The organism is Streptomyces sp. NPDC048751, assembly GCF_043198595.1.
In the GTDB taxonomy this organism is placed as follows: domain Bacteria; phylum Actinomycetota; class Actinomycetes; order Streptomycetales; family Streptomycetaceae; genus Streptomyces.
Genome location: NZ_JBICUX010000013.1, coordinates 1 through 56,686, shown reverse-complemented (window position 1 = coordinate 56,686; position 56,686 = coordinate 1). Strand labels below are relative to the sequence as shown.

Genomic DNA, 56,686 nt, shown 5'->3' with positions numbered 1-56,686 from the left:
GAGGGCAGCGTGGGCGGCGAGGTCGTGGACGTCCTGGTCGTCGGGCTCGGCGCGACCGGCACCGGAGCCGCCCTCGACGCGGCGGCCCGTGGCTTGCGCGTCGTCGCCGTCGACGCCCACGACCTGGCCTTCGGCACCTCCCGCTGGAGCTCCAAGCTCATTCACGGCGGGCTGCGCTACCTCGCCTCGGGCCACCTGGACGTCGCCCACGAGAGCGCGGTGGAGCGCGGGGTGCTGATGGAGCGCACCGCCCCCCACCTGGTGCGTGCCCAGCCCTTCCTGCTGCCCCTCACCCCTCTGGTCTCCCGTGGCCAGGCCGCCCTCGCCTGGGCGGGCTTCCGGGCCGGTGACACCCTGCGTCTGACGGCGCGTACGGCACGGGCCACCCTGCCCGCACCGCGCCGACTGTCGGCGGTGGAGGCCCACCGCATGGCCCCGTCGGTGCGCACCGACGGTCTGCGCGGCGGGCTGCTGTCCTGGGACGGGCGGGTCACCGACGACGCCCGCCTGGTGACCGCCCTCGCCCGCACGGCGGCGGCGCACGGCGCGCGCGTCCTCACCCGGGTGCGCGTGCTGCGACTGACCGGGTCCGGCGCCGTGGTGCGCGACGAACTCACCGGCGAGGAAGGGGAGATCCGGGCCCGCGTGGTGATCAACGCCTCCGGGGTGTGGGCGGGCGACCTGGTGGACGGCATCCGCGTGCGCCCCTCGCGCGGCACGCACATCGTGCTGCGCTCGGAGCGCCTCGGCTCACTCCCCTCCGGACTGCACATCCCGATCCCCGGCGAGAGCAACCGCTTCGTCCTCGTGCTGCCCCAGGGCGACGGGCGGGTCTACGTCGGACTCACCGACGAGCCCGTGGACGGCGACGTCCCCGACGTCCCCGAGGCGCCGGAGTCCGACATCGGCTTCCTGCTCGACGTCCTCGGCTCCGTGGTGAACACGCCGGTCCACCGGTCCGACGTGGTGGGGGCGTTCGCGGGCCTGCGCCCCCTCCTGGACATCACTCCCGCGGGGCAGCCGGAAGACACGCGCAGGACGTCCGACATCTCGCGCCGGCACGCGGTCATCACCTCGCAGGACGGTGTCGTCACCGTGGTCGGCGGCAAGCTCACCACCTACCGGCGGATGGCCGAGGACGCCGTCGACGCCGCCGCGACCGGGGCCCGCCTCGACACGGCCCCCTCCCGCACCGCCGGCCTCCCGCTGGTCGGAGCCGCCTCCCCGCGCGTCCTCGACGCCTTGCCCGCCCCCCGCCGCCTCCTGCGCCGCTACGGCACCGAGGCACCGGCCGTCCAGTCCCTCGGCGCCCGCCACCCCCGGCTCAACGACCGCGTGCTACCGGAACACCCCGTCACCCGCGCCGAGTTGCTGTGGGCCGTCCGGCACGAGGGGGCACTCGACGAGGCCGATCTACTGGACCGTCGTACCCGCATCGGGCTGGTGCCCGAGGACCGGGCTGCCGCACTGGACACCGCACGCGACCTGCTGGCGGAGGCCGCCGACCGGAAGGGATGACCTGCCGGGGCCTCTGGACGGCCGGCCGGTACACCACCCGGCTCGCAGTAGTCGGGGTCCGCGACCGCGGCATGCCGCCCTTCGGAATGTCAGGAACCCCTATCACTCCAGCGGGTGATGACGCTCCCACCGGCACCACGCCACGCCCTTGATCCCGCAAATAGTTACCGTAGCGTAACTTACCGGGGTGTTACCGGCGGTAAATGAGCAGTGCTAGTTTTCGCGCACCCTGAAACGGAGCAGCGCGAGGAGTGAACTGTGAGCCGCTACACAGCCCGTCCGCGTTCCACGTTCAGCCACCTGACCGCCGTCGCGATCGCCGCCGTGGCCTGCGTCTGCGTCAGCGCGACCCCGTCCGGCGCCGCCACGGACGCCGAACCCGTCGTGTCCCGGGGAGTCACGATCCCCGCCTTCTACACCCCGCCCGCCCAACTGCCCACCGCCAACGGCACGTTGATCCGCAAGGAGCCCCTCCCTCTCGGGCTCTCGCTGCCCGGCCTCGACGGCCGCCCCCTGCCGGGCACGGCGACCCGCCTGATGTACAAGTCCACCGACTCCGGCGGCCGGGCCGTGGCGGTCACCGGCGCCTACATCGAACCCTCCGCCGACTGGAAGGGCGACGGGCCCCGCCCCCTCGTGGCGGTGGCCTCCGGGACCATGGGCCAGGGCGACCAGTGCGCGCCCTCGTTCGCCCTGGAGCACCCCCTCACCCTCAACGGGGAGACCGCGTCCATCGGATACGAGAACCTGGCGATCTACCGTCTCCTCGCCACCGGAGCGGCCGTCGTCGTCACCGACTACGTCGGCCTGGGCGCGACCGACCGTCTGCACACCTACGTCAACCGTCTGGACCAGGGACACGCGGTGCTGGACGCCGTCCGCGCGGCCCGTGCCCTGCCCGCGACGTCCCTCACCTCCGACTCCCGCGTCGCCGTGTACGGCTACAGCCAGGGCGGCGGCGCCAGTGCCTCCGCGGCGGAACTTCAGCCCACGTACGCGCCCGACGTCGTCCTGGCCGGGACCTACTCGGGCGCGCCGCCCGCCGACCTGACCTCCGTCATGAAGGGCATCGACGGGAGCGCTCTCGCCGGTGCCCTGGGCTGGTCGATCAACGGTTTCGCGCAGGCGTACCCCGACATGCGAAGCGTCGTCGAGGCGAACATCAACGCCGCCGGGCGCAAGGCCCTCGCCGACATCTCGACCATGTGCGTCGGTGACGCGGTCTTCGGCTACGGCTTCACCAACAGCACCGCGTGGACGGCCAGCGGCAAGTCCGTCGCCGAGATCATCGCCGCCGAACCCCGCGCCCAGGCCGTCCTCGACCAGCAGCGCATCGGAACGCTCAAGCCGGCCGGGCCGGTACGACTGGCCACCGGCATCGAGGACGACATCGTTCCGCACGCCCAGGCCCGCCAACTGGCGGTGGACTGGTGCCGGAAGGGCGGCAACGTCACCTACGCGGCCGTCGACCTGCCCAACCTCGGCGACCGGCTCCTCACCAACCACGTCGCCCCGCTCATCACCGACCAGACCCATGCGATCTCCTGGCTGACAGACCGCCTGGAGGGCAAGCCCACGACGTCCAACTGCTGGACGATGCCCTTCCAGCGCTGACCCGACGTCAGCGGGCCTCGACACCCCGGGCGGCCTGCACGGCCTCCCAGGGCCGGGGCCCGCTTCCGTCGGCCCAGGACAACAGCGCCTGCCGGTCCACGCACACGATCCCGCACTGCTCGGCGTACTCCGCCGCCGGCGCGGTGAAGTCGCTGGTGGTGACCAGGACGGCGACATCGGCCTCGTGGACGGTGAAGCAGGTGCCGCCGAAGCGCTGCATGTCCTGGGAGCCGACGCGGTGGGCGTCGCCGTAGCGCTTGCACTGCACGACGACCCGCCATCCCTCGGGGGACACGGCCAGGACGTCGGCGCCCAGATCCCCGGCACCGCCCACGACTTCCACGTCGGAACAGCCGTCGCGCTCGCACAGGGAGGCGATCGCCGCCTCGAACTCCTCGGGGTCCAGGGCGTCGTAGTCGATGTCGACATCGATGCCGGATGCCACGCGCTGACGGGGAACGGTCGCGGCCGCGGTCTCCCACGCCTCGGCGACCTCCGTCGCCGCCTCGTCCAGCGCGGCGGCGGCCCGTCGGGCCGCTCTCGCCAGGTGGATGCGGCGCCCCAGTCCCGCGATGCCCCCGGCACCCAGCAGAAGCAGCGCTAACGCCCAGCCGGGATGTCGTTCCACGACGTCGGCCAGCGTGCGGGCCACGAATCCCAGGATGCTCACCACCACGGCGAGCAGGGCGAAGAACAGGGCTGTCGAGCGAAGGTCGAACGCACGCCGACGGTTCGCGGACGGTGTACGACGCGCAGGTGCTGCCACGGTGATGAGCCCCCTCTTGGGATCGACGTGAAGATCACTTCGTCCGTCTGCCCAAGATCGGGCGGTTCAGTTGATCGTGAAGATCTGGTCGAGGCCCACGATGCGCAGGATGCGCAGGGTGTTCGCCGGTACGCCGGTCAGGGCGACGTCGGCACCGGCTGCCCGGGCGTGGTTGCGGGCGGCGATCATGGCGGTGATGCCGCTGGAGTCGCAGAACTCGAGGCCGGCCAGGTCGAGGATCAGGCACTGACCGGGTTCCAGGGTGAACCGGGCGACACGGTCGCGCAGTTCGGCGGCGTTGGAGTAGTCGAGTTCTCCGCCGATCTCCAGTACGGGGCCGGTGGCGGCATCTCTGGGTGTGATCTTCAGCAGGCTCATGGCGTGTTCTTCGTCGAGGGGTCGGGGTCCAGTCGGGCGGTCGTAGGGGCTCCCAGGGCGGGGGCTCCCAGGGCGAGGAGGGCGGTGTCGTCGTCCAGTCCGTCTCCGAAGGTGCTCAGCAGTCCGGTCAGCGCCTCGACGATGTCCTTCGGCGGGGCACCGGCGTGGCGGCCGGCGAACTCCCGCAGGGCGTCGTCCCCGTACAGGTCACGGCCGGGCCCGGTACGGGCCTCGGTGAGGCCGTCGGTGTACAGCAGCAGGGTGTCACCCGGGGCCAGGGTGGTGGTGGTCGGGGTGAAGTGTGCCGTGGGCAGTATGCCGACCAGGAGCCCGCCGGGGGTGCTCAGGAAATCGCTGTCGCCGTCGGAGCGCAGCACCAGGGCCGGTGGGTGACCGCCGGAGGCGAGGCTCACGGTGACCCGGCCGCTGTCCCGGTCGGGTTCGAGGGTGCCGAATATCGCGGTGCAGTAGCGGGGGTCGCTGCCGGTGTACCGCTCGTGGAGCACCCTGTTCAGGGTGGTCAGGGCGGCGACCGGATCGGGGTCGTGGAGGGCCGCCGCCCGCAGCGTGTAGCGGGTGAGGGAGGTGACGGCGGCGGCCTCGGGGCCCTTGCCGCACACGTCGCCCAGGAAGAACGCCCAGCGTTTGCCGTCGATGGCGAAGACGTCGTAGAAGTCGCCGCCGAGGCGGTCCGGTGAGGCCGCGTGGTAATGCGCGGCCGTCTCCACGCCGGGCACGGCGGGCAGGGTGTCGGGCAGCAGGCTGCGCTGGAGGACGGCGAGCGCGTGCTGGAGCCGGGCGCGGTCGGCCTCCGCCCGGCGCCGCGCCGCCTCCGCGGCCTTGCGGCCGCGCAGGAGTTCCTCCTCGTAGGCGCGCCGGTCCCGGGCGTCGAAGAGGGTGGTGCGGATCAGCAGCGGCTTGCCCTCGGTGCCGTACTTGAGGGCCGAGGAGACCAGCACGGGCATGCGGCCGCCGTCAGCCGCCTTGATCTCCAGCGCGATACCGCCGATCTCACCCCGCATGCGCAGCAGCGGGGCGAAGTGCGTCTCGTGGTAGAGCTTGCCGCCGACGGTGAGCAGGTCGGTGAAGCGCATACGCCCGACGACGGCGTCCCGGGTGAGACCGAGCCAGCCGAGGAGGGTGCCGTTGATCTTCGCGACGGTGCCGTCCATCAAGGTGGACAGGTAGCCGCACGGGGCGGTCTCGTACAGCTCCTCCGCGCTGTCCTCCAGCAGCGCGGCGAAGGCCGCGTCCGCCGCCCCGTCGTCCGATGGGTGCGGGTCGTTCGGGTCGTGCGGGTCGGGTATGTGCCCGACGCGGCACATCACCGCAGGTCCGCGAGGAACCGGGTGATCGCCTCGTTGGTGGCCTCGGGAGCGGACAGGTGCGGGCAGTGCCCGGTGGCGTCCAGGGTGACCAGTCGCGAGCCCGGGATCGCCGCGTGGACGAACGCGCCCACCTCGCGTGGGGCGATGACGTCCTGGGTGCACTCCAGGATCAGGGTCGGCACCGCGACCGTCTTCAGATCGTCCCGTGAGTCGGACAGGAAGGTGGTGCGGGCGAAGACGTGGGCCATGTCCGGGTCGGTGGCGCAGAAGCTGTTGGTCAGCTCCTCACCGAGCTCCGGCCGCTCCGGGTTCCCCATGATCACCGGGGCCATGGCGGCCGACCAGCCGAGGTAGTTGGCGTCCAGCGACGCCAGCAGTTCGTCGATGTCCTCGGCGCTGAACCCGCCGCGGTAGCCCTCGTCGTCGAGGTAGCGGGGCGAGGGCGCGACCATCACGAGGGCGCCGTGCGCTCCGGTGCGTCGCGGGCCGCCAGGACGCCGATCATGGCGCTGACCGAGTGCCCGACGAACACCGCGTCCCGCAGGTCGAGTGCCTCGCACACCTCCACCACGTCCCGGGCGTAGCCGTCCAGGGAGGAGTACCGCTCCTCCCTGAAGGCGGACGGGTCGGAGCGCCCGGAGCCGACGTAGTCGAACAGCACCAGGCGGTGCGTGTCCGCGAGGGCGGGCACCATGAGTCGCCACATGTTCTGGTCGCAGCCGAACCCGTGGGCCAGCACCACGACCGGTCCCGACGGGTTGCCGGTGACGGTGACGTTGTTGCGGCGATGGATGTCCATGCCCGTGATCCTCTCACCACGGGCATGGTGGTACGGCTCATCCCTTCCGGTGGTCGCCCCCGGCGTCCAGCAGCTGCTGGAAGTGGGTCATGCAACTCGCACAGTGCCGGTCGGTGTCGGCCGGGCCGGGCCCCGCGGCGGAGAGTTCCACTCCGCAGAGGCTGCTTCTCGTGTGCCGGGCCACCACATGCCACACCAGGTCGGAACTTCCTGCCTGCGGACCTACGCACATCTCGTACACGACGCGCCTCCCTTGACGGCGATGCTTCCAGCGCACCGCACCATCGCCGCCACGTCCCGGTGGGCGGGCCGTTCGCGTGAATTCTCGGCGCGTTTCGGGGACGCGGCGGTTGACCGGGCCGCTCTTGGGTCAGCCGATGGCGAGGGCGCGCAGGTCGGTGAGAGATCCGCGGAAGGCGTCGTGGTCGCCGACCGTCCGGCCCGTCGAGGTGTACTGCCACATCGTGTAGTGGCTCCAGCCGGCGGGCAGGGTGCCGGCGTCGGCGGCGTACCGGGCGATCCACAACGGGTTGGCGGCGGCGAAGCCGGTGTGGTTCCCGGTGCACTGGCTCCACCAGCTCGTCGCCGTGTAGATCACGGCGTCCCTGCCGGTGCGGGCCTTGTACCGGTTCAGGAAGTCGCGGATCCAGCTGACGAGCGCGCTCTGCGTCTTGCCGTAGCAGGCGTCGCCGTAGGGGTTCCACTCCATGTCGAGGGCGCCCGGCAGCGTCTTTCCGTCCGCGGACCAGGCGCCGCCGTGGTCGACGAAGTAGTCGGCCTGGGCGGCGCCGCTCCCGGTGTCCGGGGTGGCGAAGTGGTACGCGCCGCGGATCATGCCGACGTCGTACGAGCCGCCGTACTGCTGGGCGAAGGAGGGGTTGCGGTAGGAGGTGCCCTCCGTCGCCTTCGAGTAGGCCCATTTGACGCCGCTGCCCCACAGGGTGGCCCAGGCGACGGAGCCCTGGTAGCTGGCGACGTCGACGCCTTCGGTGTGGGTGACCCGGTCGCCGCCGGGGGTGCCGGACCACCCGTCGTGGGTCAGGACGCCCATGCCCATGTAGGCGGAGCCGCGGATCGGACCGTGGCGGGCGGTTAAGTCGTGGACCGGACGGTGGTCGGCGGACGAGGGGGCTGCGGACAGGGGGACGCCGAACGCGAGCACGGCGAGCAGCAGACCCGTCGTGCGAAAGCGAAAGCGGCGCGCCGCTGTGATCAGGGATCTATGCACGGATTCCATCCGACCCACAGTCACGTCTTCCCGCACGTCGACGTCGTCCACCCGGGGCGCCGTCCTTCTCCCGTACGCCCTCGTGGTCGAACGTCTGAACGTCGGGTCTTCGGGTAGTCGGGCGTGACAGGTCATCACGCGTGCCGTCCCTCACCACCCGGACGGCGCCTGGTCATGAGGGGTTGGGATGAGGAACTTGGTTCGCAGGCGCGGCCGCACGACTCGGCAACTGTCCGCACGACGCGCGCACCACCTGCGGGCGCAGTTGGGTGTCGCGGCCGACATCGCCATCACCGTGCGCCGCAGGGAGGTGATCGCCCGACTGCGGGCCGACCTGCTCGCGGGTGGCGAGCGGGTGCTGCGCGGCCGGGTGACCGTCGACGACGTCCTGGAGTACGGCCGCCAGCACTTCGGCCTCACCGCGGTCCCCCGTGAACAGGCCGCCTCCGTGCTGCGCGCCCGCTACGAACTGCGGGCCGGCAACGTGGACCTGGACACCGACGCGTACTGCTCGGTGTACCAGCCGAAGGCGGCCTGACGGACTGCTCCAGGGCATGGCCGCGGCGTGACCCTCACCTCGGTGCCGCCGTCTCGTCCGGCAGTGGGGACCGGCTCACCCGGATCTTCGACTGGCCGTGCGGTCGCCGCTCCCAGTCCTCCATGAGGCGCGCGTACAGGCCGTGGCTGCGGGCGAGGGACAGCAGGGTGTCGGCGCGGTAGTAGAAGTCCTCGTGCAGGACGTGGTGTTCGGGGCCCTCGGTGCGGTCGAAGGTGAAGTCGAAGAACCCCTTGTCGGTCAGGACGCGTCCGACATGGGCCAGGCACTCCTCGACGACGTGCGGTGGGGAGTGGGAGAAGACGCTGTGCGCGTGGACGACGTCGAAGTGGTCGGCGGGCAGGAAGTCCAGGGTGAGGTCGCCGGTGAGGGTCAGGTGCGGCAGCTTGTCCTGGAGCCCCCGCTCGGTGAGCGTCTTCTGGGCGGCGATCAGGATGTCGGGTGAGATGTCGACGCCGTAGTAGTGGCCGGGGTCGAGGTGGTCGACGAAGCGCCAGCCGCCGCGCAGGTTGCCGCAGCCGATGTCCAGCATGCGGTGTTCGGGGAGCAGGCCGTGTGCGACGAGGTAGTCGAACTGCAGCCGGCCCAGTGCCAGCCAGCGTTCATGGTTCCTGCTCCCGACGGCGGCCTCGGGGTCGCGGCGGGTGTCCGAGGCCATCACCGCCCGGTAGTAGCCGACGTGGTCGGGGTGCCTGAGGCGCAGCCAGGCGTCCCGGCCGGCGCGGCGGAGGTACGGGGCGACGCGGCCGGGGTGGCGCAGGGCGTAGCCGAGCTTGTGGGTGAAGGTGGAGCGGTCGCGGTCCGGTTTTCGCAGGGTTTCAGGCGGGTTGGTGTGCCGGGCCTTCGGCGGGTCGGTGTGCTGGGCCATGGCGGTGACCTCCGTACGAGAGGGGCTTCCCGGACACGGGAAGGGCCCCGTGAGCGCTCTCCCGTCCACGGCACCACCGCCCCCGGCGGTTGACCAGCGAAGCGGCCCGTCCGGGTGGCGCGGGTGGTACGGGTACGCCGGTGGTTACCGACGGGTTCGGTTATGTGGGACCCGCTGTCTGTGCCCGGCGGCCGATCCTCTTTACTCTGTGGGGCCGTCACGTGCACGGAGCGTTCGGGCCGGGAGAACGCTCGTGGTCAGAAAGGAAGTCATGGGGTCGCATCTGAACAGCGGGTCGACAGCTCCTCACGGGCCTCTGGAGTCGATGAGCCTGGAGCCGCTCATGACCCGGGACTACGAGCGTGACCCTGCCCTCGTCTATGAACGGCTGCGCCGGATCCACGGTCCGGTGGCGCCGGTCGACCTGCTGGGGGTGCCGGTCTGGCTGGTGCTGGGCTACGGGGAGTCGCTGGAGGTGCTTCGGGACGACCAGGGGTTTCCGAAGGGGCTGGAGAACTGGCGGGCGCGTACGGAGGGGCGGCTCCCCGAGGACTGGCCGCTGGCCCCCTCTCTGGACGTCAACCATGTGCTGATACAGGGCGGGGAGGGATACCGGGGCCTGCGTGCCGCGTGGGACGCGGCCCTGAGGCCGTTCCAGGACCCGCGGAACGCCCAGGCCCGGCAGCTCAGGGCGCGGATCGCCCGGGACGCGGACGAGCTGATCACCCTGCTCTCCCAGGGCGGCGGCACCGGGTGGGCGGATCTGTCCGCCCAGTTCTCGCGGCCGTTGCCGCTGATGGTCGCCAGCCATCTGCTCGGCTTCCCCGGTTCCCAGAACGACGACGTGCTGATGGACATGTGGCGTGTGCTGGACGCGGGCCCCGATGCCGGGCCCGCCCTGGAACGGCTGCTGGCGGCCCTGGCGGAGCTGGGTGCCCTGAAGATGAAGGAGCCGGGCGACGACTTCCCCTCCTACCTGCTCGCCGCTCACCCCGGCCTCGGGGTCGAGGAGTTGTCCCGGGAACTGATGATGCTGCTCGGCATGACCTCGGACCATGTCGGCATCCTGATCTCCAACACGGTCGTCGAGGTGATCAGCGGGGACGTCTCGACGCGGGCCAGCCTGTCGGCGGGGATGATCAGGGAGACCATGAACCGGGTGGTGATGCAGAAGCCACCGCTGATCAACTTCGTGCCGCGGTTCCCCGTCGCCGACACCCGGCTGGGCAACTACACCATCGCGGCGGGCGACCCGGTGTGGGTGTCCGTCGGCGCCGCCCACGCCGATCCGGCGTTCTCGGACAACGTCTGCCCGGCGTCGACCATCAGCACCCGGGCGCACCTGGCCTGGGGCGCGGGACCGCGCCAGTGCCCGGCCCGGGAACTGGCGACCACCACCGCGGCGATCGGGGTGAGCCGCCTGTTCGAGCGCCTCTCCGGGCTCGAACTCTCCCTGCCCCTCGACCAGCTCCCCTGGCGCTCCTCCCCCTTCATGCGGGGCCTGCGCTCGCTCCCCGTGCGCTACTCACTCGCAAGCCCTCCCGTCACCCCGCCCACGCCCGCGCCTCCCCTGCCGGCCGCCCCGCCGTCCCCCGGTCAGGCTACGGACCCGGAGGACGCCGAAAGGCCGCGTTCCTCGCTGTGGCGCTACCTGGCGGGGCTGGTCCGCGGACGGTGACGGGCCCGCGGTCGCCGTGACGCTCCTGCCGTGGCGGGGCTGAGCCCGAGCGACTGCCTCAGGTGCCGGTGTAGCCGAGTTGGCGTCTCATGTACGGCGTCATGAGGGTCTTCGCCTTGGCCAGGACCGACATACGGCTGCCGAGGACCGCCGTCTCGCCGCCCGGCACCGGCAGCATGGTCAGGCCGTCGGCCGGGCCGAAGGGCACGATGATCGGGGTGCGGTGGACCGGCCGGTAGAGGCGGGGGTCCTTGCGGTGCCTGCCCGAACTGTTCAGGTAGGCGCGGATGTTCCAGGCGGCGAGGTCCGCCTGGGCCAGCGCGGCGGGGGTGATCTTGAGTTCGGTGGCGTCGTTGACGTCGCCGACCGCGAAGACGTCCGCCCAGCCGTCGACCCGGAGCGTCCGGTCGACCTTCACGTGCCCGTCCTTGTTCAGCCAGTCGCCGTGCCCGCCCAGGCGCAGCCAGAGGGTGTTGGGGGTGGTGCCCGTCGCCCAGAAGGAGAGGTCGGCTTCGACGATGTTGCCCCGGGCGTCGCGATAGGTGCCGAAGTCGTTGCCGGGGGACATGAAGGAGTCGAGCCGTACCTCCACGTCGTGGGACTCCAGCCAGGCGAGCGCCTTGCGCCCGGCCCTCTCGCTGCCCGTCCCGTGGAGCAGCGCGGGCCCGGAGTGGGCGAGCGTGACCCGGGCGTCCGGACGGGCCAGCCGGATCTCGGCGCTCAGCTCGACGCCGGAGGGCCCGCCGCCGACGACCAGGACATGGTCGGCGGAACCGATTCGCTGCTGGTGCGCGGAGAACGACTTGATCGTCTCCTCGACGGTGGTGCCGGTGAAGCGGGCGGGTTCGGGGTAGTCGGCGCCGGTGGCGATCACCACCACGTCGTACGGCAGCCGCTCGCCCGTGGCCAGCACCACCTGCCGCTCGGCGGTGTCGATGCGGACCGCCTTGCCCGCCACCACACGGCCGTTGCGCAGCAGCCGGTCGTAGGGGATGAAGGGGGTCACCGTCCAGTTCGGGTGCACGCCGGCCCGGAGGGAGGCGATACGGTGGAAGAAGACCTCCTTGCGGTCGAGCAGGGTGACCCGAGCCGTTCCGTCCAGTCGTTTCGCCAGGCGGACACCCGCATAACCGCCGCCGATCACCACTACGTCGCCGTCGCGCACGCCGAATCTCCTGTACCAGTGGGGGGAGAGCGAGCACCGCGGCGGGGCCGCCCTCGGCCACTCGGTCTGCGGGTGAGCGTAGTGCTTGAAACCTCAAGTTCTGGTGAGAGTCTGTGAGCATTGTGTGAAGTGACGGCGTGCAGAGCTGTCGGGCTAGAAGGACACGTCGAAGTAGTCGATGTTGTTGAGACTCACCTCGAGGTCGTTGGCGCGGCGGCCGCCGTCCTTGAAGTACACCTCCTGCAGTCCCTCGGCGACGATGTCGCGCATCTCCTGGTCGCCGGCGCCCTGTTCACGGGCTTCGAAGAGGCGGCGGGCGTACTCGGGTGGGAGGTGGACGGTGAGGCGGCGGAAGCGGCCGTCGTCGGTGGAGCCGATCGGGGCCGTGTAGCCGAACTGGGCGCGGGTCTCCACGGTGATACCGGTGGCGGTGGCGGCCTGCTTCTGGCGCCGTTTGCGGACCTGGGGCTGCCAGCGGGCCCGTACGGCCGCGTCGATCCGGTCCTGGATGGGCTTGGGCGGGTGCTTGCGCTCGCCCTTCCGGTAGCGCTCCACGGACCGTTGGCTGACCCCGACTTCAGCGGCGACGGCCCGCGTGGTCTTGAGCTGCTTCATCAGGAAGCCGATCTGACCTTTGAGCGTCCTGGGCGGTTGTCTCGTGAACACTTCCTGGCCCGCGCGGTCCAGAGCGTCGTCGATGTCTCCCACGGCCCGTCACTCCCCTTCGTCGAACCGGGCGTCGTGGCCGTCGCCCTTGATGTGGCGGGCCGGGTTGAAGCCCTGCTCCATCAGGTCGACCGCCCAGGCCATCTCCTGCACGCCCTCGACCTTCGCCAGTCCCGGAGCGCAGCCGAGGCGGAACGCGCCCGGGAGCGGCTTGCCGGAGGTGCTGTAGGGAAGGAAGTCCAGCGGCGAACGCCCCGGACTCGGGTAGACGACGCAGTCGGACAGCACGGCGAGCGGATAAAGGCCCGTCGCCTTGGCCGTGTTGAGCATCTTGCGGTGCATGTTCACGCGGGCCTTGGAGATGACCGCGGCGCGGATGTCGGGGCGCCAGGTCGGGCGCTCCAGCGCCGGCCACCGGTCGCCGTCCCGGTAGTGCCGCCCCTGCGGCCGCTCCCTGAGCTTGCCCACGCCGCCCTTGACGGTGGCCTTGATCGCGGCGAGTACGGCCGTCAGGGCCGGGTCGAGGTTCTTGTGCCGCTCCATCGCGGCGAGGAACGCGTGGTCGTCGAGGTCCTTGGCGACGCCCAGGTCGGCCATCGTGTCGAGGTAGGCGGTCCTGAGCCGGTCGTGCCACGGGTCCAGGTACGCGCCGTTCTCCCTGCGCAGATACGCCTCGATCGGGGCCACGTTGTAGCCGAGTTCGACGGCGTAGGCGACAGTGTGGGTCTGGTACCAGGCAGGTCCGGTCGGGCGTTCGCCGCTCGGTGTGAACGGCGACGGCAGTCGCGGGTCCAGGTCGACGTGGGAGAGGTCCACCAGCCAGGAGCCGGGGATCTTCGGGTTGAACGCCGGGCCCACGAAGTGCTCGGGACCGGACAACCCCACGACCAGGCGCGCGGAGGCGGCGAGGAAGGCGACGTTCAGGTCGAGGCCGATCGCGAACGGCAGGGCCGCCTCCTCTCCGGTGAGGAGGTCGATGTCGCGCACCCACTGGCAGGCCTCCTCGTCCAGGAAGCCGCCGGTCCAGCCGCTGTGCACGACCACGGGGTGCTCGGGGGTGGCCTCCGGCGGCGCGGGGTCGACCGGTTCGGTGCCGAGGGAGCCGGGGTTGTGGCCGGAGACCCAGCCGCCGGTGGCAGCGTCGCGTACGGCGCGGGTCGGCGGGCGCAGCGCCGTCATCAACTCCAGCCCCGACACGGCGGTGGAACCGCGCGGGGTGATGACCCGTGTCGCGTACAGGCCCAGCGCGTGCGCGAGGTCGGCGGGCTCCATCTGCGGAACGCCGGGCCAGGCGCGCGCGTCGAACGCGTCCCAGGACACGATCGCGAGCTGCACACACTGTCGCTCGCCGCCCTTGGCCGGGCGGTAGACACGGGCCCACGGCCCGAAGCCGCGCTGCGTGAGCTGCCACTTCGCCCTGGCGATCTGCTTGAGGACCGGGTGCCCCTCCTCCAACCGCAGGGAGCGGCGCTGCTCGTGGCCCTCCAAGCGCTCCGGCAGACCGAGCTTCACGGCCGCGGACGGGGTCAGCACGACCAGCGGGTCACTGTCCTTGCCGTTGCGGTGCAGCCGGGGCGCACCCAGCCCCGACTCCCGCAACGTCCACTCGACCAGCTCGGGGACCGTGGTCGCCGGGCAGTCCAGGACGACGCCACCCACGCCGTACGCCTGCCCGTCACCGTCCAGGACGGCCAGCGGACCGTTGGGGAAGCGGGCGTCGGCGACGGGGACGGGCTTGCGGTCCGGACGAGGTGACGCCGTACGGGGCACGGCGGGCCGCTCCGGCCGGCTCGCGACCGCCGGGGCGGGTGTCGGCGCCCGGTGGGCGGGGGCGACGGGCGGCTGCTCCCCCGCGCGGCCGGTGCGTGTCTCCGAGGCGGGCTCGGGCACGACCGGGGTCGCGGGAGCGGGGACGGTGCCGGAGTGCGGGTCCTTCGCCGGGGAGCCGGACTGCGGGTACTTCGCCGCCCAGCCCTCCAACAGCCGCTGATACGCCTGCAGTCGCGGCGGCCGTGGCTCACTCCGGCCGTTCTCCCAGTTCTTCACCGTCTGCAGCGTGGACTTCAGCGCCTGCGCCAGCCGTGCCTGCGTGATCCCCGCCGCCTCGCGCAGCCTCGCCCGCTCCGCAGGCGGCGGAAGCTGCGACTCCTCCTCCAACAGGGCGTCGACGGACGCGAACAGCTCTTCCTCGGTTGCCACGGATGCGCCATCTCCACCCGGGACGCTAGCAGAATTTACCCCTGGTTTTAGCCCATGCAGGACTGACGCGTGTCGGCAACAGGCTGAATGTGGGCGTGGCGCCGTTGGGATACGGACAGCCCGCGCAAACACTCTCTCAGCCGCACAAGCGCATCGAGAAGAGGCCCCTTCGTGAACAAACTCGACCGTCGCGCCGTCCTGATCGCCGGGCTCGGCGCGGCAGGTACCGCCCTGCTCACCGCCTGCGGCGACGACGCCTCCACCAGCCCCTCGCTCCTGAGCCCTTCCGGCTCCCAGGTCGCCCGCGTGGAGGAGCAGCGGAGCAGTACCGGCAGGGTGCGCCCTCTCCAGCTGATCGCCGCTCCCGCCGCCCTCGACCTCGGCGCCGGCGTCGTGGCCCGGTCCTGGGCCTTCGGCGGCCAAGTCCCCACCAAGGAGATCCGCATCTCGGCCGGCGACACCGTGACCGCCGAACTGTCCAACCAACTGCCCGCCGGGACCACCACGTCCGTGCACTGGCACGGCATCGCGCTGCGCGGCGACATGGACGGCGTACCGCCCGTCACCCAGAGCCCCGTGCACCCCGGGTCCACCTTCACGTACCGCTTCATCGCGGACACACCCGGCACGTACTTCTTCCACCCGCACGTCGGTGTCCAGCTCGACCGCGGTCTGTACGCCCCGCTGATCGTCGAGGACCCCAGGGAGCCGCTGTCGTACGACGACGAGTGGGTCGTCGTCCTCGACGACTGGCTCGACGGCGTGACCGGCACCCCCGAGGACGCCTTCGCCGAGCTGAGCCACGGCAGGGGCGGGATGGACATGAAGGAGGCCACGGCCTCACCGTCCCCGTCCTCCGAGGACGGGGACGATGGTGGGGACGGGGACGGAGGTGGTGACGAGGACGACGACGGGCACGACATGTCGACGACGTTCATGCTCATGGGCGCCACCAGCGAGCTGCTCGGCGGCGACGCGGGGGACATCAAGTACCCCTATCACCTGATCAACGGGCGAGTCCCGGCCGACCCGGCCGTGCACCGCAGCAAGCCGGGCCGGCGCGTCCGGCTGCGGATCATCAACGCGGGCAGCGACACCGCGTACCGGGTGGCACTCGGCGGCCACAGACTCACCATCACCCACACGGACGGCTACCCGGTCGAGCACCGGCAGGTGGACGCGCTGCTGGTCGCCATGGGCGAGCGGTACGACGTCCTGGTCACCCTCGGCGACGGCGTCTTCCCGCTGGTCGCGCTCGCCGAGGGCAAGGACGCGTCCGGCATGGCCGTCCTGCGCACCGGGTCGGGTGGCCGGCCGAAGCCGGATGTGCGGCCGAGTGAACTGGACGGCCTGATCGTGACCGCTTCGCAGCTGCTCGCCGTCGAGGACGTCCGGCTGGACGCGAAGGAGCCCGACCGGGTCCACCGGATCAAACTCACCGGCAGCATGGACAAGTACGACTGGGCCATCAACGGCAAGCGGTTCGACATGTCCAACCCGACGGCGAACCCGCTGCTCGTCGAGCAGGGGCAGCGCGTCCGGCTCGACTTCGTCAACGCCACCCACATGTGGCACCCGATGCACCTGCACGGCCACACCTACCAGCTCGGCGGCACCGGCCCGCGCAAGGACACCACCGTCGTGCTGCCCCAGCGGAAGGTGTCCGTCTTCTTCGACGCCGACAACCCGGGCCTGTGGATGCTGCACTGCCACAACGCCTACCACGGGGAGGCCGGGATGATGGCACTCGTCGCCTACGGGGCCTGAGCCGGGAGAATTCGTGCGACTCGAAAAGGAGAAATCCCCGGCGTCATGAAAACGCCGGATCGGAATACGCCGATCACTCCGGAAGGGAATGGAAATATAGCCTACGGTTATGAGTGAGAAGAGTTCACGATGAACATCGAGGGGCTGCGCTACGCGCAGGCCGTGTCGCAGACGAAGTCCTTCAGCGCCGCGGCGCGGGACTACGGCGTCACCCAGCCCGCGCTGTCGAACGGGGTGGCCCGGCTGGAGGAGGAGCTCGGCGTCAAGCTGTTCGACCGGTCACCGCGCGGTGTCAAGCTCACGGCGCACGGCACCCGCGTCCTGCCCCTGATCGACCACGCCCTCGGGGCGCTCGACTCGATCGTGGCCGAGGCGCGGCGACTGGCCCGCCCGGCGACCGGCACGATCCGTATGGGCGTCTCGCCGCTCATCGGGGCCGATCTGGTCGCCTGCGCCTTCGACGCCGCTCGTGGCCTGCCCCGGCCGCGTGAGCTGGTGCTGCGGGAGGCCGATCTGGACCTGCTGCGCTCGGCGTTGAAGGCCAGCGACCTGGATGTCGCGCTGGTGCCCGCGGTGGAGGCCATGCCCGCCTTCCGCCACCGGATCATCCTCAGCGAGCCCGTGGTCGTCGTCGACCCGGCCGCGGCCCCCGGCACCGACGGGCCCGTGGAACTGGCTGCCGCCGCCGACGCCGACTACATCCTCGTCCCCGACACCTGCGGGCTGACCACGTTCACCACCCGGCTCTTCCACAGCAACGACCTGACCCTGCGCGCCTATCCGGGCGAAGCGGCCAGCTACCGCGTGCTGGACGAGTGGGCCGGCATGGGGGTGGGCGCGGCCCTCCTGCCCCGCTCCAAGGTCACCGGCCGCCACGCCAACTGCCGCCCCCTCATGCGCGCCGGCACGCCCGTCGAGATCTCCTACGAGGCCGTCTGGACCCGCGAGAACCCGCTGGCCGCCGACCTGGAGGAGTTCATGGACTCCCTCGTCGAAGCCGCCGACTCCCTGGGAGCGCTCCACCGTGAGTAATTAGCATTGGTTATGGGCGCATCACAGATCATCTTCTACCGGACAGCTGCCGGGAAAACTGCGGTCGGCGAACGTAAAGCGCCCGCGGGATTCCTCGCGGCGACATGACGGTAAAAGGATGGGCACAGCATGTCCCGTAAGACCCTCGACCTCACCGGCAAGAAGGCGATCGTCATCGGCGGCACCAGCGGGATGGGCCTGGCCGCCGCCCGGCACATCCTCGATGCGGGCGGCAGCGTCGTCCTCACCGGCCGGACCGCCGGCAGCGCCACGGAAGCCGCCGGCGCTCTGGCGGGACTCGGCGACGTCACGGCTCTGGCCACCGACCTCAACGACATCGCCGCCGTGGACCAGTTGCGCGCCGACCTGACCAAGGAGCACGCCGACGCCGACCTCCTCGTCAACGCGGCCGGCGTGTTCGCCCCGAAGCCCTTCGTGGAGCACACGTACCAGGACTACGACCGCTACCAGGCCCTCAACCGTGCCTTCTTCTTCCTCACCCAGACCGTCGCCGGCAACATGATCGCCCGGGGCGCCAAGGGGTCCGTCGTCAACGTCGGTTCGATGTGGGCGCACCAGGCCGTCGCCGCGACACCGTCCTCGGCGTACTCCATGGCCAAGGCCGCCCTGCACTCCCTCACCCAGCACCTGGCCCTGGAGCTCGCCCCGCACGGCATCCGCGTCAACGCGGTTGCCCCGGCCGTCGTGCGCACCCCCATCTACGAGGAGTTCATCCCGAAGGCGGACGTCGACTCCGCTCTCGACGGGTTCAACTCCTTCCACCCTCTTGGCCGTACGGGCACCCCCGACGACGTCGCCGCCACGGTGGCCTTCCTGCTGTCGGACCGGACCGACTGGGTCACCGGCGCGGTCTGGGACGTCGACGGCGGCGTGATGGCCGGACGCAACTGACCAAGAAGCGAGCCCCGTTCGGCGCTACGTTTGTGCACCGCAGACCTCTTCGGAGAGTTGCAGGCGGGCCGTGCCCCGGCGCAGGCACCCTCCTCGGGCCGAACCGCTGCGTCGTGGCTCACCCTGCGGGCAGGGCCCCGCCAGGCGTGCCGTCGCGTGGTTCGGTGGGGCTGACCAGCCCGGTCCGATAGGCGGCGATGACGGCCTGGACGCGGTCGCGGAGTCCGAGTTTGGAGAGGATGCGGGCCACATGCGTCTTGACGGTGGCCTCCGACAGGTGGAGGTGGTCGGCGAGTTCGGCGTTGTTCAGCCCGTGCGCCAGCAGGCGCAGGACCTCGCGTTCGCGTGGGGTCAGTGCGGCCAGGTCGCGGGGTGCAGCGGTGGTGTCGGGGGCGTGGTGGGCGAACCGTTCGACGAGGCGGCGGGTGATGGCCGGGGCCAGCAGCGCGTCGCCGGAGCGCACCGTGCGGACCGCGGCGACGAGGTGTTCGGGGGTGGTGTCCTTGAGCAGGAAACCGGCGGCCCCGGCGGTCAGGGCCGCGTAGACGTAGCGGTCGAGGTCGAACGTGGTCAGGATGATCACGCGGGGTGCGTGGTCCGTGCCGGTCAGGATCTGGCGGGTGGCTTCCAGGCCGTCCAGTTCCGGCATACGGATGTCCATCAGCACCACGTCAGGTCGGGTGCGCCGAACGGCGTCGACGGCTTCCGCGCCGTCGGTCGCCTCGGCGACCACGTCGATGCCGTCGGCCGTGAGGATCATCCGGAAGCCCGTACGCACCAGTGCCTGGTCGTCGGCGATCACCACGCGTGGCGAGCCGTTCACGAAGCCTCCAAGGGGATCAGCGCGGTGACGCGGTAGCCGCCGGCACGGTGTGGTCCGGTCCGCAGGGTTCCCCCGTGGACGGCGAGTCGCTCGCGCAGACCGATCAGCCCGCGTCCGGCTCCGGCGGCCGCGCCGGTGGCGGCGGACGCACCTGGTGTGCCGCCGGTGTCGGTGACATCGACACGCAGGCGGGTGGCCGCGTAGTCGACGGCGACCGCCGCGCTCGCGCCGGGCGCGTGCTTGACCGCGTTGGTCAGGGCCTCCTGCACCACCCGGTAGGCGGCCAGTTCCACCCCGGACGGCAGTGGACGCGCCGTCCCGGTCACCGCCAGCTCGACCGGCATGCCTGTCTCACGCACCCGTGCGACCAGGGTCTCCAGCTGGTTCAGGCCCGGTTGCGGTGTCAGATCGGCCGTGTCGAGCGGGATCGGGCCGTGGACACCGGCAGGGGTGCCCGCGATGCCGACCGTACCCGTGTCGTCCGTGGTGCTCGTGGTGAGCAGCCCCATGACGTGGCGCAGGTCGGTCATCGCCGCCCGGCCGCCGGCCTCGACCGCGAGGAGCGCCTCGCGGGCCTGGTCGGGGTGGGCGTCCATGACCTTGCGGGCGGCACCGGCCTGGATGACCATCACGCTGACGTTGTGCGTCACCACGTCGTGCAACTCGCGGGCTATCCGCGCGCGTTCGTGGTCGACCGCGCGGCGCAACGCCTCGGCCTGCTCGTGTTCCAGCACGGACAGGCGCCTGCGGCCCTCGTCCGTTCTGAGCTTCCAGGTGCGCAGGCCGTTGGCCGCCACCACGATCGGGACCAGGATCAGGTACGGGGCGTACTGGGCGGGGACGGTGGGCAGAGCGGCGTCCGCGTCGACCAGGAGCACCGCCACCGTCAGGCTCGCCAGGGTGGGGATCCGGTGCGGGCTGTAGGCGGCGGCGCTGTAGGCCGCGACGACACAGGCGTAGAAGGTGAGCCGTGGTGCGTCGTGCGGAGTCACCATGACGGCGGCCAGCACGGTCCACAGCACGGCGAGCGGGTAACGCCGACGCAGCGTCAGAGGTACCGCCGCGATGATCGCCACAGTCACCGGTCCGACCCACGCGCCCGGCGCGGGCGCGGGCCGGTCTCCGCGGTCGACGAGAGCGGTCATGTTGTCGAGGACGTAGTAGACGGAGCCGATGCCGACGGCCAGTGCCAGCGCCACGTCGAAGGTCCGCCCCCGCCGGGTGGGCCGCGGCGGCGGACCGGTCGAGCGCGTCACCAGCGCCCACCACTCCCCCGGTCGGACCGGTTTCATCCACTCCCCCGGTCGGCCCGGTCTCATCCACTCCCCCGGTCGGCCCGGTTTCATCCACTCCCCCGGTCGGTCCGGTTTGATCCGCTCCAGCAGTCGGTCCGCCAAAGGCACGGTCATCACCGGCTCATTCTCACCGACGCCCCGGGCGGCGCCATCCGCCCCGGTGATCACGGTGATCATCCGTCGTACATCGGTCGACTACGCCAAGAGGATGACGCCGTACGCCATCGTCCCGGCGCGGTACCGAGAACTGCCCCGGCGGCCGACGTGCCCGGACCCGCTCCGCTTCTAGCGTCTGCGGAGCCAGAGTCGACGACCGAGGGAGACAACCCATGACCGCACCACGGACCAGACCGCCCGCCGATCACCGTGACGACGGCGGCAGAACCCCGGCCGGCCCACGGCCGGTACCCCGGACTCGAACCTTGCGCCACGGCCTGACCGCCCTCGCCGGGCTGGTCGCCGGGCTCCTCGTCTTGGCACCGTGCGCGCCCGCCTCCGCCGTGGACGCCTCCACCGCGAGCGGCACCGCTGCTTCGGCGGCGGTACCGAGCGGCACGCCGTATCTGCCGCAGCCCACCGGCCCGCACCCCGTCGGCAGAACCTCCCTGCATCTCGTGGACACCTCCCGCCCCGACCCGTGGGTCCCCGGCGTAGACGTGCGGGAACTCATGGTCTCCGTGTGGTACCCGGCGCAGCCCTCGGACGGGCAACGAGCCCCCTACATGACGCCGACGGAGTCGAAGCTCTTGCTGGAGGACGGCGGCATCACGAGCGTGCCGCTCGACGTGTTGACCAGGACACGCACCAACGCGGTCAGCGACGCCGCACCGGCAGGACGCCGGCACGGCCTGCCTCTGATCGTGCTGTCGCCTGGCTTCACCAAGCCCCGTGCCACGCTCACCTCCCTGGCCGAGGACCTGGCGAGCCGGGGCTACGTCGTGGCAGGCATCGATCACACCTACGAGAACGTCGCCACCACCTTCCCGGACGGGCGGGTTGCCACCTGTGCCGCCTGCGAGGTCGACCACGACGAGACCTTCTGGGAGAAGTTGGTGAGGGGACGGGCGGTCGACGTCTCCTTCGTGCTCGACGAACTGACCGGACCACACCCGAAGTGGAAGGGCGCGGGGTTGATCGACCCGCATCGGATCGCGATGGCGGGCCACTCCGTCGGAGGCGCGAGCACCAGTGCCGCCATGCTCGCCGACTCCCGGATCCGCGCCGGGATCGACATCGACGGCACCACTCAAGTCCCGGTCCCCGACAGCGGCTTGGCGCGGCCGTTCCTGTTCCTGGGCAGGCAGTCCACGTACACCCCGGGAGGTGGGGGCGCAGCCGCCACCTGGGAGCGCGACTGGGAGCACCTGACCGGGTGGAGGCGCTGGCTCGTGGTCGCGGGCGCCGAACACGCCTCGTTCACCGACGTCGGCCTCCTCGCGGAACAATTCGGCCTCGACATCGGCGCCACCCTCCCCGCCGCCCGCGCCTCGCAGCTCACCCGCCGCTACACGGCGGCATTCTTCGACCTCCACCTGCGCAGCAAGCCGCAGCGCCTCATGGACCAGCCGTCGCCCCGCTACCCCGAAGTCGCGTTCTGCTCCGCGGAGGCACGCGGCTGCGGCGACTGACCCGGCACCGCGGCTTGTCTCCGGCCTGATCCGCCGGACAGGCCCTATGCGCGGTCGAGGGCGGTGCAGACGCAGACCTTGTTGCCGTCGGGGTCGGCCAGCACGGTGTAGGACGGCGCGTCGGAGGCGTCGATGACCGTACCTCCGGCTGCTACCGCGGCGGCGATGCGTTCGTCGGCCACCTCCGGGGCCAGCCACAGGTCGAGGTGCCACCGCTGGCGCGGGATCTGATGGGCGTCGGTCTTCTGGAACCACACGTTGGGGACACGGTTCGTCGGGTCGAAGACATCGAGGACCTGGGGGGCCGTGTCGCTCCCCGTGCTGCCGGCGCCTCCCGTGAGCAGCGCGGACCAGAACCGGGCCACCTCGGTCTCGTCGACGGTGTCGAGCGCGAGCTCCAGCTGTGCCACCTCGCCGGGAACGGCGGTCAGGCCGCGTTCCCGGGCGAGTCCGGTGATGGTGTGGGCCAGCTCGACGTCGTCAGCCGTGACCCACCGCCCACCGGTGCCTTCGTCGACGGTGGACACGGCCACGTCGACGAACCCTCGCCCCAGCCGGATCTCAGGATCCCGGCCGAGGGCGACCGCCGCCTCGGTCACCGCGGACGAACTCGGCCCCGATGACGAGGTCGGCGACGCGGTACCGGGCGGCGAGCGGCTGGGCGAGCTTGCGCCAGTCGCCGAGCCCGGCCGCGATCGCTGCGAGGATGTCCGGGGCACTGAGGGTCTCCATGGCCCCATGCTTCCACGGGCTCGCCGAAGTCGCCGTTCCTCTCCGTGCGTTCAGCCGGCTGCGTCAGCGCCAGGTCTGGTTGCTGTTGTAGGTGCACCGCAGCATGCGCAGGCCGTACTCGCTGTCGTCCAGGCACAGGCCGGTGGCCTGGTTCTCGAAGCTCACCCGGTCACCGCGGGCGTGGACCCACCAGCTCTGTTCCCTGGACGAGTTGCAGCTGCGGGTGTCCGGGTGGGCGCCCTCGGCGACGCCGCCGAAGATGCATCGGTCGGTGGCGAGGTTCCGGAACTGGCGCGTGCCGTCCTCCTGCCACACGTGCACCCTCCAGTTCTGGAAGTCGAGGCTGTTGCAGCCGAACCCGCGGAAGCCGTAGGCGAAGCTGTCGTCGAGGCAGCCGCCGGTCGCCGTGTTGCCGTAGTGCTCGACCGCGTCGGCCGCGCCGGCGGCGACCGTGGTGACCCGTGTGCCTTGAGGCTGGGGCGCCGCGGCGCCGGCGACACCGGCCGGAGCCGCGCTCAGGAAGGCGACGGCCGAGAGGACCGCCACCGTCCTGCCCCTGGTGCGTCGCGCGGACGGGAGACGGAGGGCCATGAAGGTCTTTCCTCTCTGTACGTGGTGCTGCTTGTGGTCCACACGTCGGCCGGTCTACGGGTATTCGCAGTAGACGGGGCTGGTGGCCGTCTCCACCGGGATGCCGGGGACGGGGCCGTCGTTGGAGCCTCCGCTGACGTACACGGCGCTCACCCAGCCCAGGTAGCGCTGCTGCGGCGTGATGATCTCGAGCCAGTAGTGGTTGTAGTACGGGCCGTCGGTCACACGGTCGCCCCACCGCTGGCAGAACGCCTGCACGGTGACGTTGGTCAGCCGCTCGGTGGTGGCCAGGCCGCACGACGTGCTCGGGCACGCGCGCACCCGAACCTGGCTGCCCCAGACATGGACCGGTGACACCGACGGATCGGCCTGGGCGGGTGCCGCCGCGAGGCCGAGCACTGCCGCGAGGCCGAGCACGGCGGCGAGCAGCGTCCGCACGGAGAGCGAGCGCGTCATGATCTTCGAAGACACAGGTGGTACCCCTCCCGTTCTAGGTGTTTTGGGCGTCAGCACTGGGCGTCGGCCGGCAGCCCGGCGTACGCGTCCCCCTTGAGGTACACGGCACTGGCCCACCCCTCCGTGAAACCGACCCACACGTCGTTGGTGTAGCCGTGGTCCCGGATGGCCTCCCCGTGCGTCCAGCACAGGGCGTCGTGGCGGGTCTCCCCGGCGAGGATCTTGTCGAAGGCGCGGGACCTGGTGTGGGGCTCGCTGCGGATGTTGACGGTCTCGTATGCCGTGACGCTGTAGGGCCCGAAGGCGGCCGTGCGACCGGTGGTCACGTTCGCCGAGTCGGCGGCCGTGGCCGGCTGCGCGGCCGCCGCGAAGGTACCGGCGGTGGCCAGCGCGGTGGCGGCCAGCGCGGTGGCGGCGCGAAGGGGCAGGCGCATGAGGTCTCCTGGGACATGGGGTGAGCAGTGCACGGCGAGGGCATCCAGGAGACGGTGGAGGGCGCCCGTGCGTATGAGCGGCCGACCGAACTCGTCTAGGGCGCGGTCGGTGCGGTGTGCGCGGCGGATGCGCGGCGCGTGCCGAGGGGGCGCTCTCGCAGGAGGACGGCCGCGGTGCCGACCGCGACGGTCAAGGCCGTGGCCCACACCCATCGGGACGAGGTCCAGGACTCCGCGGGGGGAACGGCGAACAGTTGCGAGCGGGCGGGGCTCAGGACGAGGAGGAGGGGCAGCAGCACACCTCCCGGCGCTGCCAGCGTGCTGCCGCGTTCTCCCCTGGAGAGGCGAAGACCGAGCGCGGTCAGCAGGATCGTCGCCGCTCCCAGCGCCGCGGCCTCCAGGGACAGTCCGGCCAAGGGCAGCGCGACCCGGTCGTCCGGGTTCAGCGCGGCCCGGAGCAGGATTCCGCCGGCCGTCCAGATCGCGGCAAGGGGCGCCAGGGTCAGCGCCAGCCGCAGCGACCGCCGTACTTCCAGAGGCAGTGGTTGTGTCGCTGTGGTGCGGGCGGCCGGGTCGTCCAGGGCGAACGCGGCGGCGGCGGTGCACAGTACGGCCGCCAGGCGGAGCAGCAGCGCCGCGTCACCTGGTTCGAGGTGGGTCGACACGGCGAGCGGCAGCGCGCAGAGCAGGAAAGCCGTCCCGCCGCCCAGCGCCATGGGAGCGCGGGGCACGAGGCGAAGCAGGTGGGGCAGAAGGGCGGTGTGCAGGGTCAGCGGGTTGCGCACGCGGTGCCCTCCGATCCCCGCTCGGCGTCCGTGGGCGGGGACACGCCCAGCAGGCGGGCGGCCTGTTCGGTGCTCGTACGGTCGTCGACGAGTACGGGCCAGGACGTGTGGAGACGGTCAGCGACGTTGTCCGCGGGCATGTCCAGAAGGTCGAGGACGACGCGTACCTCCGGGGTGTTGATGGAGACCGCCTCGGACGAGTCCAGCGTGACGAGGGTGATACCGCCGAAACTGCGCCGCTCGAGGGAGCGGAGGGCGTCGGCCGTCTCCGAGGTCGCTTGTGCCGCGAGCCAGAGAACCGTCACGGCACGGGCGCGGCACAGCATCTCGGGGTGGCTTTCCTCTACTTGACCGGGGCCGACGACCACACGGCGGGCGAACCGCACCGCGAAGGCGAGCATCTCGTCGCCGCCGATGTCGTCGGTGCCCCATTGGGTGCCGACGGTGACCGCTCCGGGTGTGTGGTGCAGCGCGTCGTCCCGGGCCCACTCCGGCGGCGGCTTGCCGACGACACCGTCCCGATCGCCGCCGAGGAAGAGCCGCTGGCGTACCGCGTACGGGCCTGTCCGGGCGCTGTCCGGCACCTGGTCGAGGACGCCGTCGGTGACTGTCTGCCAGTCCTTCGTACGGTTCAGGAAGTCGGGGAACGCGCAGAAGGTGACCAAGTCGGCTGTTCGGCACCGCTGTTGACCGCCCGGGTGCTGCTCCGCGGTGTACCGGCGGGCCACCAGGGCGTCGGAGGGCGGCTGGTACTGGAGGACGCCGACCAGGACCACGGTCACCACCAGGAGAACCAGGGCCGACCGTACCGGGACAGTGCGTGCTCCGGCCCGGGCCAGGGCGAGCAGGACCAGCACGCCGGTCACAGCAGCCAGATACCCCAGATGCGTCAAGGCGGGTCGATACATCAGGTCGACGGGCAGCGGGGCCCCGAACTCGCTCTCCACTCCCAGCGGGCCCCACCACTTCATACCGCGTACATCCAGCGCACTGCACAGGACGAGTGCCCCCATGACCACCGCGGCGAAGGGGCCTGCCGTGACCGCCGGGGTGAAGGATGCGAGGGTCACTCCCGTACAGCAGGCGAGGAGCACCACGACGGGTCCCGTGGCCAGTTCGACGAGCGAGGGGCGGCCGACCGCCGTGGGGGCCGACGCGTAGTAGGCGATCCGGGCGGCGGCCAGGACCGCCGCCACCGCGGCCGGTGGGAGGGCGGCGCCGAAGTGGGCGAGCACCCGCCGCCACAAGGGCAGTTCGAGCACTTCGCAGAGCGGTCCCGCCCCGTGCCGGCGCATCCGGGTGACCGCGAGATTCGTCGCGACGAGGCCTCCCGCGGCCAGCAGGAGCAGCGGCACCTGTGTGAAGCGGTCCTCGTCCTGCAGCACCGGATAGCGGCCGCGGAGGCCGACGTCCAGCGCTTCGTACGCCCAGAGGGCGACGTAGAGGAGGACGGCGGTGACGAAGGCGGGGTGCCGCAGCACCTGCGCGGACTCGAACCGGGCGAGTGACCACTGGGCGCGGGACGCGTTCCGTGGCACCGCGGGAACAGGGCGGTCAGGGTGTGGTTCCCTGGCGACGACGGTCGCGTGATTCTCCGCCGCCCGGTGTCCTCGCGCGTCGCTCATACCGCACCCACGGATGACCGGTCTCCGTCGAGCAGCAGGAGGTATCCGTCTTCGATGGTCGGTTCGACCATCGACACGCCGGCCGGCGGGGTGCCGATGTTGTGGAAGGTACCGACGCCGGTGCGCCACGCCGCGAGAGCGCCGGGCGAGCGCTCGCCGCTGGTCCAGACCCGCCCTTGCGCCAACAGGGCCAGCTCGTGTGGGGGTCCCTGGAACTTCACTGTGCCGTGGTCGAGCACCACGACCTTGTGGCACAGGGCTGCCACGTCCTCCGTCTGGTGCGTCGAGAGCAGAACGGTTCGGTTCTCCCCCAGTCCGGCGATGAGTTCACGGAAGCGCAGACGCTGCTCGGGGTCGAGGCCCACGGTCGGCTCGTCCAGGATGAGCAGCTCCGGGTCACCGACGATGGCGGCGGCGAGGCCGACGCGCTGGCGCATGCCGCCCGACAACTTCCGGATGCGTTTGCTCCGGTCGGCGGTCAGGCCGACCTCTTCCAGCACCCTGCGGACCTCCGCGCGCCGGGCCCCCTTGTCGCTGATCTCCTTGAGGATCCCCACGTAGTCGATGAAGTCGAACGCCGTGAAATGGGAGGGGAGTCCTGGGTTCTGCGGGAGGTAACCGAGTCGTCGGCGCAGGGCCTGCCGGCCCGCGGTGGTCAGAGGATCGAGACCCAGGAGCGCGAGCGTGCCCGCGTCCGGGGTACCGGCCGTGGCGAGAATGCGCAGCAGGGTGGTCTTTCCCGCACCGTTGGGCCCCAACAGGCCCGTCACCCCTCGCCCGAGGGTCAAGGACACGTCCCTCAGCGCGGTGTGGCGCCCGTAGCGCACGCTTACGTCGGTCAACGTGACCTGTGATGCCGTGGATTCCATCAGGGCCCTCTCGTCCCCGCCGTCGGCACCTGGTGAAGGGCCGTCCGGCCTTGCTTGTCGAAGGTGTCGAATCCGTCGCGCAGCGCGATGAGCACGCCGACGGTCAGTACGGCCACCGCTGCCATGGCCAGTTGTGCCTCGGGAAGGAGAAGTCGCGTCCCTCCGGTCAGCCGGGAGTTGTAGGTGAGCCCGAGCCAGACGCCCCAGGCGGTGAGGGTCAGCCCGATGGCCGGGACCGCGTCCATCCGGCTCGACAGGGCGAGACACACCGCGGTGAGCATGAGTGACGGGATCAGCCAGCCGAGCATGTAGGGGAACGGGAGGGGCAGTCCGGCCGCGCTCACGGCGCTCAGCGCCAGGCTCATCATCTGCACCGCGGTGGCACGCAGCAGCACGACCCGGAAGCCGTTCAGCGGGGAGACCGCCAGCCACACGTAAGCGGGGTCGAAGCGCCGACCGGTGACCGCGACGACGGCGACGGCCGACAGGGCGGGTTGCAGCGCGAAGAACAGCAGGGGTGCCGAGGTGGATTCACTCCAGCGCGCGACGGCCACGGCCAGCACCAGCAGGAGCGCCGCCCCACCCCACCAGGACCACCGCAGTGCGGGCATCGCCGCGCACAGCCGAGCCGCGTGCTCCGGAACTCCGAGGCGCAGCGCACACCTTTCCAGCAGGCTCCTCGTCGGCTCGTCGGTCGCGCGGTCGATCCCTTCCCAGAGGGAGGACAGCTCGGCCTCGTCCGCGAGGAGCGGCGACAACCGCTCACGGCAGCCCGCACACCGGTCCACATGAGCTTCCACGATGCCCCTGAGCTCGTAGGACAGCGGTCCGGCCGCGTAGGCGCGCAGCAGACCGGGGCTCAGGTGCGCCGCGTGGCTGCCCGGGCTGTCGGCCGGGCCGACGGATGGTGCCCCGCTCATCTGTTCCTCCTCCTGCCGGCCCTGTCTTCGGTGGCCGTGCTCACGGCGCTCGCCCTTCTCCTCGTCGGCGTTCCGGTCACGGCTGGAGCCTTTCCCTGAGCAGCCGTCTGGCCCGGGAAGCCCGGGACTTGACCGTGCCGGTGGGGATGTTGAGCCGCTCGGCGGCCTCCCGCACGGTCAGCCCCTCCAGTGCGGTCGCCCGCACCACGGCCCCCAGGTCGGAGGGCAGCAGCTCCATCGCGGCCACAGCGCTGTCGCCCAGTTCCGCCAGAAGCTCGTCCTCGGCGGACACCCCGTGGCGTCTCGGCAGAACCGCGAGACGGCGCAGGAGCCGTCCCCGTCGTTCCTGCGCGCGCTGCGCGTCGATCAGCCGACGCCGGCCGACTCGCCACAGCCACCCGTTCACGTCCTCGACCTGATCCAGGCGGCCGTTTCGGCCGTGCTCACGATGCCGCCAGACCTCCACGAAAACGTCCTGGACGACCTCGTCGACCAGGACGGGATCAGCACACCGCTGCCGCAGGCGGCCCCTCAGCCACGGGGCGAACCTGCGGAACAGCTCCTCGAACGCCTCCCGGTCCCCCTCGGCCACCGCACCCAGGAGCTCAGCATCGGCGTCCCCATCCCCTTGTTCGGCCTTCACACCCGCTCGTCGATCCGAAGGCCCTATCTGGTTCACCCTCAGATTGTGATCTGCACCACAGACCATGGCAGGCCGCAGGTGTCCGCCGTCGGCCGGTCGCCCGATGTGCCCAGGAGCTACTGTGTCGAGCCATGACGGTCCTGATCATCGGCGGCAGCGGCTTCCTCGGAACCGAGTTGGTCCGCCAGGCCGGAGCAGCGGGACTCGAGACCGCCGCCACCTTTGCCACCACCGAACCCGGTACCGCTTCGGGTGTCGCCTGGCACGCCCTCGACCTACGGGATCCCGCGCGGGTCACGGGGGTCGTCAAGGGTGTCGCCGCCTCGGTGGTCGTCAACCTGGCGAGCAGCGACTCCGACTGGGCGATCACCGCCGACGGGGCGGTCCGCGTCGCGATGGCCGCGGCGGAGCAGGGCGCGCGCCTCGTCCATGTCTCCAGCGACGCGGTGTTCTCCGGATCCCGCGACCGCTACGACGAGACCTGCCTGCCCGACCCGCTCACCCCGTACGGCGCCGCGAAGGCCGCCGCCGAGACGGCCGTGCGGCTCCTCCTGCCGGGCGCCGCGGTGGCCCGTACCTCGCTGATCATCGGGCACGGCCGGTCCGTCCACGAGCGCATGGTTCACGCCCTCGCGGCCGGCACGCGCGACGGCGTCCTGTTCACCGACGACATCCGCTGCCCGGTGCACGTGGCGGACCTCGCTGCCGCCCTCCTGGAACTCGCGCTGTCCGATGCGGCAGGCGTGTTCCACCTCGCCGGGTCGGACGCCCTCAGCCGTCACGACCTCGGCGTGCTGATCGCCCGGCGCGATGGACTCGACGCCGCGCGACTGCCTGCCGGGCGGCGAGCCGACGTCCGGCTGCCGGGGCCCCTCGACGTACGCCTCGACAGCCGCGCCACGCAGGAGCGCCTGCGGATCAGGCTCCGAGGCGCCCGTGAGTTCCTCCGAGAAGACACCCCGAGTCCTCCACGACGCGCGTGATGTCCCCCGGCCGCCGCAGCGGGCCGTGGCCACGGCCCGTCACGGCACCTCCGGGCCGCGGTACTCGCTCATGGCGTCGATGAGCCAGCGCGCCAGGTAGTCGGCGAACGAGGACCGTGGGAACAGTCGGTACGTCGGCGCGTCGTCGACCTGCCAGAGCAGTACCGCGACGGGTCCCACCGTGGTCGACACCGCCTCGCCGGGTGCGAAGGACCGGGGATGCAGATCGAGCGGGCAGCCCTTCTCCAGCACCTGCCGGGCGGCCGGGCCGCTCAGCTCCAGCGTGGTGCGGTTCGCGGAGACGTCCACGACCGAGCCCGGATCTCCGCCGAGTGCCTCGCGCAACTCGGCGACCACTGCGGGCGCGTCGGCCTGGGACAGCACGAGCCACTCGTCCGGGCCCAGCCAGGCGACCGTGTGGACGCCGGACTCGGCGGTGTTGCCGCACCGGCGCGGAAGCGGCGCCCCCAGGGTCTTCTCGACGCGGGCGGCCGCACCGGACGCGGGGTCGACACGCAGGTTCACCATGGTGAGGAACGGCCGCTCGGCCAGCGTGACACCGCGGGCGCCGGTGACGGCGGCGGCCCGCATCCGCTCGTCCAGATGTGCCAGGGGGCTGGTGCGCAACGCCACCGGGCCCGCACCTTTCTCGATCGTCGGCTCAGCCATCGCGCTTGGTCCCTTCGGGGTCGTAGAGGACGCAGTCGGCCACCTCGACGGGCACCAGGTCCTCGCCCACCGGGGCGAGCAGCGTCTCGCCGATCCGCGCCCGCCCGCCGGCGACGAGGGCGAGGGCGAAGGGGCGGCCGAGGGCCGGACTGTGGTAGCTGGAGGTGACATGACCGAGCATCGGCACCGGCCCGGCCCCGGGGGTGATCGGCACGCCCGGCGCGACGAGCTGGGTCCCCTCGGGCAGCCGGGTCGTGCGGTCGCTCGGCAGCAGGCCGACCAGTTGCTTGCGGTCGGTGCGGGAGGTGTCGGCGCGGGTGTAGGACCGCTTGCCGATGAAGTCCTTCTGCTTCGAGACCACCCAGCTCATGCCCGCGTCCTGCGGGGTGACCGTGCCGTCGGTGTCCTGGCCGACGATGATGTAGCCCTTCTCGGCCCGCAGGACGTGCATGGTCTCGGTGCCGTACGGGGTGATGCCGTACGGCCGGCCGATCGCGTCCACCTCCTCCCAGACCGCCGGGCCGTACCACGCCGAGACGTTGATCTCGTAGGCGAGTTCGCCGGAGAAGGAGATCCGGCAGATGCGGGCCGGGATGCCGGAGGCCAGGGTGGTCTCGCGGAAGGCCATGAACGGGAAGGCCTCGTTGGACAGGTCCACCTCGGGGGCGAGATGGGCGACGACCTCGCGCGACTGGGGGCCGACGACGGCGATCGTCGACCACTGCTCGGTCACCGACGTGCAGTGCACGTCGAGTTCGGGCCACTCGGTCTGCAGCCACTCCTCCAGCCAGTCCAGGACCCCGGCGGCGCCGCCGGTCGTGGTGGTCATGAAGTAGCGGTTGTCGTCGAGGCGGAGGGTCACGCCGTCGTCGAAGATCATGCCGTCGGGCTTGCACATGACGCCGTAGCGGGCCGTGCCGGGCTTGAGCTTCTTGAAGGCGTTGGTGTAGACGCGGTTGAGGAACTCGCCCGCGTCCGCGCCCCAGATCTCGATCTTGCCGAGGGTGGAGGCGTCCATGAACGCGACCCCCTCACGCGCCGCACGGCACTCGCGGGCCACGGCGGTGTCCATGTCCTCACCGGCCCGGGGGTAGTACCGGGGGCGCTTCCACTGTCCGACGTCCTCGAACTCCGCTCCGTGCGCGACATGCCAGCCGTGGATGGAGGTGGTCCGCTCGGGGTCGAACAGCTCGCCTCGCTCGCGCCCGGCCAGGGCCGCGAAGGCGATGGGCGTGTAGGGCGCCCGGTAGGCCGTGGTGCCGATCTCTCCCGGCGCGCCGCCGAGGGCCTCGGCGATCACACCGATCGCGTTGACGCCGGACGTCTTGCCCTGGTCGTTCGCCGTGCCGAGCGAGGTGTAGCGCTTGACGTGCTCGACCCCGCGCATGCCGGCGCCGGTGGAGCGCCAGACGTCGGCGACGGTGACATCGCGCTGGAGGTCGACGAAGTGGGTGTTCCAGGTGCCGGGTTCGCCGTCAGGGGCGGGTGTCAGCCACAGGGCACGCGTCGGGCCGATCGCGAGCCGCGCGACATCGGACGGCAGGGCCACCGGGAACCCGGCGTCCGTGGCGGCGCGTGCACCGGCGCGCGCCCCTTCGGCCCGGCAACCGTCGAGGTCGTACGTCCCACGCGCCGCACCGACGACCTGCTGGTCCCGTACCGCGCCGTCGGGCACGAAGGCCACCAGCTCCTCGTCCCAGCGCAGCCGTCCCTGACGCTGGCTGTGCAGATGCACCACCGGGCTCCATCCGCCCGACACAGCGAGCAGATCGCAGTCGAACGACTGGGCTCCACCAGTGAGTTGGCCATCGGCATCGAGTGCCTGAACGGTGACGCCGGTGAGCCTGTGGTCACCCGAGGTGCCGACCACCGCGCTGCCCGTCAGCACCCGCACCCCGGTCGCCCCGGCGACCTCGGCGGCGCGGCGGGACAGTTCGGGCCGCGCGTCCACGACGGCGGCGACGTCGATCCCGGCCGCGTGCAGATCGGCGACCGTGTCGTACGCGCTGTCGTTCGTCGTGCTCACCACGGCTCGCGAACCCGGCGCCACGCCATACCGGTTGACGTACGTCCGGACGGCCCCGGCGAGCATCACCCCGGGCCGGTCGTTGCCGGCGAAAACCAGCGGACGCTCGTGGGCGCCGGTCGCCAGGACCACCTGGCGGGCCCGGATGTGCCACAGCCGCTGGCGCGAGACGCCTTCGGGGGCGGCGGTTCCCAGGTGGTCGGTGCGCCGCTGGAGGGCGAGCACGTAGTTGTCGTCGTACGACCCGAAGGCCGTGGTGCGTGCGAGTACGACGACCTCGGGGGCGGCGTCGAGTGCGGCGCGGACGTCGGCGACCCACTCGAGGTCGCTCGGCGCGCCGGCGAGCAGCGAACCACCGGGCTCGGGCTGGTCGTCGACGAGGATCACGCGGGCGCCGGAGTCGGCGGCAGCGGCGGCGGCCGCGAGGCCGGCCGGTCCGGCCCCGACGATCAGGACGTCGGTGTGGACGTACTTCTTGTCGTGGACGGCGGAGTCGGGGGTCGGGTCGAGCCGGCCCATCCCGGACAGTGTCGTGGCGGACAGGCCGTCGTACAGCTCCACCGTCGTCGCCGGGAGCATGCCCTCCGAGCACGGGCCGTCGAGCTGGAGCAGGGCGTTGGGCTCCTCGACGCCCGCCGCGACGATGCCGCGCGGGCGGCCGCGGTAGAGCGAGGGGGCGACCTCGACGAGGCCGTTGGCCAACATCGCCGAAGCGACGGTGTCGCCCGGGTGGCCGGTCAACTCCCGCCCGTCGACGGTGAATCGAAGCAGAGTGCCGCGGTCGACACGGCCACCCCGCTGGATCCGGAAGCGCTGGTCGGTCATCGGTTCCCTCCGGGGCGGGGCTCGCCGGGCCGGTACGAGGTCAGCACCTCGTTGGTGACGGTGTCACGCAGGACGTTGAACCAGCGGCGGCAGCCGGTGCCGTGCATCCACCGCTCGGCGAAGGGGCCCTTGGGGTTGTCGCGGTAGAAGACGTACTCGGCCCACTGCTCGTCGGTGAGGTCGGCGGGGGTCTCGGGGTAGGGGACGTGGGCCTGTCCCCCGTAGTGGTACTCGGTCTCGTCACGGGGGCCGCACCAGGGGCAGGTGATCAGCAGCACGACGTCCTCCTCAGTGGGCCACGGCTGCCGCGCCGTGTTCGTCGATCAACGCGCCCGTCGCGAAACGGTCGAGGGCGAAGGGGGCGTTCAGCGGATGCGGCTCGCCCGTGGCGATGGTGTGCGCGAAGGTCCAGCCGGCGGCCGGGGTGGCCTTGAATCCGCCGGTGCCCCAGCCGCAGTTGACGTAGAGGTTCTCGACGGGGGTGGTGCCGATGATCGGGGAGGCGTCCGGCGTGACGTCGACGATGCCGCCCCAGGTCCGCAGCACATGCGCTCGCGCGAAGATCGGGAACAGCTCGACCGCGGCGGCCATCTGCTGCTCGATCACGTGGAACGAGCCGCGCTGCCCGTAGCCGTTGTACGAGTCGACGCCCGCGCCCATCACCAACTCGCCCTTGTGGGCCTGGGACACGTAGACGTGCACGTGGTTCGACATGACGACCGTCGGGTGGACCGGCTCGTGCAGCTCGGAGACCAGCGCCTGGAGCGGATGGGACTGCACCGGCAGCCGTACGCCCGCCCGCGCGGCCAGCACGCTGCTGTGCCCGGCCGCCGCGAGGCCGACGCGGCCGGCGTGGATGCGGCCGCGGTTGGTCTCGACGCCCACGATCCGGTCGCCGTCCTTGAGGAAGCCGGTGACCTCGCAGCCCTGGATCAGGTCCACGCCCATGTCGTCGGCGCGGCGGGCCAGCGCCCAGGCGACGTGGTCGTGCTTGGCGATGCCGGCCCGGGGCTGGAAAGTGGCGCCGAGGACCGGATACCGGGTGCGGGACGAGACGTTGAGGATGGGGCAGACCTGGGCGGCCTCGTCCGGTTCGAGCCACTCGGCGTCGACTCCGTTGAGGCGGTTGGCGTTGACGCGGCGCACGCCCTCGCGGACGTCCTGCAGGGTGTGCGCGAGGTTGAGGACTCCGCGCTGGCTGAACAGGAAGTCGTAGTCCAGTTCCTCGGGGAGCCGCTCCCACAGCTTGAGCGCGTGCTCGTAGATCGCCGCGCTCTCGTCCCAGAGGTAGTTGGAGCGGATGATCGTGGTGTTGCGTGCCATGTTGCCACCGGCCAGCCAGCCCTTCTCCAGGACGGCGACGTTGGTGATGCCGTGGTTCTTGGCGAGGTAGTAGGCGGTGGCCAGGCCGTGACCACCGGCGCCGACGATGACGACGTCGTACGAGGAGCGCGGCTCGGGATTGCGCCAGAGGAAGTCCGGGTGCTCCGGCAGCGGCTCGGCGGTCATGCCGCGCCTCCGTTCAGGTGGGGATAGAGGGGGAAGGCGGCGGCGAGTTTCCCGACCCTGGCGCGCAGCTCGTCGTCGGGCTGTTCGCCCTTCAGTGACTCGGCGATGATGTCGGCGACCTCCCGGAACTCCGCCTCGCCGAAGCCGCGGGTGGCCAGGGCCGGGGTGCCGATCCGCAGCCCCGAGGAGACCATCGGCGGGCGGGGGTCGAACGGCACCGCGTTGCGGTTGACGGTGATGCCGATGCGGTGCAGCCGGTCCTCGGCCTGCTGCCCGTCGAGCGCGGAGTCGCGCAGGTCGACGAGGACCAGGTGGACTTCGGTGCCCCCGGTCAGCACGGTGATCCCGGCCTCGGCCACGTCGTCGGCCAGCAGCCGTCCGGCGAGGATGCGGGCGCCGGCCAGGGTGCGCTGCTGGCGCTCCTTGAACTCCTCCCCCGCCGCCAGCTTGAAGGCCACCGCCTTCGCCGCGATGACGTGTTCCAGCGGGCCGCCCTGCTGGCCGGGGAACACCGCCGAGTTGATCTTCTTGGCGAGGTCGGCCCGGCTGAGGATCACCCCGCCGCGCGGGCCGCCGAGAGTCTTGTGGGTGGTGGTGGTGACGACGTCGGCGTAGGGCACCGGGTTCGGGTGGAGGCCTGCGGCCACCAGTCCGGCGAAGTGCGCCATGTCCACCATCAGGTACGCGCCCACCGCGTCGGCGATCCGCCGGAACTCGGCGAAGTCCAGCCGTCGGGGGTACGCCGACCAGCCGGCGACGATCATCCTGGGCCGGTGCGCTAGGGCGAGCCGCTCGACCTCGTCCATGTCGATGCGCAGGTCGGACTCGCGCACGTGGTACGGCACGACGTTGTACAGCTTGCCGGAGTAGTTGATGCGCATGCCGTGGGTGAGGTGACCGCCGTGCGCCAGGTCGAGGCCGAGCATCGTGTCGCCGGGGTCGAGCAACGCGAACATCGCGGCCGCGTTGGCCTGGGCACCCGAGTGCGGCTGCACGTTCGCGGCTTCGGCGCCGAACAGCTCCCTCACCCGGGCGATGGCCAACCGCTCGACGACGTCGACGTGTTCACAGCCGCCGTAGTAGCGGCGCCCCGGATAGCCCTCGGCGTACTTGTTGGTCAGGACCGACCCCTGGGCCTCCATGACGGCGGCGGGTGCGAAGTTCTCCGAGGCGATCATCTCGAGGGTCGACTGCTGGCGGCGCAGCTCGGCGTCCACGGCGGTGGCGACGTCCGGGTCGAGCTCGCCGAGCGGGAGGGAGAGGGGGGAGACGAGTGTGCTGGTCGACGGGCTGGTTGCCATCTGTGCACCATCCTGGGAGCCAACTAGTACGCTACTGATATATCAGACTCTGCGGTACGGTATGGGAGCTCGCCGGACAGGTCAAGGGGGCATTCATGCAGCAGGTGGCGACCGAGCCCACAGACGGGGCGGCCAGGGGATCGGAGGCCGGGGGCGAGGAGCTGTCCCTCGCCGAGCGCGCCTACCGCGCCGTCCGCGACCGGCTCGTCATGCTCGAGATCCGCCCCGGCGCGCCGATCAACGAGGAGCAGCTCGCACAGTCCCTCGGCGTCGGCCGGACGCCGGTGCGCGAGGCACTCAAGCGGCTCCAGTACGAGCGCCTGATCGCCACCTACCCCCGGCGCGGCACCTTCGCCACCGACGTCAACATCACCGACCTGGCCCACATCTCCGAGGTACGCCAGGAGCTGGAGCCCCTCGCCGCCGCCCAGGCCGCGCGGCGGGCCACGGCCGCGGACCGGGCGAATCTGACGGCGCTGCGGCGGGAGCTGGAGAGCGCGCATTCAGCTCAGTACGACACCATCGCGCTCATGCACCTGGACCTTCAGGTCCACCGTGCCGTCTACGCCGCCGCGCACAACCCGTACCTGGAGGACACCCTCGTCCGCCACGACAACCTGGCCACCCGCATCTGGTGCCTGTTCATCGACCGCCTGTCCGACATGGCGGGTCACGTCGAGGAGCACGGGCCGTTGATCGAGGCGATCGTCGCCGGAGAGCCGGAGAAGGCGGCGCGGCTAGCCCGCGGTCACGTCGAGGGCTTCGAACGGGCCATTCGCGAGGCGATCTAGGGTCTGTCGTTCGGATCAGGCCGGCTGTAAGACGCGGTGCCAACTCACTGGCGGAGCAGGGCGTCGCGGTCACCGTCCTTCGACGGCTGCGACGGGTGACCCGGACCCGGAGGGCTTGCAGGTGGAACTCGGGCTGGACGGCTTCGAGTTCCGCGAGCGCCGCACCTTCGACGCCGTCGTGGCCGAAATGGACACCGATCCGGTCCAGGCCCCCCAGCTGTTCCGCATGGGGGACGCCGTGGCGAGCCGGAATGTGCACGCCGCGATGCTGGACGCGGCCCGCCTCTGCCGGGCGATCCGAGGACCGTACCGCCTGGGCGTCCGCTTTCGGGTTTCAGCTCCGCCGCCCCTGTCCCGTGTCCATCCCAGGAGTGATCCGTCCCCGCAGGTCACAGGCCGCGGGACTGTCCCGGCGTCCCGATCCGAGGGTGTGGGGGTCAGCTTTCGGACAGCCGCTGCCAGCATGATCGGCGTCGGGAGCTCCCGGCCACTCACAAGAGGGGGAACACGAGATGGGACGGAGGACGCTTCTGCGGGGTCTGACCCTCGCCGTGGCAGCGGTCCTGCCCCTGTGCGGGCCCACTGCGGTGCGGGCGGCACAGGCCGTGGCCACCGCTGTCGCGGTCTGCGGGCACACGAGCGCACAGCCCACGCTGCAGCGGGGATCGACGGGGGACCCCGCGGTCGAGGCGCAGTGCGAGCTCAATCTGGCGACGAAGCCGAGCCAGTACACGCCGATCGCGGCGGACGGCACGTTCGGGCCGGCGACGGAGACGCGGGTCAAGGAGTTCCAGCGGTGTGCCGGGCTGGGCGCAGACGGTGTGCTCGGTCCGCAGACCTGGGCGGCGCTGAACACCTGGGCCGCACGCCCGCACACCTGTGCCGACCAGGGCACGTCGAGCACGGCACAGCCGACCGTGTGCGGCCACACCGACGCTCGCCCGACGCTGCGACGGGGCGCGAAGGGCACTGAGGTCAAGGAGCTGCAGTGCCGCCTGAACCTGGCGCTGGAGCCGTTCCACTATCCGCCGTTGACGATCGACGGCGACTTCGGGGGCGGGACCGAGAACCGGATCATCGAGCTTCAGCACTGCGCCAACCTCAGTGCCGACGGCGTCGTGGGCCCCAACACCTGGGCGAAACTGGTCGACTGGGCCGGCCGTAGCACGTACTGCGCGCCGCCCCGCCCCGCCGGCTACCCGATCGACGGCCTGGACACGGCCAAGTACCAGCACCCCGGCGGCGCGCCGATCGACTGGAAGGCCGTACGGGCCTCAGGTGTCGAGTTCGCGACGGTCAAGGCCACCCGGGGCCTGAACGTCACCGACGAATACCTCGCCACCGACCTCGAGGCGGCGAGGGCGGCGGGGCTGGCCGTCGCGCCCTACCACTTCTACACGGGCATGGCGCCGGACACGGGTGCCGCGCAGGCCGACCGGTTCATCGCCGCCGTGCGGGCGACCGGCTACACCGGGAAGCGGGCGGGCGACCTGCCGCCGATCTTCGACCTGGAACGCATGGACGACGGCAGCGGACGCTGTCCCACGTACGGCACGGTCGGCGATGCCAAGGCCTGGCTCGACCAGGTGGAGGCGGCCTTCGGCCGCACTCCGATCATCTACACCCAGAAGTCCTTCCTGGACGACTGCCTGGGTTCGACCACCGCCTTCGCCCGGTATCCGCTGCAACTCGCGGACTACCGCCAGTCCATCACCCAGCCGCCGCTGCCGAACGGCTCGACGACCTGGTCGATGTGGCAGTACACCGACGCCGCGATTTTCCCGGGCATCCAGGCACCGGCGACCGCGGACGTGTTCAACGGCACCCAGACCGACCTGGACCGCCTGGCCAACCGCTGATCCCGGCCGGACACCAGTACCGGCCTCGACTGGACACCACCGTCCCCCGAAAGGACGACGATGACTTCCTCCTTCCGTCCCATCGACCGTCGCGCCATGCTGCGTGGCACCCTGGCCGCCGGTGCCGGCGTCGCGTTCGGTCAGCTGCTGTTCTCGGGCGTCGCAGAGGCCTACTCCTGGTCGCGGACCCTGGAACAGGGCGCCAAGGGAGCCGATGTGACCGAGTTGCAGATCAGAGTCGCGGGCTGGGCGGCGGACAGCCCCAGCCACACCCGGGTCGGCATCGACGGCGACTTCGGCCCCGGCACAGCGGCGGCCGTACGCCGGTTCCAGGCGGCGTACGGTCTCACCGCCGACGCCAGTGTCGGGCCCAACACCCAGGCGAAGCTCAACGCGCTGGAGCAGTCGGACGGTTCCACGCTCCACTTCAACTGGAGCGAGTTCGTGGACCAGTCGAGCGGCACCTTCAACGGCGGCAAGGTGAGCGCGGCGCAGGCGAAGGAGAACGCCCGCCGCTGCATGTACAAGCTGGAGACGCTGCGCAAGAAGCTGGGCGACAAGCCGATCACCGTCAACTCCGGCTTCCGCAGCATCGCGCACAACGCCGAGATCGGCGGGGCCGGCGACAGCATGCACCTGTACGGCACCGCGGCGGACCTCGACGTCCCCGGCGTGGCCACCAAGACCGTCTACCAGAAGGCGGAGACCTGCGGGTTCTCCGGACTGGAGCGGTACACCGTCGACCACCAGCACGTCGACAGCAGGGCCGATCTCGGCCGGGACTGGTGGTGGGAGAGCGGCACGGTCTGACGCCGTCCCGAGTGATCCGGAGCCGGTAGCCCCCGGGTGCCGCCACGGCGGTGTCCGGGGCTCGGGGCTTCAGCTCTTCGCCTTGTCCTTCGGCTTGTCTTTCGGCTTGTCCTTCAGCGCCGCCTCGCAGGAGGGCCAGTCGTGGAAGTCACGGTGGGCGCTCCACAGTCGGTGGGCCGCCTGGATGTTCCACTCCGGGTCGAACGCCCGTCGCGGTGTGCCGTCGAGCTCCCGCAGGCGGGCGTCGGAGATCTGGAAGACGCCCCAGTTGCGGCTGCCGTTGGTGTTGGGCAGGACCCACAGCGGGTCGAGGAACGACGCACAGCGGGCGATGGCCACGGCGGTGTCGGGATCCTCGACGAACACCTCACGGATCCGCTTGCTCACCTTGGCCGGCGACCAGGTCGCCATGCTCACCTTCTGCGCGTAGAGCGCCTTCCTGGTCTCCTCGTCGACCACGTTCCTGGCCGACACACCCGCCAGCACCTGGAACGCGGTCAGTCTGCGCAGGGTCTCCGGTCCGAAGTCCCCGTCGACGGAGAGCCTGCCCTTGGCCTCCACCAACAGGGCCTGGACCTCACGCACACACTCGTCGTGCTGCCCCATGCTCACCGTCTTGCACGCCGGGGAGTACAGCAGCCCGTCGCCGTCCGCCGGTGAGGCACCGGCGGGGCGCCCGTAGGGCAGCCACACGAAGCCGGCCACCAGCACCACCGCGACCACGGCGGCCAGTACCGCCACGCGCGGGGACAGCTTGTCCGGTACCCGAAACCGTCGCTTCTCGGCCTCGTCGGGGGTGATCTCCGGCGGGGTGGTGTCGCCCGGCTCCTCCTCGGCGGTCACAACCGGCACGTCCCGGTCGGTGTCCGCCAGCGCCCACAGCCGGTGGAGTTCCCGGAGCTCCTCCGCACTGGCGCCGCACACCTTGGCGAAGGCGTGCACCACCCGGTAGTCCGTCGGGACGCTGAGGCCGGAGCAGTACCGATGCAGACTGGAACCACTGACGCCCGCCTCCTTGCCGAGTCGGTCGTAACCCCGGCCGCTGCGGTCCTTCAGCATCCGAAGGTAGGCGGCGAACTTCTCGGTTTGCGGAGAGGCAACCACAGATCCACCCTTGTTCAAGCCTCAAGTGACGGGGAGAAGCTACACCGCGGAGAAGGGTGCGGGGGCCCTTTCGCTGCCGCATCGTGACCGGCAAGGACCTTTTACCCGACGGTATTTGAGAGAGTGTCAACCAGCATAATTCTGCGTCCCGCAGGCGACAGGCCGTTCGAGAGAGGCAGCGCCAGGTGACTTCCACGCTCACGGCTTCGGCCGAGGAGGCCGGTGAGATCCGCCGTTTCTGGGGCGGGCTCGGTCTTCCCGGGCTGATCGACGTCCACACCCACTTCATGCCCGAGCGGGTCCTGCACAAGGTCTGGGACTACTTCGACACCAACGGCCCACTGACAGGCGGGCTTCAGTGGCCGATCACCTACCGGAAGCAGGAGGCGGAGCGGGCGGCCCTTCTGCGGGAGTTCGGCGTCAGGGCCTTCACCGCGATGCTCTACCCCCACAAGCCCGGCATGGCCAGGTGGCTGAACGGATGGGCGGCCGACTTCGCCCGCCGCACCCCCGACTGCCTGCACACCGCCACCCTCTACCCCGAACCCGACGTCGAGACGTACGTCCGTGAGGCCGTCGCGGCAGGGGCACGCGTGTTCAAGGCCCATGTGCAGGTGGGAGCGTACGACCCTGCCGACGCACTCCTCCAGCCCGCGTGGGCGTTGCTGGCCGACGCCGGCATCCCCGTGGTGATCCACTGCGGCTCCGGGCCCGCGCCCGGCAAGCACACCGGCCCCGAGCCCGTCGCGAGGGTGCTCGCACGCCATCCGGAACTGCGGCTGATCATCGCGCACATGGGCATGCCCGAGTACGAGGAGTTCTTCGACCTCGCCGAACGGTACGACCAGGTACGGCTGGACACGACCATGGCGTTCACCGACTTCACCGAGGGATTCATGCCGTTCCCGCGCCGCGCCCTGCCCCGACTCGCCGCCCTCGGCGACCGCATCCTGCTCGGCTCCGACTTCCCCAACATCCCCTACCCGTACCTGCACCAGCTCCAGGCCCTGGACAGGCTGGGCCTGGGACCGGACTGGCTGCGGGCCGTGTGCCACGACAACGCGGCGGACCTGTTCGGCGTGTAGCAGCTTCGCAGCGCGGCCTCGGCGGGCGGACGCCGAGGACTGCGGCGCCGCGTCTCAGGCCGCAAGGACATGCCGGCGGTGCTTGGCACGGGCGGGCTTCTCCCTACGGCTGCAGAACGTCTACGAGGAGATAGCCGTCGATACGGCGTACGTGCTCGCTGTCGGGGTCGAGCGGGAGTGCGTGGCCGAGGTCGCCGGCGCGGACTTCGCTGATCCACTGGTCGTGCTGGTACTCGTGGTTGATGAGTGCGGTGAGCAAGTGGGTGGCGACGACGGTGAGTTGCCTGGGGGCGCCGACCCGGCCGGCGGCGATGTCCCCGATGCGGGCGTGTACGCGGTCGGCCACGGTCTCCCGGAAGTCGGTGAGCCGTTCGACGGTGGGCAGCGCGCCGCGGAACTTCTCGGGGTTCGCCGAATCCATCAGGGCGTCCAGCTCAGGATCCGGGCTGGGCTCGGCCGCGGTGAGGTTGCGGACCATGAAGTGGGCGACATGCGCCTGGTGCCCCAGGTGCCAGCCGATGGCGCTGGAGTTCTCGTGCGGGCGCCAGGTCACCTCGTCCGGGGTGAGGTCCTTCCACAGGTCGTCGGTGTAGGCACGGGCACGGTCGTACTCGCGCAGCAATGCGTCTACCTGGAGCATGAGTTCGCCTCTCCTGTGGTCAGGGACGCCGTCACCGCGCGCTCGGCGGCGGCGAGGGCGCCCTCGATGTGTCCGGCGTACCGGTCGGCTGTCTCGGTGGAGGCCCAGTGCAGCCTGCCGCCCAGCGCGGGCCGCCGGTAGAGGGGGTGGCCGAACAGGGAGTGGTCGGCCAGGTGGTGCACGGCCGGCGGAGCGGTCCAGCGCTCGCTGCTCCAGTCCTGGACCTGGAGCGTCTCGGGCTCGGCGGCGGCGGGGCCGAAGAGCTGCGCCAGCTGAGTGATCACCGCCTGCTCGAAGCCCGGGCCGACGGCCAGGGCCGCGGCGAAGCCGAACAGCGCGGCGGGCCGCCCGTCGGGACCCGACATGTCGTGCAGTTCCTGCAACGGGCCGATCCTGCCGGCCGCCGCCCCGGCGAGCCCTTCGTCACGCCAGAAGGCGGAGGGGTAGTGGGCGACGACCTTGGCGACCGCCCCCATCCACACCGGGGTGGTGCGGGCGAGGCGAACCAGCTCCGGCGACAGCTCCGAGCCGAAGTCAATACGGGCGAGGGCGAGTGCGGGAGGTACGGCCACAACGACGTGCTGCGCGTACAGCACCGAGCCCGACGTGCGGACTTCGAGCCCGCCGGTGGCGCGGCGGTGCACTGCGGTGACGGGGCTGTCCAGTCGTACGGTGTCCGCGGGCAGTTGGGCCGCGAGGGTGCGAGCGAGGGTGTCGGCCCCCAGCGCGAAGCGGCGGGCGGGGGCGTCGATCAGGTTGCCGGGCAGCCGCCGTACGCCGGTGGCGTCCTGCACGAGCGTGTCCCCCGCGAGATGCTGCTCGAAGGTGTCGACGCCGAGCCGTGCGGCGAGATCCGCGACCCGTCCCTCCCCGTCCCAGAACCAGGTGGCACCCAGGTCGAGGGCCCCCGGTGGGCCGGCCTTGCTGAGCAGACGCCCGCCGATGCGCTCGCGGGCCTCCAGACAGACGTTGTCGCGCCCGGCGGCGACCAGCGCGGCGGCCGCGGCCAGTCCGGCGATCCCGGCACCGATCACGACGACATCGTGGTCGTCCTGCTGGAGCATGTACGGCTCCCTTTCTCTGCTCGCTCCGGTTTCCCTGCTCCACCACGGCGGTCAGGCGCCCGGAATGAGCACCGTCCGGAAGCGGGCCTTGCCCTCTTGCTGGATGTCCAGCGCCTGCTGCGCCTCCTCCAGGGGGACGGTCCGCACCTGGGGGCGGACACCGGTGGCGACCGCGAAGCGCATGGCCCGTTCGGTGTCGGCGGGGCTGCCGGTCAGATGACCGGTGACGCTGCGAGCCCCCATGACGACCTTCGCCAGGGGCAGTTGCAGGGGAGATCCGTCGAAGCCGACGACAGTGAGCCTCCCGTGCGGAGCGAGCCCGTCCACCAGCTCCGCGAGCGGCTTGCTGCTGGAGGCCGTCGACAGGATCAGCCGCGCCCCGCCCAACTCCCCCAGCCCGTCGCCGGGTTGCTGCCGCTCGGCGTCGATGTAGTGCCGCGCGCCCAGCTCCTCGGCGAGCCGGCGCTTCTCCTCACCCCGACCGATCGCCACCGTGTCGAACCCCATCGCCGCGGCGAACCGCACCGCCAGGTGCCCCAGACCGCCGATCCCGAGGACGGCGACCAGGTCGCCCGGCCCGGCACCGGAGTGCCGCAGGGCGTTGAAGGTGGTGACGGCGGCGCAGCCGAAGGGCGCGGCCTCCGCCGCAGACAGGCCCTCGGGGATCCGGGCGAGAGTGGTGGCGGGAACCGTGAGGGTGCTCGACCAGCCGCCGGGATACGACATGCCAGGGATCTTCCGCTCCGGGCAGTGGACAACGTCCCCGGCACGGCAGGCGGAGCAGTGCCCGCAGCTGCCGCCGAACCAGCCGACGGTCACCCGCTCCCCCACGCCCCACCCCTGCACCTGAGGACCCAGCTCCGCGATCACACCGGCGACCTCATGGCCCGGAGTGATCGGGAAGCCGGTCGCCGGAGCACGATCGCGGACCGTACCGATGTCGGCGCCGCAGATGCCGGTCGCGGCCACGTCGATACGCACCTCGCCGACCCCGGGTGGCCGCTCCACGACCGGGACGACCCGTACGGCATCCCCCGGCTCCGCCACCTGTGCGGCCCTGTGAACACGCTTGGCATCCTGGGACACGACACTCTCTCCTCGTAATTGAAAGGGACGCGGACATCCACAGGACATAGCGCGTATGAATCCGTCTGCACCGTAAGACGTCAAGGTCGATCCCGGTAGAGGATCATGGTGAATGGGGGCATAAGCAATGGTTATCGCCACGGGGGTCGACAAAGGCTGTGCCTCCAGCGCCTTTATCGGGCCCGTCCGCGGGAATCCGCGGCGGGGATAGGGTGTATCCCGAAATCATCCCGGGGGGCGTATCAAAGCAGTTCCCCGGTGCTTGACATCTACGAAGCGGTACGAGAAAGGCACAGCACGTTGAGGAGCCAGGACGCCGCCGTACTCGAGGACCCGGTGGGCGAGTCACTGCGTGGCCACCACGCGGGCCTCGCCCGGCGACTCGGCCAGGCAGCCGCCTACCTGCCGGAAGTCGCGAGCTTCTCGGCACCGTCCCCCGCCGCCGGTTCGGCGGACTGGTCCGATCTGGCCCGGCTGCTCGGTCGTGGCGCCTTCGCCGACATGTTCAGCCGCCGGGCGACCCCGCCGCCGGACTGGGAGCCGGTGTTCATCATGGAGGGCCGACAGATGATCTGGCCCGGCGGCCGACCCGTTCAGGCCCGCGCCGCGATCGACACCGGCCTGGTCGAGCTGGGTGCGGCCGATGTGCCGGAGATGCTCGATCTCGTCGCGCGGACCCAGCCGGGGCCGTTCTGGTCACGCACCCACGAACTCGGCACCTACCTCGGCATACGCACCGGCGGCAGGCTGGTGGCCATGGCGGGCGAACGGCTCCGACCTCCGGGGTGGACCGAGATCAGCGCCGTCTGCACGGCACCCGAGGCACGAGGGCGAGGCCACGCCGCCCGCCTGGTGAGCGCGCTCGCCGCACGCGTCCTGGCACGCAACGAACGGCCCTTCCTTCACGTGGCCGAGACGAACACCGCCGCGATCGCCCTCTACGAACGACTCGGCTTCGAAAGCCGCACGCAGGTGACGTTTCGCGGGTTCCGTACGCCGTGAATGGGGAAGCAGCCGCCGCGCTGCTCGCCCAAGTCGGCAGTCGTTCACCCCCGTACAACGAGCCACGCCACAACCGGCCGACGCCGCCTGTCCGTCCGCGTGCCGAACCCCGCCAGACCGGCCATCTCGTCTGGTACTGGGCGAAGTTGGGGGTGCCGTGACGCATCGGTGGCCATTGTCGGATCATGAAGCACATGTCTCACACATCCCGACGAAGACTCCTCGCCACCTTGGCGGCCTCTGCCGCCGCCCCGCTCACCGGTCTGGCCGCCGCCCCGGCACGTGCCGCCGCGGTGGCGGACGTGCCTGCCTTTCCAGGGCCGGGTGGCCTGCCCTCAGCCCGCTCGTGGGTGACCATGGAGCCGCTGGGCGCCTCGCACTTCACTCCGGTGGCCCTCACCACCCCGCTCACCACCACCGTGCTCGCCGGCACCCCGGCCCGGACCGAGGTCACGTCCGGCGGCAAGCGTGTCGCGCTGCTGACGCACGGCGCGCGAACCGTCGTGCTGCCCGGCCCGCAGCGGACGTTCGCAGAGAACAAACGGCCCTTCGAGGACGACTTCAAGCGGACACTGCCGGACCTCAGGACCGCCGAGGAGAACCGGGTGTACTGGGGCACCTCGCCCGGCGGCGGCAAATGGGTCACGTCCGAAACCTTCAAGACCGACTTCTCGGTGGTGCCGGGCACCGGAATCATCGACCTCACGACCGCCGGGTACAGCCGGCACGCCAGCCTGCGTGACGACGAGATCACCGACGTCGACGCGCGCTGCACGGCCAGGTTCGACAAGGTCCCGACGGGGCAGGCCTGTTCGTTCGCGCTGACCTTCGGCTACGGCAGCACCCAGAACCACTACCGGGCGCGGCTGTCCTTCCTCACCTCCGGGGCGGTCGAGTTGCGGTTGGAGAAGGAGGTCAGCAACGACGTGACCTCACTGGCGACGTCGGTCACGCTGGCCACGGGTGTGCCGGCGGGGACCGACTGGACGATCCGGGTGCGGCGGGAGGGCACCCGGATCCAGGCGAAGGCCTGGCAGTCCGCGTCGGCGCAACCGTCTTCGTGGACCTTCGACGTCACCGACACCACACCCACGTTGACCAAGGGCCGGGTGGGCCTGCGCGCCTTGGCCAACGAGGGCTGCACCAACCTGCCGGTCCGACTGTCCGTGAGCCGCCTCGAGGTGGACACCGCGAACTGGGCGGCCCTGCCGACCGTCACCCACGGCGACTGGGTGCGCCTGCTGCCCGAGCCGTTCGACGGCACCTGGACGGCCGAGCTGGACCGGACGCTCCGCGGCTGGGCCGGATCCACCGTCCCGGACGTACTCGCGTACGCGGCGATGTTCCTCGGCGGCGTTCCGGCGGTCACGGCCGGCGCCGGACCGGCCCAGGGCAAGAAGGTGTTGGGCGAGGCCGGGTACGGCTATCCCGACGCGCAGGGCTTCCTGCTCGAGGGCGCCGACTTCCACGAGTACATGGGGGTGGGCTGGACCTTCCCGGACGGCACGTACGAGAGGCCGTCCAGCAGCCAGGTCGGCAACCTCGACTGCTCGGGCTACACGCGCATGGTCTACGGCTACCACCTGGGCGTGCCCCTGGCCGCCAAGGAGGACACCTCGGGCACCCGGATCCCGCGCAAGTCCCGGCACATCGTCGACTACGCGCCGGGCGTGGTCGTCGACCGCGTCACCGGGACCACCCCGCCGGCCGCGGCCCTGCTCCAGCCGGGCGACCTGGTGCTGTTCAACGCCGACTCCAGTGACGACGGGGTCAGCGCCACCGTCGACCACGTCGGCATCTACCTGGGTCTCGACGCCGGCGGCAAGCGCCGCTTCCTCTCCAGCCGCAAGACGGTCAATGGGCCCACCATGTCCGACCTGGGCGGCGCGTCCCTGCTCGACGGCTCGGGTACGTACGCCAAGACACTGCACACCGTGCGTCGTATCTGAGTGCCTGTTTCTAAGCCCCGGCGTGAAGGTGCACAGGTCGGAGGACTCGCTTCAGGTGGTCGTGACGAAGCGTGGGGCGGGTGAGGGGACGCGTCTGCTTGTGGTGTGTGGTGTGGTGTGGTTTCGGGGGTATTCGACGGGCCTTAACCGTGTTGCTCAGGACGAGGGTGGCGGTGTGCTAGCAGTGGTGCCCGAAAACGAAAACCAGCCACTGGCTACCGTCCCATACTGTCGGCTCTGGCCTTCGCCGGGGACGAGCCGGTGACCGAGGCCCGGCATGCGGCCCGTGCCTTTTTGGTCGAGGTGCAGGCCGTGCACGAAATTCCGGCTGGTGACCAACGCGCACAAGTACGCGCCCGGCCCGTGTCTGCTGGACCTGGAGATCAGCGACGGCGCCGTGGAGATCAGCGTGTGGGACACCGATCCGACGCTTCCGGTGGCCCAGGCCGCTGATCCGTGCCGGGTCGGGCAGCACGGTCTGGAAATCGTGATCAGCGTGTGCCGCAGCTTCGAGATGCGCCGGGAGCCGGTGGGCAAGCGCATCAAAGCCGCCGTCGTGCTGGCCGACGACCCCGGCGGCCACCCGGCAGGCCGTCTGATGTGACCGTCGCTTGCTCAGTTCCTGTGAGGCAAATTACAAGGTCACAGTCCGTTTGGCAGCCGCGAACACGACCGGCATGGCGCACGATCGACAGCCCTTGTCCATGGCAGTCTGCGGACCAACATGATGGCTTGAGGCCCGGAGGTACACCGCTCGTGGCGGCGAACATCAACCCCACCGTCAGGAGGCGCCATCTGGGAGCCGAGCTCCGCCGACTCCGCCAGGACAGTGGGCTGACGAGCACCGAAGCGGCGGAGCGGCTCATGGTCTCCCAGCCCAAGATCAGTCTCCTGGAGAACGGCCGCCGCACCATCAGCCCCCGCGATGTGCGCGATTTGTGCGCGATCTACGGGGTGACGGACCCGCAGGTCATCGACTCACTGATGCAGATGGCCAAGGAATCCGGGCAACCGGGCTGGTGGCACGCCTACGGCGACATCCCCCAGAGCGCCTACATCGGCCTGGAGACGGACGCCACCTCACTCCACACCTACGAATCCATGACGATCCCTGTTCTGCTGCAGACCCCCGCCTACGCCTGCGCGGTCATCGGGGAAACGATCCCCCAGCTCACCGCCGAACAGGCCGGCACGCGTCTGAAGGTGCGGCTGCGCCGTCAGCACCGGATCTACGACCCGACCCGGCCGCTGCGCCTGTGGGTGGTCCTGGACGAATCGGCACTGCGCCGTGTAGTCGGCAGCCCGGACGTCATGCGGGAACAGCTGGAGCATCTGAACGCGCTCGGCGCCGAGCCGCACATCGCGGTGCAGGTCCTCCCCTACCCAGCGGGTGCCCATCCGCGCCTGTCAGGACAGTTCTCCATCCTGCGGTTCGCCGACAGCTCCGCGACGGCGCCGGTGGTGTATCTGGAGCGGTTCACCAGCGACCTCTATCTGGAGAAGCCATCGCTCGTGCAGCATTACAGCGTGCTGCACGACCACCTGCAGGCCCAGGCACTCAGCCCCGGCAGCAGCCGCGGCTTCATCACCGACGTCACCAAGACGTACATCGACGAGGCAGCCACCCCTGAGTGCGGCGCCGGTGAGCGTTGAATCCGCTGACAGGTTTCGCGGGCGGTGGGACAGTGTGCTCAGGGCCGTGGCAGGAGCAAGGTGATGGCCATGGCCTTGACAACGATCAGTCCCGCTGGGCTTCGCTGGATGCCGGTTGCCCGCTTCTGCGGGAGCTTCGGCGGGTGATCCGCCTGCTCATGAGCCTGATCGCGGCCCAGGTGACGAGCGATTCCGAGTGCTGGATGAACCGTTCGTAGTCCCGCGGGGCGTGCATGATCCAGGCGTGTGAGCGTTCGACGACCCAACGCCGGGGCAGAACGATGAACCCGGCGGTGTCCTTTGGGCGGCTGACGGTCTTGACCGTCAGGTTCAGGTAGGTCTTCGCCCAGGTCACGAGCTGTCCGGCATAGGCGGAGTCGGCCCAGACGATCGTGATTTCGGGGAGCATCAGCCGCAGCCGGAACAGCACTTCCTTGGCCGCGTTGCGGTCGGTCATGTCGGCCGGGGTGACCATGACGAACAGCGGTAGGCCCTTGGTGTCCACGACCAGGTGCCGCTTGCGGCCGTTGATTTTCTTGCCGGCGTCGTAGCCGCGGGAGTCCTTGCCAACGGTCTCGGCGGCCTTGATCGACTGGGAGTCGATGACGGTGGCGACCGCGCCGGGCGCCTTGCCCATCTCGCGGCGGATCCGTTTGCGGAGTTGGTCGCGGATCTGTCCGACGATCCCGGCGGCGGCCCAGCGGGCCATGAAGCCGTAACACGTGCGCCAGGGCGGGAAGTCCTTGGGCAGGGCCCGCCACTTGCGGCCGGTGTCCACGACATAGCGGATCGCGTCCACGATCTCCCGGCGGGGATGCTTCTCGGGACGGCCCCGTGCCTTCGTTTCGCAGGCCGGTGTCGGCAGCAGGGGCTCGATCAGGGCCCATTCGTCGTCCCAGGTGTCGGAGGGGTAGCAGCGCCTGCGCGGCAACGTTCCTCCCTCCAGGACGGGGGCTGGGCCGGCCGCTTCGCGGCCGGCGTGAAGGACACCCCCGGCACCCGGCGGTCCTCCGGCCACCTGGACGCGGTCGCGCAGCCGCTTGTACCAGGGGTCCAGGTAGCGGCCGGTCTGCCTGCGCACGTGCGCCTCGATCGGCGCGACGTCGAAGCCGAGCTCCTGTGCGTAGGCGACGGTCGGGGTGGCGTACCAGGCCGGGCCGGTCGGGTGCTCGCCGGTCGGCGTGAACGGCGAGGGGAGCCGGTCGGCGTCGACGGTATGACCGTTGATCTGCACGCGGGCGAGGTCGACGTGGGAGAGGTCGACCAGCCACGAGCCGGGCAGCGCCGGGTCCGCCGCGGCGGCGCTGCCGAAGCCCCGCACTGACCCGGCAGGCCGGTCTCAAACGAACGCACCTCCTCTGCTGCCCCCGCACCCGGGCTCGCCCTCGTCCTGGGCCACGACAAGACCGGGCTTGCGTTGTGTCGGCGGGCCGATGTCGCCGGTGACACCCTGCCAGGCATGGCCCTGAGGGACGGAGGAGGTGAGCCTCGAGAGGTCGCCGCCCGGATGGTCGTCACCCAGAGCGAGGACAGGGCCAGCGCCCCTGTCCTGCGGCCGTCATCTGCGAGTGGTTTTCCGGCCATTGTGAATCGCTTCACCCGCAGGGCGTTCGGTGGCACGGAGGGGATGGGGGGTGCCGCGGGACGCTTGGGAACGTGAGCGCAGTTCGCGCGGTGTGCGTGTGGCAGGTGCCGTCACTTGAAGCGGGCCTCGGCCGGCCATCCGTGTGGCAGGAACAAAATTCGTACGGCCAGATCCCCTTTTGCCGAACCCCGAGATAGGGCAGCCTTTTCGAGCGCGACAATGACTGCGCAAATCGAAAGTTCCCGCAGTTGTCTGCAAATTCGGGCGTAGGAGGTGTGCGCATGTGTGAGAGCGACATAGCGCAGCCGATAGCCCGCTCTTTGGGGTAACGCTGGCACGCTGATTGTCATCCGGCCGCGTAATCCGGATGCCCGTACCAGGCGTTTCCATTCCCCATTTCCTCCAGCTTGCCCATCGCGCGTCCCTGGTTTCTGCGGCGTGTGACGTTGGGCTGTGCTGGCGCATTCCCCTGCCGTCTGGAGACAAAGGACAAATGCTGTGACCAATCCTGAAAGCCCACGTGTCGCCGAGCGTGAGCCTGCCATCTACGTGGTCGCGGGCAACGGCACCACGGGTTATGACAGCGACTACGGGCCGGCCGTCTGCGCCCCGCTCAACAACCCCCGCAAAGTCGCGGTTGACTCCGTCGGCAACCTCTACATCGCCGACTACAGCAACCACCGGGTGCGGAAGGTGGACGCGGCGACCGGGCAGATCACCACGGTCGCGGGCAACGGCACCGCCGGCTTCAACGGCGACAACCAACCCGCCGTCAACGCCCAGCTCAACGGTCCCCGTGGTCTCGCGGTGGACTCCAGCGGCAACCTCTACATCGTCGACAACAGCAACCACCGGGTGCGCAGGGTGGACGCGGCGACCCGGCAGATCACCACGGTCGCCGGCAACGGCACCGCCGGCTTCAACGGCGACAACCAACCCGCCGTCAACGCCAGGCTCTACAATCCACACACTGTCGCGGTGGACTCCGGCGGCAACCTCTTCATCGCCGACACGTTCAACCACCGGGTGCGGAAGGTGGAGGCGGCGACACGGCAGATCACCACGGTCGCCGGCAACGGCACCGCCGGCTTCAACGGCGACGGCGGGCCGGCCATCGATGTCCGGCTCAACAACCCCGTCGGTGTCGCGGTGGACTCCGGCGGCAGCCTCTTCCTCTCCGACTACAGCAACCAGCGGGTGCGGAAGGTGAGTGGCGTCGCTGCCACGGTCCAGTTCTCGGTGGCGCCTGGCGGACCGCCGGATGTGCGACTGGAGCGCGCCGGCAACACCGGCTACCCGGGGGTGCAACTGCGTGCGGAGGAAGACGGCACGGTCCCTGCGCAGAGCGTCCGCGTGGATCTTCCCGCGGGAGCAGGTCTGCAGTTCGTGGCCGAACCCCGGTACCAGCTGACCGTGCTGGCTGCCGGTGGGACCTCGCGTGCCTACTACGGGACTGTGTCGGCGGACGGGCAGAGCCTCACCTTCGACAATGTCGATCTGGCCCTGTCGGGAAGGGGTTCGGTGTCCGCGGCATGGGTCGCGGTGAAAGCCCTCGCCGGCGCCCGGCTGGGAGACACCAGGCTGACGTTCCGCGTCGGCGCCCGGACCTCGGATTCCACGACCATCCGCGTCGAGGATCCGACGGCCAGGTGAGCAGCGGCCTTCCCACCGGAAGGCCGCCACGACAGACATCCCGCCCGCAGGGTCCGCAGGCCGCGGCAGGTCCGCGGCCTGCGGACCCGCGGGCCGGATGCTCGAGGGCGCCCCTCCAGTGCCGTGTTGTCGTCTTGTCCTCAACAAAGGGAGTACCCACAGGTGGACACGGTGGCGCCTCGCCCGCACAGGCCCGCACCGACCTCACCGGCCAGGTCACGAAGCATGCACATCATGGCCCGTGTGTACGGATACCCACCCGACCACAACGCAGGATCCGAGTGGATGCTCCACTCGATGCTCCGTCCGCTGGCCGAGCGTGGTCACCAGGTGGAGGTCTGGCTCTCACACCCAGGAAGGATCGACAAAAGTTACGAGATCGACGGCGTGCAGGTCGTCCCCTTCCAGGAAGGCATGGATTTCGCCGCCCAGGCCCAGAAGACGGACGTCCTGCTGTCCCACTTCGAAAACGTGCCCTTGATGGCGGGGCTCGCGCGAGACCGCCGCATTCCCCTGGCAGTGATCTGCCACGACAACTTTGCCACCAGCTTCCACAACGCGGCCGGCGCTGATCTCGTCGTCTACAACAGCGAGTGGATCAGACGGGACGCCGAAATCTTCTACGCCCGCTACCCGCGAGAATTCCTGCCCAGGCAGAGCATCGTCGTCCGACCGCCAGTGATCGCGGAGGAATACCGTACACAGCCCGGCGACTGCGCGACCCTCGTCAATCTCAACTCCGACAAGGGCGGCGAGCTGTTCTGGCAGATCGCCGCCTGGACACCGGAATGGAAGTTCCTCGGTGTCCGCGGCGCCTACGGACAGCAGATCATGCCGCCGCCCCGACTGCCCAACTGCGAAGTCGTCGACGGAGTGCCCGGTCAGCAGATGCGCGAACACGTCTACAGCCGCTCCCGCGTGATGCTCATGCCGAGCCTGTACGAGTCCTGGGGACGGGTCGCGGTCGAAGCGTTCGCCTCGGGCATCCCAGTGATCGCCCATCCCACACCCGGGCTCGTCGAGTCCCTGGGCGAAGCCGGGATCTTCGCCTACCGCGACGACCTCAACGCCTGGAACCACGCTCTGACGTCCCTCCAGGACCCGGTCAACTGGGCCCAGGCCTCCCGCCGTGCCAAAGCCCGCTCCATCGAGCTGAGCGCAGCTCCCGACCTGGACATCTGGTGCGACGCCATCGAGACCTTGCACGACACGAAGCGACGGACCAGCTCTCCGACAGCAGCCCAGCCGACTCCATGTGAACCGCTCCCGAATACTCCAGCCCTCGCAAAGCGCCTGCTCCCCTTCCTCCGCTAACGAGCTCATGCACGCTAAGCGGTGAGGCGTCGAGCTTTTGATCGTCGGTCATGGTCGTGTGGTGGGGGAACGCGCCTCGTGCAGCGATCATCAGCGACCGGAGGATCACGGGCCTGTCGGCCAACGTGATCGCTGAACTCGTCGCAGAGCTGGGCCCGTTGTGGCACGAACGGCACCAGGCCAAGCTTGCGTCCCGGCCGCGGAAGCGCGCTGTGGGCGCGGGTGCGAAGCACCGGCTGGTGTTCGTCGATCGGCTCCTGGCCACGCTCGTGCACCTCCGGCATCGGCGAGGTGCGGCCCCTGCTCGCCGAGCGAGGCTGCACGGCCAGCCCCGGAGTGCGGCCGCAGACCCTGGCCGAGGTCGTCGACCACCTCGGCTCAAGCGGGACGACCGGCATCATCGACGGCACCGAGATCCGCGCCCGTCGGCCCGCCGCCGGACGCAAGGACCGGGACACGTTCATCTCCGGTCAGATGGGCGATGCCGTGTTCGACCCGGATGCGGCCCAGGACCGGACCGGAGGTGAGGTCATGGAGCGGGAACAGCTCGAACGGCTGTTGGGGGCGGTGATGGCGAGCGGCTCTATGGAAAACAACAGTCGGCCGGTGACCACCGTGTGGTGGTCACCGGCCAGTGCGGGGCATCCGGCGGGGCTGAGGTGCAAGTGCTGCCCTGCGTGGGACCCGGAGAGTCGGTTCCTTCTCAGACCGCTGTGATCTTGGCGAGCGGCTTGTTGGCGGTCCAGCAGGGTGAGTCGAATCTGAGGACGCCGACGCCGCCCGCACCGCCGTCGCAGTAGGCCGCGGGGTCCGTGGAGTTGAGGAATACCGCGTCCGGGTTTACGTCGATGCCCTGGTACGGCGCTCCGGGGAACGTCTGCGCTCCGACGTTCAGGCTGTCGTAGGGGCAGCCCGTCGGGGTGCTGTAACACGGTGCGCCGGTGCCGATGGGGTTTGCTCCGGCATTCGTAGTGTTGAACGCCACCGTCCAGATGACCCTGTTGTGGTGTTGTCGGCCGACGGGCGGAACGGGATGCTGCTGTTCTCGGTCCTGGAGGCCAGCAGGGCGCCCCGTGCCGGAGTGGTTCCGGATTCGTCCACCGCGTAGATGTTCATCGTGATGGGGTGGGTGAACGTGGCGCCCGGCGTGGTCGTACAGGTAGTCATGCTGCCGCTCTCGCAGGCCCAGCTCGACATCACGACTTCCATGGAAGCCAGTTCACGCCCGGTGCCGCCGAACTGAACTTCATCGCCGAACTCGCTCGTGCGCTGCGCCTGATAAGCCTGGGACGCCACATTTCCGGGCAGCACGTCCGGAATCGAATTGTAGATCGGCACGGCCGTCGGTGTCGGCGTGGGCGTCGGTGTCGGCGTAGGCGTCGGTGTCGGCGTGGGCTTTGGCGTGGGTCCGGGCGTGTGTGTCGAGGTCTGGTGGCAGTCGTTCTTCTGGTTGCCCTGGACTGTGTGGACGGCATCGACCTGGCCAGAGACACAGTGCTGAGGGGAACGGACGCCTCCCAGCGGCCCCGCGATGGGGTCGGGGTCTTGCGCCCCGGCGGCCCCAGCCCCGGCGAACACGACCACTGCCGAGGTGAGCCATGCAACGGTAAGGCTTGACCTTTTCGCCATTCCGGTACGTCTGTATCGGTCCAGAATCCCGCGCACTTGCGCTCCTGAAAAAGATCATTCGACCGGTCGGAACGGATACTGCTGCCGGCCTGAGGAAAACCATCCGATCAACTCGCCATTCGCTGACAGCTTCATTCGGCAGGCGAGTGGATACCTGAGCAAGGAAAACGAAAGATGGCGCTATTTTCAAAAGTAGAGGTTTCCTGATTACCCGAACGGGCGCCCGTGTGGTTATGCGCCGAACTTGACCTCAGGGTTCAGCATTCCGAGACCCTGAGGCTGATGGGGAGGCTGTTCTCCAGATGGCCACGGCGGCTGGACCAGCAGTGCCGGCCCGTTGTGGAGCGCTGGCCCGTCCAAGCGAGGCAGGCGGGCTGACAGCAGCTAAGGGGGCGATGCACTCTTCGTATGTGCCTCAGCCGCCGAAAGCCAGCCAGGGCATTCCGGCCGCCTAGTCCACGATGGCGTTCGGCGACTACCTCACCTACTGGCTCGCCCGCCGTCGCGCCGGAACGACTCAAGCCGTCCCCGCTGAACAGCTACGAGGGGCTTTCCCGCCTGTACATCCGGCCCGCCCTCGGCAAGAAGCGGCTGAATCGATTGTCGCCGACGGACGTGCGCCGCTTCCTCTTGGAGTTCAAGGGCTCGTGCCTGTGCTGCCTCCGAGGTTCGGGCGCTGTACAGCTGCCGCAGCTCTATGGGCGTAGGCGAGGTTGTTGCGGCTGGTCAGGGTGTCGGGGTGGATGCCGCCCAGGATCTGCCAGAAGGGCGCCCAACTTACAACGGCTAACACAATGAGCTGAGTTGTCGGTGGGCGATCAGGCAGCAGGCGAGTTTGAGGAAAGCTTCGTGGATGTCGGCCCGCCGTTCCCAG

General features: G+C 70.7%; 50 protein-coding genes and 4 pseudogenes (1 of these 54 cut by a window edge). 21 read left to right on the top strand and 33 right to left on the bottom strand.

Annotated elements, in window-relative coordinates; translation table 11 throughout:
- Positions 1–1,518 carry the 3' portion of a glycerol-3-phosphate dehydrogenase/oxidase gene (locus ACGFNV_RS34165; protein WP_393627875.1) on the top strand. It extends 69 nt beyond the left edge of the window, so only the last 1,518 of its 1,587 coding nucleotides appear in the window; its start codon lies beyond the left edge, outside the window; the stop codon is at positions 1,516–1,518.
- A 300-nt stretch (positions 1,519–1,818) separates the two neighbouring features.
- Positions 1,819–3,132, top strand: a complete 1,314-nt coding sequence (locus ACGFNV_RS34160) for a lipase family protein (RefSeq protein ID WP_393628184.1) — start codon at positions 1,819–1,821, stop codon at positions 3,130–3,132.
- 7 nt (positions 3,133–3,139) lie between these two features.
- Here the strand turns inward: ACGFNV_RS34160 and ACGFNV_RS34155 are convergent, their stop codons facing one another.
- The 5 genes and pseudogenes from ACGFNV_RS34155 to ACGFNV_RS34135 all read right to left on the bottom strand — a co-directional run bounded on the left by ACGFNV_RS34155 (position 3,140) and on the right by ACGFNV_RS34135 (position 7,640).
- Positions 3,140–3,898, bottom strand: a complete 759-nt coding sequence (locus ACGFNV_RS34155; protein ID WP_393627873.1) for a restriction endonuclease — start codon at positions 3,896–3,898, stop codon at positions 3,140–3,142.
- A 66-nt stretch (positions 3,899–3,964) separates the two neighbouring features.
- Positions 3,965–4,276 (bottom strand): STAS domain-containing protein, encoded by a 312-nt coding sequence (locus ACGFNV_RS34150; protein ID WP_133931553.1) that lies wholly within the window; start codon positions 4,274–4,276, stop codon positions 3,965–3,967.
- Positions 4,273–5,601, bottom strand: coding sequence for a SpoIIE family protein phosphatase (locus tag ACGFNV_RS34145; protein WP_393627871.1), 1,329 nt, complete (start codon positions 5,599–5,601; stop codon positions 4,273–4,275). The genes ACGFNV_RS34150 and ACGFNV_RS34145 overlap by 4 nt, the downstream gene beginning before the upstream one ends.
- Positions 5,601–6,403: pseudogene (locus ACGFNV_RS34140) on the bottom strand (alpha/beta fold hydrolase). Before ACGFNV_RS34140 ends, ACGFNV_RS34145 begins: the two are co-directional and overlap by 1 nt.
- A gap of 370 nt (positions 6,404–6,773) precedes the next feature.
- Positions 6,774–7,640 (bottom strand): lysozyme, encoded by an 867-nt coding sequence (locus ACGFNV_RS34135; RefSeq protein WP_393627869.1) that lies wholly within the window; start codon positions 7,638–7,640, stop codon positions 6,774–6,776.
- A 178-nt stretch (positions 7,641–7,818) separates the two neighbouring features.
- Between ACGFNV_RS34135 and ACGFNV_RS34130 the strand changes: the two genes are divergently transcribed.
- Positions 7,819–8,169, top strand: coding sequence for a hypothetical protein (locus tag ACGFNV_RS34130; protein WP_393627867.1), 351 nt, complete (start codon positions 7,819–7,821; stop codon positions 8,167–8,169).
- A 34-nt stretch (positions 8,170–8,203) separates the two neighbouring features.
- Here ACGFNV_RS34130 and ACGFNV_RS34125 read toward each other — a convergent pair whose 3' ends face one another.
- Positions 8,204–9,055 (bottom strand): class I SAM-dependent DNA methyltransferase, encoded by an 852-nt coding sequence (locus ACGFNV_RS34125; protein WP_393627865.1) that lies wholly within the window; start codon positions 9,053–9,055, stop codon positions 8,204–8,206.
- 271 nt (positions 9,056–9,326) lie between these two features.
- Here ACGFNV_RS34125 and ACGFNV_RS34120 point away from each other — a divergent pair, with 271 nt between their 5' ends.
- Positions 9,327–10,733 carry a cytochrome gene (locus tag ACGFNV_RS34120; protein ID WP_393627863.1) on the top strand — a complete coding sequence of 469 codons (1,407 nt, stop codon included), beginning with the start codon at positions 9,327–9,329 and terminating at the stop codon, positions 10,731–10,733.
- 58 nt (positions 10,734–10,791) lie between these two features.
- Here ACGFNV_RS34120 and ACGFNV_RS34115 read toward each other — a convergent pair whose 3' ends face one another.
- The 3 genes from ACGFNV_RS34115 to tap all read right to left on the bottom strand — a co-directional run bounded on the left by ACGFNV_RS34115 (position 10,792) and on the right by tap (position 14,763).
- On the bottom strand, positions 10,792–11,898 hold the full coding sequence (locus ACGFNV_RS34115) for an NAD(P)/FAD-dependent oxidoreductase (protein WP_393627862.1): 1,107 nt from the start codon (positions 11,896–11,898) through the stop codon (positions 10,792–10,794).
- Between the two features lie 153 nt (positions 11,899–12,051).
- On the bottom strand, positions 12,052–12,606 hold the full coding sequence (gene tpg, locus ACGFNV_RS34110; RefSeq protein WP_393627860.1) for a telomere-protecting terminal protein Tpg: 555 nt from the start codon (positions 12,604–12,606) through the stop codon (positions 12,052–12,054).
- Positions 12,607–12,612: 6 nt separating this feature from the next.
- A complete protein-coding gene (gene tap / locus ACGFNV_RS34105) occupies positions 12,613–14,763 on the bottom strand; it encodes a telomere-associated protein Tap (protein ID WP_393627858.1) in 2,151 nt (716 codons plus the stop codon).
- A gap of 171 nt (positions 14,764–14,934) precedes the next feature.
- On the opposite strand from tap, the gene ACGFNV_RS34100 reads away from it, so the two are divergent.
- From ACGFNV_RS34100 to ACGFNV_RS34090, 3 genes are all read left to right on the top strand, one after another.
- Positions 14,935–16,530, top strand: a complete 1,596-nt coding sequence (locus tag ACGFNV_RS34100; protein WP_393627856.1) for a multicopper oxidase family protein — start codon at positions 14,935–14,937, stop codon at positions 16,528–16,530.
- Positions 16,531–16,659: 129 nt separating this feature from the next.
- Complete coding sequence (locus ACGFNV_RS34095) at positions 16,660–17,562, top strand: LysR family transcriptional regulator (protein WP_393627855.1); 903 nt, start codon at positions 16,660–16,662, stop codon at positions 17,560–17,562.
- Between the two features lie 129 nt (positions 17,563–17,691).
- A complete protein-coding gene (locus ACGFNV_RS34090) occupies positions 17,692–18,474 on the top strand; it encodes an SDR family NAD(P)-dependent oxidoreductase (RefSeq protein WP_393627853.1) in 783 nt (260 codons plus the stop codon).
- 118 nt (positions 18,475–18,592) lie between these two features.
- Here the strand turns inward: ACGFNV_RS34090 and ACGFNV_RS34085 are convergent, their stop codons facing one another.
- Together ACGFNV_RS34085 and ACGFNV_RS34080 are read right to left on the bottom strand one after the other, a co-directional pair.
- Positions 18,593–19,297: a response regulator gene (locus tag ACGFNV_RS34085; RefSeq protein ID WP_393627851.1), complete on the bottom strand. Its 705-nt coding sequence runs from the start codon at positions 19,295–19,297 to the stop codon at positions 18,593–18,595.
- Positions 19,294–20,589 (bottom strand): sensor histidine kinase, encoded by a 1,296-nt coding sequence (locus ACGFNV_RS34080; protein ID WP_393628183.1) that lies wholly within the window; start codon positions 20,587–20,589, stop codon positions 19,294–19,296. Before ACGFNV_RS34080 ends, ACGFNV_RS34085 begins: the two co-directional genes overlap by 4 nt.
- A gap of 332 nt (positions 20,590–20,921) precedes the next feature.
- Between ACGFNV_RS34080 and ACGFNV_RS34075 the strand changes: the two genes are divergently transcribed.
- Positions 20,922–22,220 carry an alpha/beta hydrolase family protein gene (locus ACGFNV_RS34075; RefSeq protein ID WP_393627850.1) on the top strand — a complete coding sequence of 433 codons (1,299 nt, stop codon included), beginning with the start codon at positions 20,922–20,924 and terminating at the stop codon, positions 22,218–22,220.
- 44 nt (positions 22,221–22,264) lie between these two features.
- Here ACGFNV_RS34075 and ACGFNV_RS34070 read toward each other — a convergent pair whose 3' ends face one another.
- The 10 genes from ACGFNV_RS34070 to ACGFNV_RS34025 form a co-directional block, all read right to left on the bottom strand.
- Positions 22,265–22,753, bottom strand: a complete 489-nt coding sequence (locus ACGFNV_RS34070) for a VOC family protein (RefSeq protein WP_393627848.1) — start codon at positions 22,751–22,753, stop codon at positions 22,265–22,267.
- Positions 22,754–22,781: 28 nt separating this feature from the next.
- Positions 22,782–22,952, bottom strand: coding sequence for a hypothetical protein (locus ACGFNV_RS34065; protein WP_393627847.1), 171 nt, complete (start codon positions 22,950–22,952; stop codon positions 22,782–22,784).
- Between the two features lie 63 nt (positions 22,953–23,015).
- Positions 23,016–23,543: a ricin-type beta-trefoil lectin domain protein gene (locus ACGFNV_RS34060; protein ID WP_393627845.1), complete on the bottom strand. Its 528-nt coding sequence runs from the start codon at positions 23,541–23,543 to the stop codon at positions 23,016–23,018.
- A gap of 54 nt (positions 23,544–23,597) precedes the next feature.
- Positions 23,598–24,014: a hypothetical protein gene (locus tag ACGFNV_RS34055; RefSeq protein WP_393627843.1), complete on the bottom strand. Its 417-nt coding sequence runs from the start codon at positions 24,012–24,014 to the stop codon at positions 23,598–23,600.
- Positions 24,015–24,049: 35 nt separating this feature from the next.
- Positions 24,050–24,433, bottom strand: a complete 384-nt coding sequence (locus ACGFNV_RS34050; protein WP_393627841.1) for an SH3 domain-containing protein — start codon at positions 24,431–24,433, stop codon at positions 24,050–24,052.
- A gap of 95 nt (positions 24,434–24,528) precedes the next feature.
- Positions 24,529–25,218, bottom strand: a complete 690-nt coding sequence (locus ACGFNV_RS34045; protein ID WP_393627840.1) for a hypothetical protein — start codon at positions 25,216–25,218, stop codon at positions 24,529–24,531.
- Positions 25,203–26,756: a hypothetical protein gene (locus tag ACGFNV_RS34040; protein WP_393627839.1), complete on the bottom strand. Its 1,554-nt coding sequence runs from the start codon at positions 26,754–26,756 to the stop codon at positions 25,203–25,205. The genes ACGFNV_RS34045 and ACGFNV_RS34040 overlap by 16 nt, the downstream gene beginning before the upstream one ends.
- An 83-nt stretch (positions 26,757–26,839) precedes the next feature.
- Entirely contained in the window at positions 26,840–27,712 is an 873-nt protein-coding gene (locus ACGFNV_RS34035) for an ABC transporter ATP-binding protein (RefSeq protein ID WP_393627837.1), read from the bottom strand.
- On the bottom strand, positions 27,712–28,632 hold the full coding sequence (locus tag ACGFNV_RS34030) for a zf-HC2 domain-containing protein (RefSeq protein ID WP_393627835.1): 921 nt from the start codon (positions 28,630–28,632) through the stop codon (positions 27,712–27,714). Before ACGFNV_RS34030 ends, ACGFNV_RS34035 begins: the two co-directional genes overlap by 1 nt.
- Before the next feature lie 76 nt (positions 28,633–28,708).
- The gene (locus tag ACGFNV_RS34025) at positions 28,709–29,275 is read right to left on the bottom strand and encodes an RNA polymerase sigma factor (protein WP_393627834.1); all 567 of its coding nucleotides are present in this window, start codon (positions 29,273–29,275) and stop codon (positions 28,709–28,711) included.
- 131 nt (positions 29,276–29,406) lie between these two features.
- Here ACGFNV_RS34025 and ACGFNV_RS34020 point away from each other — a divergent pair, with 131 nt between their 5' ends.
- A complete protein-coding gene (locus tag ACGFNV_RS34020; RefSeq protein ID WP_393627832.1) occupies positions 29,407–30,258 on the top strand; it encodes an SDR family oxidoreductase in 852 nt (283 codons plus the stop codon).
- A gap of 39 nt (positions 30,259–30,297) precedes the next feature.
- Here the strand turns inward: ACGFNV_RS34020 and ACGFNV_RS34015 are convergent, their stop codons facing one another.
- The 5 genes from ACGFNV_RS34015 to glyA are packed head-to-tail and all read right to left on the bottom strand — an operon-like array spanning position 30,298 to position 36,588.
- A complete protein-coding gene (locus tag ACGFNV_RS34015; RefSeq protein WP_393627831.1) occupies positions 30,298–30,927 on the bottom strand; it encodes a sarcosine oxidase subunit gamma in 630 nt (209 codons plus the stop codon).
- The gene (locus tag ACGFNV_RS34010) at positions 30,920–33,778 is read right to left on the bottom strand and encodes a sarcosine oxidase subunit alpha family protein (RefSeq protein ID WP_393627829.1); all 2,859 of its coding nucleotides are present in this window, start codon (positions 33,776–33,778) and stop codon (positions 30,920–30,922) included. Before ACGFNV_RS34010 ends, ACGFNV_RS34015 begins: the two co-directional genes overlap by 8 nt.
- Positions 33,775–34,056 (bottom strand): sarcosine oxidase subunit delta, encoded by a 282-nt coding sequence (locus tag ACGFNV_RS34005; protein ID WP_393627827.1) that lies wholly within the window; start codon positions 34,054–34,056, stop codon positions 33,775–33,777. Before ACGFNV_RS34005 ends, ACGFNV_RS34010 begins: the two co-directional genes overlap by 4 nt.
- Positions 34,057–34,066: 10 nt before the next feature.
- Positions 34,067–35,287 (bottom strand): sarcosine oxidase subunit beta family protein, encoded by a 1,221-nt coding sequence (locus ACGFNV_RS34000; RefSeq protein ID WP_393627825.1) that lies wholly within the window; start codon positions 35,285–35,287, stop codon positions 34,067–34,069.
- Positions 35,284–36,588 (bottom strand): serine hydroxymethyltransferase, encoded by a 1,305-nt coding sequence (glyA, locus tag ACGFNV_RS33995; RefSeq protein ID WP_393627823.1) that lies wholly within the window; start codon positions 36,586–36,588, stop codon positions 35,284–35,286. Before glyA ends, ACGFNV_RS34000 begins: the two co-directional genes overlap by 4 nt.
- 95 nt (positions 36,589–36,683) lie before the next feature.
- Between glyA and ACGFNV_RS33990 the strand changes: the two genes are divergently transcribed.
- The 3 genes from ACGFNV_RS33990 (at position 36,684) to ACGFNV_RS33980 (ending at position 40,048) form a co-directional block, all read left to right on the top strand.
- Positions 36,684–37,379: a GntR family transcriptional regulator gene (locus ACGFNV_RS33990; RefSeq protein ID WP_393627822.1), complete on the top strand. Its 696-nt coding sequence runs from the start codon at positions 36,684–36,686 to the stop codon at positions 37,377–37,379.
- A 512-nt stretch (positions 37,380–37,891) separates the two neighbouring features.
- Entirely contained in the window at positions 37,892–39,238 is a 1,347-nt protein-coding gene (locus ACGFNV_RS33985) for a GH25 family lysozyme (RefSeq protein WP_393627820.1), read from the top strand.
- A 60-nt stretch (positions 39,239–39,298) separates the two neighbouring features.
- Positions 39,299–40,048 carry a D-Ala-D-Ala carboxypeptidase family metallohydrolase gene (locus ACGFNV_RS33980; RefSeq protein ID WP_393627818.1) on the top strand — a complete coding sequence of 250 codons (750 nt, stop codon included), beginning with the start codon at positions 39,299–39,301 and terminating at the stop codon, positions 40,046–40,048.
- 69 nt (positions 40,049–40,117) lie between these two features.
- On the opposite strand, the gene ACGFNV_RS33975 is transcribed toward ACGFNV_RS33980, so the two are convergent.
- Positions 40,118–41,152 carry a helix-turn-helix domain-containing protein gene (locus ACGFNV_RS33975; RefSeq protein ID WP_393627816.1) on the bottom strand — a complete coding sequence of 345 codons (1,035 nt, stop codon included), beginning with the start codon at positions 41,150–41,152 and terminating at the stop codon, positions 40,118–40,120.
- A gap of 185 nt (positions 41,153–41,337) precedes the next feature.
- On the opposite strand from ACGFNV_RS33975, the gene ACGFNV_RS33970 reads away from it, so the two are divergent.
- On the top strand, positions 41,338–42,237 hold the full coding sequence (locus ACGFNV_RS33970) for an amidohydrolase family protein (protein WP_393627815.1): 900 nt from the start codon (positions 41,338–41,340) through the stop codon (positions 42,235–42,237).
- A 103-nt stretch (positions 42,238–42,340) separates the two neighbouring features.
- Here ACGFNV_RS33970 and ACGFNV_RS33965 read toward each other — a convergent pair whose 3' ends face one another.
- The 3 genes from ACGFNV_RS33965 to ACGFNV_RS33955 are packed head-to-tail and all read right to left on the bottom strand — an operon-like array spanning position 42,341 to position 45,027.
- Positions 42,341–42,877, bottom strand: a complete 537-nt coding sequence (locus ACGFNV_RS33965; protein WP_393627813.1) for a DinB family protein — start codon at positions 42,875–42,877, stop codon at positions 42,341–42,343.
- The gene (locus ACGFNV_RS33960; RefSeq protein ID WP_393627811.1) at positions 42,865–43,941 is read right to left on the bottom strand and encodes a flavin monoamine oxidase family protein; all 1,077 of its coding nucleotides are present in this window, start codon (positions 43,939–43,941) and stop codon (positions 42,865–42,867) included. The genes ACGFNV_RS33965 and ACGFNV_RS33960 overlap by 13 nt, the downstream gene beginning before the upstream one ends.
- A gap of 51 nt (positions 43,942–43,992) precedes the next feature.
- Positions 43,993–45,027, bottom strand: a complete 1,035-nt coding sequence (locus ACGFNV_RS33955) for an alcohol dehydrogenase catalytic domain-containing protein (protein ID WP_393627809.1) — start codon at positions 45,025–45,027, stop codon at positions 43,993–43,995.
- Positions 45,028–45,294: 267 nt separating this feature from the next.
- Here ACGFNV_RS33955 and ACGFNV_RS33950 point away from each other — a divergent pair, with 267 nt between their 5' ends.
- The 4 genes and pseudogenes from ACGFNV_RS33950 to ACGFNV_RS33935 all read left to right on the top strand — a co-directional run bounded on the left by ACGFNV_RS33950 (position 45,295) and on the right by ACGFNV_RS33935 (position 49,631).
- Positions 45,295–46,029: a GNAT family N-acetyltransferase gene (locus ACGFNV_RS33950; protein WP_393628181.1), complete on the top strand. Its 735-nt coding sequence runs from the start codon at positions 45,295–45,297 to the stop codon at positions 46,027–46,029.
- Positions 46,030–46,223: 194 nt separating this feature from the next.
- The gene (locus ACGFNV_RS33945; RefSeq protein WP_393627807.1) at positions 46,224–47,978 is read left to right on the top strand and encodes an NlpC/P60 family protein; all 1,755 of its coding nucleotides are present in this window, start codon (positions 46,224–46,226) and stop codon (positions 47,976–47,978) included.
- A 187-nt stretch (positions 47,979–48,165) separates the two neighbouring features.
- Positions 48,166–48,582 (top strand): annotated as a pseudogene (locus tag ACGFNV_RS33940) (ATP-binding protein).
- A 152-nt stretch (positions 48,583–48,734) separates the two neighbouring features.
- Positions 48,735–49,631, top strand: a complete 897-nt coding sequence (locus ACGFNV_RS33935) for a helix-turn-helix domain-containing protein (RefSeq protein WP_393627805.1) — start codon at positions 48,735–48,737, stop codon at positions 49,629–49,631.
- 139 nt (positions 49,632–49,770) lie between these two features.
- Here the strand turns inward: ACGFNV_RS33935 and ACGFNV_RS33930 are convergent.
- Positions 49,771–50,562, bottom strand: a pseudogene (locus tag ACGFNV_RS33930) (IS5 family transposase); the annotation flags it as partial.
- Between the two features lie 1,152 nt (positions 50,563–51,714).
- Here ACGFNV_RS33930 and ACGFNV_RS33925 point away from each other — a divergent pair.
- The 3 genes from ACGFNV_RS33925 (at position 51,715) to ACGFNV_RS33915 (ending at position 54,900) form a co-directional block, all read left to right on the top strand.
- The gene (locus ACGFNV_RS33925; protein WP_393627803.1) at positions 51,715–52,869 is read left to right on the top strand and encodes a hypothetical protein; all 1,155 of its coding nucleotides are present in this window, start codon (positions 51,715–51,717) and stop codon (positions 52,867–52,869) included.
- Positions 52,870–53,094: 225 nt separating this feature from the next.
- Positions 53,095–54,183 (top strand): glycosyltransferase family 4 protein, encoded by a 1,089-nt coding sequence (locus tag ACGFNV_RS33920; protein WP_393627801.1) that lies wholly within the window; start codon positions 53,095–53,097, stop codon positions 54,181–54,183.
- A 186-nt stretch (positions 54,184–54,369) separates the two neighbouring features.
- Positions 54,370–54,900, top strand: a complete 531-nt coding sequence (locus tag ACGFNV_RS33915; protein ID WP_393627799.1) for a hypothetical protein — start codon at positions 54,370–54,372, stop codon at positions 54,898–54,900.
- Here ACGFNV_RS33915 and ACGFNV_RS33910 read toward each other — a convergent pair.
- The gene (locus ACGFNV_RS33910) at positions 54,887–55,168 is read right to left on the bottom strand and encodes a hypothetical protein (protein WP_393627797.1); all 282 of its coding nucleotides are present in this window, start codon (positions 55,166–55,168) and stop codon (positions 54,887–54,889) included. The genes ACGFNV_RS33915 and ACGFNV_RS33910 overlap by 14 nt on opposite strands.
- 123 nt (positions 55,169–55,291) lie before the next feature.
- Between ACGFNV_RS33910 and ACGFNV_RS33905 the strand changes: the two genes are divergently transcribed.
- Entirely contained in the window at positions 55,292–55,426 is a 135-nt protein-coding gene (locus ACGFNV_RS33905; RefSeq protein ID WP_393627796.1) for a hypothetical protein, read from the top strand.
- 1,172 nt (positions 55,427–56,598) lie between these two features.
- Here the strand turns inward: ACGFNV_RS33905 and ACGFNV_RS33900 are convergent.
- Positions 56,599–56,686: pseudogene (locus ACGFNV_RS33900) on the bottom strand (IS5/IS1182 family transposase); the annotation flags it as partial.

Coding starts and splice junctions, on each gene's coding strand:
- ACGFNV_RS34150 (WP_133931553.1), bottom strand. CDS start 4,276: ATGAGCCTGCTGAAGATCACACCCAGAGATGCCGCCACCGGCCCCGTA.
- ACGFNV_RS34145 (WP_393627871.1), bottom strand. CDS start 5,601: ATGTGCCGCGTCGGGCACATACCCGACCCGCACGACCCGAACGACCCG.
- ACGFNV_RS34135 (WP_393627869.1), bottom strand. CDS start 7,640: ATGGAATCCGTGCATAGATCCCTGATCACAGCGGCGCGCCGCTTTCGC.
- ACGFNV_RS34130 (WP_393627867.1), top strand. CDS start 7,819: ATGAGGAACTTGGTTCGCAGGCGCGGCCGCACGACTCGGCAACTGTCC.
- ACGFNV_RS34125 (WP_393627865.1), bottom strand. CDS start 9,055: ATGGCCCAGCACACCGACCCGCCGAAGGCCCGGCACACCAACCCGCCT.
- ACGFNV_RS34120 (WP_393627863.1), top strand. CDS start 9,327: ATGGGGTCGCATCTGAACAGCGGGTCGACAGCTCCTCACGGGCCTCTG.
- ACGFNV_RS34095 (WP_393627855.1), top strand. CDS start 16,660: ATGAACATCGAGGGGCTGCGCTACGCGCAGGCCGTGTCGCAGACGAAG.
- ACGFNV_RS34090 (WP_393627853.1), top strand. CDS start 17,692: ATGTCCCGTAAGACCCTCGACCTCACCGGCAAGAAGGCGATCGTCATC.
- ACGFNV_RS34080 (WP_393628183.1), bottom strand. CDS start 20,589: ATGAAACCGGTCCGACCGGGGGAGTGGTGGGCGCTGGTGACGCGCTCG.
- ACGFNV_RS34075 (WP_393627850.1), top strand. CDS start 20,922: ATGACCGCACCACGGACCAGACCGCCCGCCGATCACCGTGACGACGGC.
- ACGFNV_RS34065 (WP_393627847.1), bottom strand. CDS start 22,952: ATGGAGACCCTCAGTGCCCCGGACATCCTCGCAGCGATCGCGGCCGGG.
- ACGFNV_RS34060 (WP_393627845.1), bottom strand. CDS start 23,543: ATGGCCCTCCGTCTCCCGTCCGCGCGACGCACCAGGGGCAGGACGGTG.
- ACGFNV_RS34050 (WP_393627841.1), bottom strand. CDS start 24,433: ATGCGCCTGCCCCTTCGCGCCGCCACCGCGCTGGCCGCCACCGCGCTG.
- ACGFNV_RS34035 (WP_393627837.1), bottom strand. CDS start 27,712: ATGGAATCCACGGCATCACAGGTCACGTTGACCGACGTAAGCGTGCGC.
- ACGFNV_RS34030 (WP_393627835.1), bottom strand. CDS start 28,632: ATGAGCGGGGCACCATCCGTCGGCCCGGCCGACAGCCCGGGCAGCCAC.
- ACGFNV_RS34020 (WP_393627832.1), top strand. CDS start 29,407: ATGACGGTCCTGATCATCGGCGGCAGCGGCTTCCTCGGAACCGAGTTG.
- ACGFNV_RS34015 (WP_393627831.1), bottom strand. CDS start 30,927: ATGGCTGAGCCGACGATCGAGAAAGGTGCGGGCCCGGTGGCGTTGCGC.
- ACGFNV_RS34010 (WP_393627829.1), bottom strand. CDS start 33,778: ATGACCGACCAGCGCTTCCGGATCCAGCGGGGTGGCCGTGTCGACCGC.
- ACGFNV_RS34000 (WP_393627825.1), bottom strand. CDS start 35,287: ATGACCGCCGAGCCGCTGCCGGAGCACCCGGACTTCCTCTGGCGCAAT.
- glyA (WP_393627823.1), bottom strand. CDS start 36,588: ATGGCAACCAGCCCGTCGACCAGCACACTCGTCTCCCCCCTCTCCCTC.
- ACGFNV_RS33990 (WP_393627822.1), top strand. CDS start 36,684: ATGCAGCAGGTGGCGACCGAGCCCACAGACGGGGCGGCCAGGGGATCG.
- ACGFNV_RS33985 (WP_393627820.1), top strand. CDS start 37,892: ATGGGACGGAGGACGCTTCTGCGGGGTCTGACCCTCGCCGTGGCAGCG.
- ACGFNV_RS33980 (WP_393627818.1), top strand. CDS start 39,299: ATGACTTCCTCCTTCCGTCCCATCGACCGTCGCGCCATGCTGCGTGGC.
- ACGFNV_RS33965 (WP_393627813.1), bottom strand. CDS start 42,877: ATGCTCCAGGTAGACGCATTGCTGCGCGAGTACGACCGTGCCCGTGCC.
- ACGFNV_RS33960 (WP_393627811.1), bottom strand. CDS start 43,941: ATGCTCCAGCAGGACGACCACGATGTCGTCGTGATCGGTGCCGGGATC.
- ACGFNV_RS33945 (WP_393627807.1), top strand. CDS start 46,224: ATGTCTCACACATCCCGACGAAGACTCCTCGCCACCTTGGCGGCCTCT.
- ACGFNV_RS33920 (WP_393627801.1), top strand. CDS start 53,095: ATGCACATCATGGCCCGTGTGTACGGATACCCACCCGACCACAACGCA.
- ACGFNV_RS33905 (WP_393627796.1), top strand. CDS start 55,292: ATGTTCATCGTGATGGGGTGGGTGAACGTGGCGCCCGGCGTGGTCGTA.